This is a genomic window from Actinomadura verrucosospora (genome assembly GCF_039540335.1).
GTDB lineage: Bacteria > Actinomycetota > Actinomycetes > Streptosporangiales > Streptosporangiaceae > Spirillospora > Spirillospora verrucosospora.
Map to the genome: position 1 here is coordinate 4,967 of NZ_BAABEV010000058.1, position 40,975 is coordinate 45,941.

General features: G+C 73.3%; 38 protein-coding genes. 28 read left to right on the forward strand and 10 right to left on the reverse strand.

What is annotated here, in order from left to right:
• Positions 1-523 precede the first annotated feature (523 nt).
• The 4 genes from disA to ABD944_RS37925 form a co-directional block, all read right to left on the reverse strand.
• Entirely contained in the window at positions 524-1,606 is a 1,083-nt protein-coding gene (gene disA, locus ABD944_RS37910; protein WP_179845771.1) for a DNA integrity scanning diadenylate cyclase DisA, read from the reverse strand.
• Between the two features lie 113 nt (positions 1,607-1,719).
• On the reverse strand, positions 1,720-3,144 hold the full coding sequence (radA, locus tag ABD944_RS37915; protein ID WP_345185719.1) for a DNA repair protein RadA: 1,425 nt from the start codon (positions 3,142-3,144) through the stop codon (positions 1,720-1,722).
• Positions 3,145-3,203: 59 nt separating this feature from the next.
• Complete coding sequence (locus ABD944_RS37920) at positions 3,204-4,277, reverse strand: alpha/beta fold hydrolase (protein ID WP_345185722.1); 1,074 nt, start codon at positions 4,275-4,277, stop codon at positions 3,204-3,206.
• Positions 4,278-4,313: 36 nt separating this feature from the next.
• Positions 4,314-5,012: a class I SAM-dependent methyltransferase gene (locus ABD944_RS37925; protein WP_345185725.1), complete on the reverse strand. Its 699-nt coding sequence runs from the start codon at positions 5,010-5,012 to the stop codon at positions 4,314-4,316.
• A 129-nt stretch (positions 5,013-5,141) separates the two neighbouring features.
• Here ABD944_RS37925 and ABD944_RS37930 point away from each other — a divergent pair, with 129 nt between their 5' ends.
• The 9 genes from ABD944_RS37930 (at position 5,142) to ABD944_RS37970 (ending at position 12,214) form a co-directional block, all read left to right on the forward strand.
• Positions 5,142-6,029 (forward strand): sugar phosphate isomerase/epimerase family protein, encoded by an 888-nt coding sequence (locus ABD944_RS37930; RefSeq protein WP_345185728.1) that lies wholly within the window; start codon positions 5,142-5,144, stop codon positions 6,027-6,029.
• Positions 6,026-6,625, forward strand: a complete 600-nt coding sequence (locus ABD944_RS37935; RefSeq protein WP_345185730.1) for a TetR/AcrR family transcriptional regulator — start codon at positions 6,026-6,028, stop codon at positions 6,623-6,625. The genes ABD944_RS37930 and ABD944_RS37935 overlap by 4 nt, the downstream gene beginning before the upstream one ends.
• 102 nt (positions 6,626-6,727) lie before the next feature.
• Entirely contained in the window at positions 6,728-7,480 is a 753-nt protein-coding gene (locus ABD944_RS37940) for an ABC transporter ATP-binding protein (protein ID WP_345185733.1), read from the forward strand.
• Positions 7,477-8,211, forward strand: coding sequence for an ABC transporter permease (locus ABD944_RS37945; RefSeq protein ID WP_345185736.1), 735 nt, complete (start codon positions 7,477-7,479; stop codon positions 8,209-8,211). The genes ABD944_RS37940 and ABD944_RS37945 overlap by 4 nt, the downstream gene beginning before the upstream one ends.
• A 110-nt stretch (positions 8,212-8,321) precedes the next feature.
• Positions 8,322-9,494 carry an LCP family protein gene (locus ABD944_RS37950; RefSeq protein ID WP_345185738.1) on the forward strand — a complete coding sequence of 391 codons (1,173 nt, stop codon included), beginning with the start codon at positions 8,322-8,324 and terminating at the stop codon, positions 9,492-9,494.
• Positions 9,495-9,554: 60 nt separating this feature from the next.
• A complete protein-coding gene (locus ABD944_RS37955) occupies positions 9,555-10,475 on the forward strand; it encodes a proline dehydrogenase family protein (RefSeq protein ID WP_345185741.1) in 921 nt (306 codons plus the stop codon).
• Between the two features lie 101 nt (positions 10,476-10,576).
• Positions 10,577-11,371: a pyrroline-5-carboxylate reductase gene (gene proC / locus ABD944_RS37960; protein WP_345185744.1), complete on the forward strand. Its 795-nt coding sequence runs from the start codon at positions 10,577-10,579 to the stop codon at positions 11,369-11,371.
• Positions 11,372-11,439: 68 nt separating this feature from the next.
• Positions 11,440-11,874 carry a hypothetical protein gene (locus ABD944_RS37965; RefSeq protein ID WP_345185747.1) on the forward strand — a complete coding sequence of 145 codons (435 nt, stop codon included), beginning with the start codon at positions 11,440-11,442 and terminating at the stop codon, positions 11,872-11,874.
• Positions 11,875-12,058: 184 nt separating this feature from the next.
• Complete coding sequence (locus tag ABD944_RS37970) at positions 12,059-12,214, forward strand: hypothetical protein (protein ID WP_345185750.1); 156 nt, start codon at positions 12,059-12,061, stop codon at positions 12,212-12,214.
• Here ABD944_RS37970 and ABD944_RS37975 read toward each other — a convergent pair.
• Positions 12,211-13,209 carry an alpha/beta hydrolase gene (locus ABD944_RS37975; protein ID WP_345185753.1) on the reverse strand — a complete coding sequence of 333 codons (999 nt, stop codon included), beginning with the start codon at positions 13,207-13,209 and terminating at the stop codon, positions 12,211-12,213. The genes ABD944_RS37970 and ABD944_RS37975 overlap by 4 nt on opposite strands.
• Before the next feature lie 158 nt (positions 13,210-13,367).
• On the opposite strand from ABD944_RS37975, the gene ABD944_RS37980 reads away from it, so the two are divergent.
• The 10 genes from ABD944_RS37980 (at position 13,368) to ABD944_RS38025 (ending at position 22,859) form a co-directional block, all read left to right on the forward strand.
• The gene (locus ABD944_RS37980) at positions 13,368-14,582 is read left to right on the forward strand and encodes an acetoin utilization protein AcuC (RefSeq protein ID WP_345185756.1); all 1,215 of its coding nucleotides are present in this window, start codon (positions 13,368-13,370) and stop codon (positions 14,580-14,582) included.
• Complete coding sequence (locus ABD944_RS37985; RefSeq protein ID WP_345185758.1) at positions 14,579-15,448, forward strand: phosphatase; 870 nt, start codon at positions 14,579-14,581, stop codon at positions 15,446-15,448. Before ABD944_RS37980 ends, ABD944_RS37985 begins: the two co-directional genes overlap by 4 nt.
• Before the next feature lie 361 nt (positions 15,449-15,809).
• Positions 15,810-16,013 (forward strand): helix-turn-helix domain-containing protein, encoded by a 204-nt coding sequence (locus ABD944_RS37990; protein WP_021591693.1) that lies wholly within the window; start codon positions 15,810-15,812, stop codon positions 16,011-16,013.
• Between the two features lie 371 nt (positions 16,014-16,384).
• The gene (locus tag ABD944_RS37995; RefSeq protein WP_018654693.1) at positions 16,385-16,483 is read left to right on the forward strand and encodes a 30S ribosomal protein bS22; all 99 of its coding nucleotides are present in this window, start codon (positions 16,385-16,387) and stop codon (positions 16,481-16,483) included.
• Between the two features lie 49 nt (positions 16,484-16,532).
• Entirely contained in the window at positions 16,533-17,528 is a 996-nt protein-coding gene (locus ABD944_RS38000) for an NAD-dependent epimerase/dehydratase family protein (RefSeq protein ID WP_345185812.1), read from the forward strand.
• Positions 17,529-17,560: 32 nt separating this feature from the next.
• The gene (locus ABD944_RS38005) at positions 17,561-18,508 is read left to right on the forward strand and encodes a lysophospholipid acyltransferase family protein (protein WP_345185763.1); all 948 of its coding nucleotides are present in this window, start codon (positions 17,561-17,563) and stop codon (positions 18,506-18,508) included.
• 30 nt (positions 18,509-18,538) lie between these two features.
• Complete coding sequence (locus tag ABD944_RS38010; RefSeq protein WP_345185766.1) at positions 18,539-19,705, forward strand: low temperature requirement protein A; 1,167 nt, start codon at positions 18,539-18,541, stop codon at positions 19,703-19,705.
• Between the two features lie 155 nt (positions 19,706-19,860).
• Complete coding sequence (locus tag ABD944_RS38015; RefSeq protein ID WP_345185768.1) at positions 19,861-21,048, forward strand: cytochrome P450; 1,188 nt, start codon at positions 19,861-19,863, stop codon at positions 21,046-21,048.
• A gap of 72 nt (positions 21,049-21,120) precedes the next feature.
• Positions 21,121-22,077 carry an ATP-binding cassette domain-containing protein gene (locus ABD944_RS38020; RefSeq protein WP_345185771.1) on the forward strand — a complete coding sequence of 319 codons (957 nt, stop codon included), beginning with the start codon at positions 21,121-21,123 and terminating at the stop codon, positions 22,075-22,077.
• On the forward strand, positions 22,074-22,859 hold the full coding sequence (locus ABD944_RS38025; protein ID WP_345185773.1) for an ABC transporter permease: 786 nt from the start codon (positions 22,074-22,076) through the stop codon (positions 22,857-22,859). The genes ABD944_RS38020 and ABD944_RS38025 overlap by 4 nt, the downstream gene beginning before the upstream one ends.
• Here the strand turns inward: ABD944_RS38025 and ABD944_RS38030 are convergent.
• From ABD944_RS38030 to ABD944_RS38040, 3 genes are all read right to left on the reverse strand, one after another.
• A complete protein-coding gene (locus ABD944_RS38030; protein ID WP_345185778.1) occupies positions 22,856-26,023 on the reverse strand; it encodes an ATP-binding protein in 3,168 nt (1,055 codons plus the stop codon). The two genes, ABD944_RS38025 and ABD944_RS38030, sit on opposite strands and share 4 nt — an antisense overlap.
• Before the next feature lie 73 nt (positions 26,024-26,096).
• Positions 26,097-26,987, reverse strand: coding sequence for an HAD family hydrolase (locus ABD944_RS38035; protein WP_345185784.1), 891 nt, complete (start codon positions 26,985-26,987; stop codon positions 26,097-26,099).
• A 352-nt stretch (positions 26,988-27,339) separates the two neighbouring features.
• Positions 27,340-28,017 carry a sigma-70 family RNA polymerase sigma factor gene (locus ABD944_RS38040; RefSeq protein WP_345185787.1) on the reverse strand — a complete coding sequence of 226 codons (678 nt, stop codon included), beginning with the start codon at positions 28,015-28,017 and terminating at the stop codon, positions 27,340-27,342.
• A gap of 134 nt (positions 28,018-28,151) precedes the next feature.
• On the opposite strand from ABD944_RS38040, the gene ABD944_RS38045 reads away from it, so the two are divergent.
• From ABD944_RS38045 to ABD944_RS38080, 8 genes are all read left to right on the forward strand, one after another.
• On the forward strand, positions 28,152-29,483 hold the full coding sequence (locus ABD944_RS38045) for a putative quinol monooxygenase (protein ID WP_345185790.1): 1,332 nt from the start codon (positions 28,152-28,154) through the stop codon (positions 29,481-29,483).
• Positions 29,484-29,499: 16 nt separating this feature from the next.
• A complete protein-coding gene (locus ABD944_RS38050) occupies positions 29,500-29,736 on the forward strand; it encodes a glutaredoxin family protein (RefSeq protein ID WP_345185816.1) in 237 nt (78 codons plus the stop codon).
• Positions 29,737-29,971: 235 nt separating this feature from the next.
• Positions 29,972-30,712 (forward strand): redox-sensing transcriptional repressor Rex, encoded by a 741-nt coding sequence (locus ABD944_RS38055; protein WP_345185792.1) that lies wholly within the window; start codon positions 29,972-29,974, stop codon positions 30,710-30,712.
• A 148-nt stretch (positions 30,713-30,860) separates the two neighbouring features.
• Entirely contained in the window at positions 30,861-32,441 is a 1,581-nt protein-coding gene (locus tag ABD944_RS38060; RefSeq protein ID WP_345185794.1) for a glutamyl-tRNA reductase, read from the forward strand.
• A complete protein-coding gene (hemC, locus tag ABD944_RS38065; RefSeq protein ID WP_345185798.1) occupies positions 32,438-33,358 on the forward strand; it encodes a hydroxymethylbilane synthase in 921 nt (306 codons plus the stop codon). The genes ABD944_RS38060 and hemC overlap by 4 nt, the downstream gene beginning before the upstream one ends.
• A 200-nt stretch (positions 33,359-33,558) precedes the next feature.
• Positions 33,559-35,088 (forward strand): bifunctional uroporphyrinogen-III C-methyltransferase/uroporphyrinogen-III synthase, encoded by a 1,530-nt coding sequence (locus ABD944_RS38070; protein WP_345185819.1) that lies wholly within the window; start codon positions 33,559-33,561, stop codon positions 35,086-35,088.
• Positions 35,089-35,115: 27 nt separating this feature from the next.
• Positions 35,116-36,102, forward strand: coding sequence for a porphobilinogen synthase (hemB, locus tag ABD944_RS38075; RefSeq protein WP_345185800.1), 987 nt, complete (start codon positions 35,116-35,118; stop codon positions 36,100-36,102).
• Positions 36,103-36,207: 105 nt separating this feature from the next.
• Positions 36,208-36,852 (forward strand): bifunctional DNA primase/polymerase, encoded by a 645-nt coding sequence (locus tag ABD944_RS38080; protein WP_345185802.1) that lies wholly within the window; start codon positions 36,208-36,210, stop codon positions 36,850-36,852.
• 49 nt (positions 36,853-36,901) lie between these two features.
• Here the strand turns inward: ABD944_RS38080 and ABD944_RS38085 are convergent, their stop codons facing one another.
• A complete protein-coding gene (locus ABD944_RS38085) occupies positions 36,902-38,605 on the reverse strand; it encodes a serine/threonine-protein kinase (RefSeq protein ID WP_345185804.1) in 1,704 nt (567 codons plus the stop codon).
• An 87-nt stretch (positions 38,606-38,692) separates the two neighbouring features.
• Here ABD944_RS38085 and hemL point away from each other — a divergent pair, with 87 nt between their 5' ends.
• Positions 38,693-39,991 carry a glutamate-1-semialdehyde 2,1-aminomutase gene (gene hemL / locus ABD944_RS38090; protein ID WP_345185807.1) on the forward strand — a complete coding sequence of 433 codons (1,299 nt, stop codon included), beginning with the start codon at positions 38,693-38,695 and terminating at the stop codon, positions 39,989-39,991.
• Positions 39,992-40,001: 10 nt separating this feature from the next.
• On the opposite strand, the gene ABD944_RS38095 is transcribed toward hemL, so the two are convergent.
• Positions 40,002-40,975 (reverse strand): dihydrodipicolinate synthase family protein (locus ABD944_RS38095; protein WP_345185809.1); only part of this gene is annotated, 974 nt, incomplete at its 5' end.

Sequence of the window (40,975 nt, forward strand, 5' to 3'; positions counted from 1 at the left end):
GCTCTGCTTGTGGTGGCCGCAACTCGCTCTGCTTGTGGTGGCCGCAACTCGCTCTGCTTGTGGTGGCCGCAACTCGCTCTGCTTGTGGTGGCCGCAACTCGCTCTGCTTGTGGTGGCCGCAACTCGCTCTGCTTGTGGTGGCCGCAACTCGCTCCGCCTGCGCTGGCCCTTGCCCGCCGCCTGCGCGCCGTCCCGTCGCCAGGGGTGCCTCGGGTTGCGCGGCCGGAGTTGCCGAATGTCGTGGCTGCGCTGGCCCGTTGTGAAGGGCGCAACGAATCTTCAGGTCCGCCGATCCAGGGCCTGCACTGCCTGGGCCCGCTGACTGTGGTGGCCGCCCGCTGCCTGCGGTGGGCGGTGCTGCTGCCTCGGCCCTCTTCGCTCGCCTTGCGGCTCGCTACGTGACCGGGCCTGGGCGAACGCGGCATCGCTTCGCGGTCTGCCCGGCTCCACTCGCCGCCGACTTCGCTCCATCGGCCAGGGCACGCGTTCGCGCGTGCGGCCGAGGGCCACTTCGAGGCAGGCCCTAGACGTAGCGTTCGAGGATGGACGATTCGGCGAGGCGGGAGAGGCCCTCGCGGACGCTGCGGGCGCGGGACTCGCCTACGCCGCCGACCGCCTGGAGGTCGTCGATGCTGGCGGCCAGGAGTTTCTGCAGGCCGCCGAAGTGCTCGACGAGGCGTTCGACGACCATGCTCGGCAGGCGCGGGACCTTGGCGAGCAGCCGGAAGCCCTTGGGGCTGACGGGCAGGTCGAGGGCGTCCGGGCCGGCGAAGCCCATGACCTCGGCGACCGTGGACAGGTCGAGGAGCTCGTTGGCCGACAGGGTGTCGAGGGACGACAGGATGGCGTCCACGCCGCGGGTGCGGGTGTCGTCGGACGGGTAGTCGCGGACGATCAGCTGCCGGTCGACGTCCACGCCGGAGACCAGCTCGTCGAGCTGGAGGGACAGCAGGCGGCCGTCGGTGCCGAGCTCGACGACGTAGCCCTCGATCTCGTCGGCGATGCGGCGCACCATCTCCAGGCGCTGGACGACGGCGCTGACGTCGCGGACGGTGACGAGGTCCTCGATCTCCAGGGCCGACAGCGTGCCGGACACCTCGTCGAGGCGCAGCTTGTAGCGTTCGAGCGTCGCCAGGGCCTGGTTGGCCTTGGAGAGGATGGCCGCCGAGTCCTCCAGGACGTAGCGGATGCCGTCGAGGTAGAGCGCGATGATGTGCATCGACTGGCTCACCGAGATGACCGGCAGGCCGGTCTGGCGGGCGACGCGCTCCGCGGTGCGGTGGCGGGTCCCCGACTCCTCGGTGGGGAGGGTGGAGTCCGGCACGAGGTGGACGGCGGCGCGGACGATGCGGGTGTGGCTGTCGTCGAGGACGATCGCGCCGTCCATCTTGGCGAGCTCGCGCAGCCGCGTGGCGGAGAACTCGACGTCGAGCTCGAAGCCGCCCGTGCACAGCTCCGCGACGGGCTTGTCGTAGCCGAGCACGATCAGGCCGCCGGTGTGGCCCCGCAGGATGCGCTCCAGTCCGTCCCGGATCTGGGTGCCGGGAGCCACCGCGGCCAGTGTGGCGCGGCGTCGTTCGTCATGACCCTTGTCGTGTGATGGCACCTGGCCCCCGGAGGTCGCTGGACGGCGCCAGTTTACCGAGGCGGGCCGCGCGCTGGTTCCTCCCCAGGTCGCAAGCGTGCGTTGTGTGAAGTAATACTCTGGCGGGACGCCTGTCAGGGAGCGGTAAACGCGACCTGCAGCGCCTGCTGGAGGCTGTCGACCTCCATGACCTTCATGCCCTCGTAGCTGCTGAGCTGCGGGTCGGCGCGTTTGAGGGGCCCGTCGGCCAGTTCGAGGGAGCCGCGCGGGATGACGGCGTACTTGAACCCGAGCCGGGCCGCCTCGGCCAGCCGCCGCTGGACGCCGGGCACGATGCGGACCTCCCCGGCGAGGCCCACCTCGCCGAGCGCGATGAGGCTCGTGGAAAGGGCCTGCTCGACGGTGGAGCCCGCGACGGCGAGGCCGAGGGCCAGGTCGACGGAGGTCTCGGCGAGCCGGACGCCGCCGACGGTCGAGACGTACACGTCCTGCTCGTGCATGGAGATCTTGCAGCGCTGCGCGAGGACGGCGAGGACCATCGCGACGCGGGAGGTGTCGAGCCCGGAGGTGGCGCGCCGCGGCGCGGGCAGGTGCGACTTGGCGACGAGGGACTGCACCTCGGCGACGAGGGGGCGGCGCCCTTCGAGGGTGACGGTGACGCAGGTTCCGGGGACGGCCTCCTCGCGGCGGGTGAGGAACAGGCCGCTCGGGTCGGGCAGCCCGACGATGCCGACCTCGGACAGGTCGAAGCAGCCGAGCTCGTCGGTGGGGCCGTACCGGTTCTTCATGGCGCGGATCATGCGGAGCCGGGAGTGCCGGTCGCCCTCGAAGTACAGGACGACGTCGACCAGGTGCTCCAGGAGGCGCGGCCCGGCGATCGAGCCCTCCTTGGTGACGTGGCCGACCAGCACGACGGTCATGCCGCGCTCCTTGGCGACCCTGATCAGGTTGGCGGCGACCTCGCGGACCTGGGTGACGCCGCCGGGCGCGCCGTCGGCCTCGGAGGTGCCGATCGTCTGGATGGAGTCGACGACGAGCAGCCCGGGATCGACCGACTCGATGTGGCCGAGGATGGCGGACAGCTCGGTCTCGGCCGCCAGGTACAGCCGGTCGGTGATCGCGCCGACGCGGTCGGCGCGCAGCCGGACCTGCTCGGCCGACTCCTCCCCCGTGACGTACAGGACGTTGCCGCCTTCGGAGCCCGCCGCGTCCGCCGTCGAGGCCAGGGCGGCGACCTCCAGCAGCAGCGTCGACTTGCCGATGCCGGGCTCGCCCGCCAGCAGCAGGACGGCTCCGGGCACGATGCCGCCGCCGAGGACGCGGTCGAGTTCGTCCAGGCCGGTGGGGCGCGTCTGCGCGGACCGCACGTCGACCTGCCCGATCGGGCGGGCCGGTGAGCTGACCGGCCCGGCCGACACGACCCGGGCCGGGGTCGCCGACGCGGCCTCGGTGACCGTTCCCCATGTCTGGCACTCGCCGCAGCGCCCGACCCACTTGGAGGTCTGCCATCCGCATTCCGAGCACCGGTAGGCGGCCTTGGCCGTCTTCGCCTTCGCCATGCGCGGAAGCGTAGGGCCGGGCACCGACAGTATTCATCCCGCACGCGGGATGAGGGGGCTCAGCTTTCCTTGCGGGCCCGTTCGATGAGGTCGCCGAGGTGGTCGGACACGATGCTCGGGCGTTCGAGCATGGCCATGTGCCCGGCGCCGGGGACGACCTCCAGCCGCCCGGACGGAACGCAGGAGGCGATCTTCAGGCTGTGCTCGACCGGGGTGAGCATGTCGTTCTCCGCGCCGATGACCAGGGTGTCGGCGCCGCCGAGGGACGCGCACTCGCTGATCACCTCGGTGGTGATCATGGAGCGGAAGAAGTCGACGAAGGCGTCCATGCGGGTGTCGGTCATCATCTGCTCGGCGAAGGCGACCGCGGCGGGGCTGGCGTCCGGGCCGAAGGCGACCAGGTCCTCGACGAGGGCGGCGGCGTCGCGGCCGAGGTGGCGGACGCGCTCGACGACGCCCGAGCCGGCGCCGAGCGCGCCGAGGGCGGCGGGCATGAGGCGGTGGGTGGTGCGCGCGATGAGCGCGGGCATGCCGAGCGTGACCTCGCCGAGGCCGCCGGACGACGTGCACAGCAGCCCGGCCGCGAGGATCTTGCGTCCGACAAGCTCGGGGTTCTCGTCGGCGTACCGCATGATGGTCATGCCGCCCATCGAGTGGCCGACCAGGACGACGGGGGTGTCGGCGGGGACGGTCGCCTCGATGACGGCGCCGAGGTCGCGGGCCAGGCGGGGGACGGCGTAGCCGTCGCGCGCGCCGCCGTCGGAGCGGCCGTGGCCGCGGTGGTCCCAGAAGACGAGGCGGCCGAGGCCGCGCAGGGCCTTGCGCTGGAAGTGCCAGGAGTCCTGGGTGAGCGTCCAGCCGTGGCAGAACACGACGGCGAGGTCGGTGCGGTCCTCGCCGTCGATCTCCGCGTAGAGGCGGGTGCCGTCGTCGGCGCGGACGGGCAGGGGGCGTCCGCGCAGCGACCCGAACGGCTCGCCCGCGAACGGGTCGGGGCGCAGCTGCAGGCGGCGCATGGCGCGGCGCTGGGCGACCAGCCCGGCGCCGGCGCCGGCCGCGCCGAGGGCGGTGGCGGCGAGGAGACCGCCGAGCGCCCTCCCGGCGGTGACTCGGCTCGTGGCGGCGCGACCCATGGTGCGTTCCTCCCGAATTCCCAACCGACTGGTAACTCAGGGGCAACGCCACCACAAATTCACGGCATAGTCCACCTCCAGGCCGGGGAGTTCGCGCAGGCAGGCGTCGGCGAGATCGCGGGGGAACTCGATCCGCAGGACGGCGGCCAGGTCCTCGCGGCTCTGGAACGCCCACCGGATCGTCAGCGGCTCCCGGTGGAAGCCGCGCCGCGTCCAGAACCGCTCGACGGCGCCGGGGTCGTACTTCGGCAGGCTCCGCTGGAACCAGCGGCCGAACGTGGAGCGGGTGGCGTCGTTGTCGATGATGAGGATCGCGCCGCCCCGCCGGACGACCCGGTCCAGTTCGGCGAGGCCCGGCTCGCATCCGGGGCCGAAGAAGTAGGCCCACCGCGCGTGGGCGACGTCGACGGACGCGTCCGGGAGCGGCAGCGCCTGCGCGGTGCCCGTGCGCACGGTGACGTTGGGAAGGTCCCGCGTGCGGCGCGCCGCGGCCGAGGCGAGGCCGGCGTGCGGCTCCACGCCGATCACCCGGCGCGCGTCCTCGGCGAAGAACGGCAGGTGGAAGCCGGTGCCGCAGCCGACGTCGAGGACGTCGGCGCCGTCCCAGGGGCGGATCGCGCGCATGGCGCCGGCCAGCACGCCGTCGGGGTCGACGGCGCGGTTCTCCAGCTCGTAGACCTGGGGAGAGTTCCAGATGTTGGGGCTGGGCACGGCGCCCCGCGCGATCTCGGCCACGGAGACAGAGGGTAGCCGCGCCGCGGGCGGAGCAAGGGAGATCACTCCCGGCGAGTGTTTCATCACGGCCGCGGCGGCATAGGCTCTCTTCTACGACACAGCCGAGCGATCATTCATGGCGAGGAAGCCTTGGCCCCGCAGCACAACGGCGCCCCTTCACCGGCGCTCCGCGTACCGGACGCGCCGATCACGCTCTCCACAGCGTCGGTGTACCCGGAGAAGGTCCCGAGCGCCTTCGAGATCGCCTCGCTGCTGGGCTACGACGGCATCGAGGTCATGGTCTCGACGGACGCCTCGTCGCAGGACCTGAACGTCCTGCGCCGGCTGTCGGACTACCACCAGGTCCCCATCAAGTCGATCCACGCGCCGTGCCTTCTGCTCACCCAGCGGGTCTGGGGGCGCGACCCCTGGGGCAAGCTGGTGCGCTCCAAGGACGTCGCCGAGGAACTGGGCGCCGAGGTCGTCGTCGTGCACCCGCCGTTCCGCTGGCAGCGCGACTACGCGAAGGAGTTCGTCGAGGGCCTCGCCCGCATGCAGGACGAGACGGACGTGCTGTTCGCGGTCGAGAACATGTTCCCGCTCAAGGCGCGCGGCGCCGAGGCGGGCATGTACCTGCCCGACTGGAACCCCGTCGACCAGGACTACCCGCACGTGACCCTCGACCTGTCGCACACCGCCGTCTCGGGGTCGGACGCCATCGACATGGCGGGGAGCCTGGGCGACCGTCTGCGCCACATCCACCTCGCCGACGGGGTCGGCATCACGAACAAGGACGAGCATCTCGTTCCCGGCCGGGGCAACCAGCCGTGCGGGACGATGCTGGAGAACCTCGCCGAGGGCGGGTTCAAGGGGCACATCGTCCTGGAGGTCAACACGCGGCGCGCGTCCAGCCGGATCGAGCGGATGGAGGACCTCGCCGAGGCCCTCGCGTTCGCGCGCCTGCACCTGGCCGCCGCCGCCCACACCTGGGAGGTCACCTCGGCCGGGGAGATCACCCGCCGGGGCGTGCGCCGGTGAGCGACCCCCGGGGCCGGACGCGGGGGCGGGGCCCGGGGCGCAGGCCCGGCCCGACGGAGACGCGCGAGAAGATCCTGGCCGCGGCGCGGGACCTGTTCGCCGAGAAGGGCTACGACGGCGCGTCGCTGCGAGCCATCGCCCGCGCCGCGGAGGTCGACCCCGCGCTCGTGCACCACTTCTTCGGCAACAAGGAGGGCGTGTTCGTCGAGGCGATGCGCTTCCCGGTGGACCCGTCGGTCCTGCTGCCGCGCATCATGTCGTTCCCTCCCGACCGACTCGGCGAGGGGCTGATCCGCACCTTCCTGCACGTCTGGGAGGACGACGAGCGCCGCGCCCCGCTGCTCGCGATGATCCGCTCGGCGATGACGAACGAGCGGGCGGCCGCGCTGCTGCGCGAGTTCGTCGCGTCCGCGCTGTTCGGGCGGGCCTCGCAGGCCACCGAGGCGTCGCCGCTCGGCATCCAGGCGGCCGCGGGCCAGATGATCGGCCTGATGGTCCTGCGCCACGTCCTGCGCGTCGAGCCGCTGGCCTCCGCCTCCGAGGACGAGCTGATCGAGCTGGTGGCCCCGACCCTCCAGCGCTACCTCACCTCCTGAGGCCTCATCCCTCTCCGCCCCCGCGTCCCGGGCGGGTCCTCCCCTTTCCTGTGGGGCCTTCGGCCCCTTGACCGCGGTCTCGCACCGGCCTAAATTCAACACATGATGAGTTCTAGTCCGGCGGGCGGCGCGTCCGAGCCCGCGGTGCGGGTGCGCGACCTGCGGGTCGACCGGGGCGGCCGGGAGGTGCTGCACGGGATCACCTTCGACGTCCCGCGCGGTTCGATCGTGGGGCTGCTGGGCCCGAGCGGCTGCGGCAAGACGACCCTGATGCGGGCGCTCGTCGGCGTTCAGATCGTGCGGAGCGGCGCGGTGACCGTGCTCGGCGAGCCCGCCGGGTCGCCCGGCCTGCGGCGCCGCGTCGGGTACGCGACGCAGAGGCCGGCCGTCTACGCCGACCTGACCGTCGCCGAGAACCTGCGCTACTTCGCGTCCGTGTTGCGCGCCCCGCGCTCGGACGTGGCCCGCGTCATCGACGAGGTCGGGCTCGGCCGCAGCCGCGACCAGACGGCGGCGACGCTGTCGGGCGGGCAGCTCAGCCGCGTCAACCTCGCCGCGGCGCTGCTCGGCGCGCCCGAGCTGCTCGTCCTGGACGAGCCGACCGTGGGGCTCGACCCGGTGCTGCGGCAGGAGCTGTGGGAGCTGTTCCGCGAGCTCGCCGAACGGGGCGCCACGCTGGTCGTGTCCAGCCACGTCATGGACGAGGCGGGGCGCACCGACCGGCTGCTGCTGATGCGCGAGGGCGCGGTCCTCGCCGACGGCACCCCGGACGGCCTGCGCTCGCGCACCGGCGCCGCCGACCTCGAAGAGGCGTTCCTCCACCTGATCCACGAGAGGGCCGGGAGCCCGTCATGAGCACCGCGATCACCTTCGCCACGATGCGGCGCATCCTGGCGCAGCTCAAGCACGACCACCGCACGCTCGCCCTGCTGATCGGCGTGCCGACGCTGCTGATGGTCCTGCTGCGGTACGTGTTCGACCAGCCGATGGTGTTCGACCGGATCGGGCCCATGCTGCTCGGCCTGTTCCCCTTCATCGTCATGTTCGTCGTGGCCAGCGTCGCCACCCTCCGCGAGCGCACCGGCGGCACCCTCGAACGGCTGATGACGATGCCGCTCGGCAAGCTCGACCTGCTGCTCGGCTACGCGCTGGCCTTCGGCCTGCTGGCGCTCGTCCAGGTCGCCGTGGTGCTGGCCGTCTCGCTGACGTGGCTCGGCCTCGACCTGAGCGGCTCGCTGGCGTCCCTGGTCCTGGTCTCCCTGCTGGACGCGCTGCTCGGCATGGCCCTCGGGCTGTTCGCCAGCGCGTTCGCCCGGACCGAGTTCCAGGCCGTCCAGTTCATGCCGGCGTTCGTCCTGCCGCAGCTGCTGCTCTGCGGCCTGATCGTCCCGCGCGCGGACATGGCGTCCTGGCTGCAGGCGATCGCGGACGTGCTGCCGCTGTCCTACGCGGTCGAGGGCATGCAGGAGATCAGCTCCAGCCCCGACTTCACCGGCACGCTGGCTCTGGACGTCTCCGTGATCGCCGGCTTCGTGGTGGTCGCCCTGCTGCTCGGGGCGGTCACGCTCCGCCGCCGGAGCGGGTGAGCGACCCGCGAACGGGGAGCCGGGTTTACACGGACGCCCCGTTGCGCCGCAACCGGACAGGTGGGCCGAAGTCGGCCATCCCTGCCGGGTGCTGCTGGTAGCTTCGCGCCATGACCTCCCCAGATCTTCACGGCTCTCCGGTGCCCCCGAGGCCCGACGAGGGGGCGCCCGAGCCCCCGGGGCCCGGGGCGCCGGGGGCACCGCAGGCCCCGGAGCCGGACGCCGACGCCGCGTTCTGGGGCGGCGGCCCGGACGGCGGCGGCGAGACGCGGCGCAGGCGGCGGTGGCCCCGCGTCCTGATCGCGGTCGGGGTGTTCGTGGCGCTGGTCGTGGCCGGGCTCGGCGGGCTGGCGTGGCAGCGGCAGTCGTCCTACAACGGCAACATCGACCGGCTCAAGGGCGTGATGCCGGACGACTCCCCGAACCGCCCGGGCGCGAACGTCGAGGGGACGGAGAACTGGCTGCTCGTCGGCTCGGACTCGCGGGCCGACGCGACGACCGGCGAGGGCAACCAGGTCTGGAAGCCGGGGCAGCAGCGCACCGACACGATCATGCTGCTCCACCTGCCGGCGGACCGGAAGAAGGCCTACATCGTCTCCTTCCCGCGCGACTCGTGGGTGGAGATCCCCGGCTACGGGCCGCAGAAGATCAACGCGGCGTTCTCGTTCGGCGGGCCGAAGCTGCTGATCGAGACCATGGAGAACCTCACCGGCATCCGCATCGACCACTACGGGGCGATCGACTTCGAGGGCTTCAAGTCGATGACGGACGCGCTCGGCGGCGTCACGGTCAACATCAAGCAGGGCGTGTACGACCCGGCGCGCAAGAAGCGCTGGGAGGCGGGACGGCAGAAGCTGAACGGCGAGGACGCGCTGCTTTTCGTCCGGCAGCGCTACAACCTGCCGAACGGCGACTTCGACCGGATCAAGCGGCAGCAGGCGTTCCTCGGCGCGCTCGCCAAGCAGGCCGCCGACCGGGGCACGCTCACCAACCCGCTCAAGCTCGACCGGTTCCTGTCGGCGCTCACCAAGTCGATCAGCGTGGACGAGGGGGTGTCGGCGGGCGACCTGCGCTCGCTGGCGCTCAGCATGCGCAGCGTCCGCGCGTCCGACGTGATGTTCATGACGCTTCCGCACAAGGGCACCGGCATGCGCAAGCGGCAGAGCGTCGTGTTCCTGGACGGGGCGAAGGCGAAGGCCCTCTTCGAGGCGGTCAAGACCGCGCGGATGAAGGAGTACGTACAGCAGTACGGCGCCGGGAACAGCCTCGGCACCGTGTCGTGAGCCCGGAGCCCCGGCGGCATAACCTGGGACGGTAGGCCCAGGGAACGAGGGGTTCGCACAGTGCTTCGTCAGGCGTTGCTGGTCGCGTCGCGCAGCGGAGGCGCGCGCAGAGTGGTGGAGACCGCGCCGTTCACCGGCGACGTGGTCCGCCGCTTCGTCGCCGGTGAGACGATCGACGACGCCCTGCGCGTCACCGCCGGGCTGACCGGCGAGGGCCTGCTCGTCAGCCTGGACGTCCTCGGCGAGGACACGCACGACGAGGGCCGCGCCGAGGCGAACGCCGCGCACTATGTCGAGCTTCTGGGACGGCTGGGCGCCGCCGGGCTCGGGACGCGCGCCGAGGTGTCGCTCAAGCTGTCGGCCATCGGGCGGACCTTCGACGAAGCACTCGCCCTGGAGAACGCGCGGCGGGTGTGCGCCGCCGCCCGCTCGGCCGGCACGACGGTCACCCTCGACATGGAGGAGTACACGGCCGTCGACACGACGCTGCGAGCCGTCCACGAACTGCGGCGGGACTACCCGGACGTGGGAGCGGTCGTCCAGGCGTATCTGCGTCGGGCAGAGGAACACTGCGCGGAACTGGCCTACGAGGGGTCGCGGGTAAGGCTGTGCAAGGGCGCCTACGCGGCGCCCGCTGCGGTCGCCTTCACCGACAAGGAGGAGGTCGACAGGTCGTACGTGCGGTGCATGAAGGTGCTGATGGCAGGCAAGGGGTACCCGATGCTGGCCACGCACGACCCCCGGCTCATCGAGGTCGCCGGTGCGCTGGCGGTGCTGTACGACCGCGACGACGACACCTTCGAGTACCAGATGCTCTACGGGATCCGCCCGCAGGAGCAGCGGCGCCTCGCCGCGGAGGGCGCGCAGGTCCGCGTCTACGTCGCCTACGGCCGCGAGTGGTACCAGTACTTCATGCGGCGGCTCGCCGAGCGGCCCGCCAACCTGCGCTTCTTCATGCGCTCCCTCATGGGGCGGTCCTAGGGCGGACCCGGGAGCGGCCCCGCGGCCGGTCGCCGGGCGGCGCCGACCGGCCCGGCGATAGGCTGGACCGGTCGTTTGGAACCCCACGTCAAGGTATGTCGATGATCGCGATTCTGGGTGCCGGGAAGATGGGCGAGGCGCTGCTGTCCGGAGTGCTCCGGGCCGGCCGCCGCCCGTCCGAGCTGATCGCCACCGCGCGCCGGGAGGAGCGGGGGGCGCTGCTGCGGGAGCGCTACGGCGTCGAGGTCGTGCCGAACGCGGAGGCCGCCGCGACGGCCGAGACCCTGGTCCTCGCGGTGAAGCCGCAGGACATGGGGGCCCTGCTGGACGAGGTCGGCCGGCACGTGCCGCCCGGCCGGCTGGTGATCTCGATGGCGGCGGGCATCACGACGGGGTTCGTCGAGGCGCGGCTGCCGGAGGGGGTGCCGGTCGTCCGCGTCATGTCGAACACGCCCGTCCACGTGGACGAGGCGATGAGCGTCATCTCGCCCGGGTCGCACGCGGGCGAGGAGCACCTGAAGCTGGCCGAGGAGCTGCTGTCGCCGGTCGGCAAGGTGCTGCGCATCCCCGAGTCGCTCCAGGACGGCGCCACCGCCCTGTCCGGCAGCGGGCCGGCGTACTTCTACTACCTCGTCGAGGCGATGGTGGACGCGGGCATCCTGCTCGGCATGCCGCGCGCCGCCGCGCTGGAGATGGTCATCCAGTCGGCGGTCGGCGCCGCGATCATGCTCCGCGACTCCGGGGAGCACCCGGTGCTGCTGCGCGAGGCCGTGACGTCCCCGGGCGGGACGACGATCTCGGCGATCCGCGAGCTGGAGCGGCACGGCGTCAGGGCCGCCGTCCTGGAGGCCATCGAGGCGGCCCGCAACCGGGGACGCGAGCTCGCGAGCGGCTGACGCCGTGACGGCGCCCCGTGATCGCCCGGAGCGTTGAGCCGGGCCGCGGCCGCGTCCGTGTAAGAGGTATGGGACTCATTATCCGCCTGATCGTCGCCGCCGGGCTGGCGGCCGACGCGATCGTGCACTGGAAGTTCGCGCCCGACATGGCCTTCGTGCGGGGCGGCTCCATCGACGGTGACCTGCTGTTCCGCCTCCAGGCCGCGGTCGCCGGGGTGGTCGCGGTGATCGTCCTGACCTACGCGACCCGCTGGGCGTACGCGCTCGCCTTCCTCGTCGCGGCCAGTGCGGCGGGCGCCGTCGTGCTCTACCACTACGTCGACGCGGGCGCGCTCGGCCCGCTGCCGGACATGCACGAACCCGTCTGGTACCTCGAGAAGACGATCAGCCTCGCCGGCGAGGGCGGCGCGGCGCTGGCCGCGCTGGTGGGCTTCCTCACCGCCGGACGCGGCCGCCGCGCGGGCGACGAGACCCTCGACCCCGAGCCCGCCGGCCGCTTCTGACCCGGAGCCGCGAACGCGGGAAGCGAAAGGGCGCGCCGAGCGAGAAGCCTGCGGAGTGACGCCGCGCGATGCGGACTGAGCGTGACGAGTACCGTGCGGGGCGTAGGAAAAGATCACTATTTCGGCGGCATGGCCGGCGCCACCCGGCTACCATCGATTTGATCTTGGAGTTCTGGGGGCCCGGATGGATGAACGGCGCGAACGTCCGAGCGAGACGCCGCTCCCGGCGTCCGCCCTGCACAGGGCGCTGCTCAGAGCGCGGGTCCCGCGCTTCATGGCCGACCACGCGGCCGCCCTGCTGGCCGGGCTCCTGGCGAAGCGGCCGGACCGCCGGGACTAGGCGGCCTTGGAGCGCTTCCTCGCCCGGGGGTGCTTGCCCGTCCCGCCCGTGACGGTCCGGACGAAGTGGGCGGCGTCCCGCATGGCGGCGCTCGCCTCCGGGAGGACGCGGTTCAGGATCTGGAAGACGTGCATCTGCCCCTTCCAGATCTGGAGGTCGCAGTGGGCGCCGGCGCGGCGCAGGGCGTCGGCGAACGCCTCGGCCTCGGTGCGCAGGACCTCGGCGCCGCCGACCTGGATGAGGACGGGCGGCATGTCGTTCCAGGCGCAGGTGAGCAGGGCCAGCCGCGGGTCCGCGAACCCGGTCGGACCGACGACGAGGCGGGCGACCCGGCGCGCCGACGACGCGCTGATGTAGGGGTCGCGGGCGCGGCTCTGCGCGCCCATCGACAGCTCGCAGGTCAGGTCGACCCACGGGGAGAACAGCATGAGCCCCGCCGGGCCCGGCAGGCCCTGGCGGCACAGCTCGCCGGTCAGCGCGGCGGACAGGTGCCCGCCCGCCGAGTCGCCCGCGAGGACGATGCCGGACGCCGGCACGCCCCGCGCGAGCAGCCAGCGGTAGGCGGCGACGGCGTCCTCCAGCGGCGCCGGGAACGGGTGCTCGGGCGCGAGCCGGTACCGGGGGGCGAGGATCGGCAGGCCCGTGTCGAGCGCGAGCCGCGAGGTGATGGGGCGGTGGGTGCGGGGCGAGCAGAAGACGTAGCCGCCGCCGTGCAGGTAGAGGACGGCGCCGGGGGCGTTCTCCTCCGCGGCGTCGCGCGGAACGATCCACTCGCCCCTGACCGGGAGGCCGCCGTCGTCCCCGGGCGCGGGGGCGTTCAGCGACTCGACCCGCACGTTCGGGCTGTGCCGCAGCAGCAGGGACGCGGCGTCCACCGTCGAGCGCGCGGTGCGGATGCTCGTCGCGTGGCCGGGCATGTAGTGCAGGAACGGGCGGACGCTCAGACGGAGCGCGTTGCTGATCGCTCGGCTTCGAACGCTCGGGTCGCCGTCCATTTGCACCCCCCGGAGGAGATATCTGCCTGACGGATGTATGCCCGTTTCCGGCATGTAACTCACGTCACAGATATGTTGCGGCGGCGGGCTCGGGGCGGGGCGTCGCGGGGCGGGAGCCTGTGGGCCAGGTCACATGCCCTGCGCGATACCGTGAGGTCATGAGCAGTTCCGATTCGTCCCAGTCCGCCGGTCCCGAGAACTGCGGCCTGGAGATCTTCTGGGACGAGCGGCTCATCTCCTACGACTTCGGCCCCGGCCATCCCATGAACCCCGTGCGGGTCGAGCTGACGATGGCGCTCGCCCGCGGGCTCGGCGTCCTGGACCGCCCGAACGTGCGGGTCTCGGCGTTCGAGGCCGCGGACGACAAGCTGCTCCGGCTCGTCCACGAGGAGTCCTACATCGCGGCGGTCAAGCACTCCGGCGCCACCGGGCTGCCGGAGCTCGGGCACGGCCTCGGCACCCCCGACAACCCGGTGTTCCTCGGCATGCACGAGGCGTCCGCCCTGGTCGCGGGCGCGTCGGTGGCCGCCGCCGAGGCGGTGTGGACGGGCCGCGCCGAGCACGCCGCGAACATCTCGGGCGGTCTGCACCACGCGCTGAGCGACGCCGCCAGCGGGTTCTGCGTCTACAACGACCCGGCCGTCGCGATCGCGTGGCTCCTGGAGAACGGGGCCGAGCGCGTCGCGTACGTCGACATCGACGTCCACCACGGCGACGGCGTCCAGGCCGCCTTCTACGACGACCCGCGCGTGCTGACGATCAGCCTCCACGAGTCGCCGCGGACGCTGTTCCCCGGCACCGGCTTCCCCGACGAGACCGGCGCGGACGGCACCTCGGTCAACATCTCGCTCCCGCCCGGCACCGGCGACCGGCCGTGGCTGCGCGCGTTCGAGGCGATCGTCCCGCCGCTGCTGCGCCGGTTCCGCCCGGACGTCCTCGTCACCCAGCAGGGCGCCGACGGCCACGCACTGGACCCGCTCGCCCATCTGATCCTCAGCGTGGACGGGCAGCGGACGGCGTACGCGATGCTGCACCGGCTGGCGCACGAGACGGCCGGCGGCCGGTGGGTCCTCACCGGCGGCGGCGGCTACGAGCTGGTGCAGGTCGTCCCGCGGGCGTGGACGCACCTGCTCGCCGAGGCGGCGGGCGGCCCCGTCCCGCCGGGCACCGCGACCCCGGACGACTGGCGTGAGTTCGTCCGGCAGCGGACCGAGGAGATCGCCCCGCGCCGCATGACGGACGGGACGGAGACGGTGGAGATCAGCAGGTGGGGGGACGGGTACGACCCCGGCAGCCCCGTGGACCAGGCGGTCCTGGCGACGCGCCGCGCGGTGTTCCCCGAGCACGGCCTCGACCCGATGACCGACGAGTGAACCGGCCCGCTCCGGCGTCCGGAGGCCCGGCGCCGACCAGGGACGAGCTGCGCGCCCACCTCGTCCGGACGATGATCGCCGGCGACGTGGCCACGCCGCGCCAGAACAACCTGCTGCACTACCGGCGGATGGCCAACGGCAACCCGTACTACCAGTTCGGCCTGGAGCTGAAGCCTTCGTGGTCGGAGCGGTCCGTGCTGGAGATGATGGTGGAGCGGTGCGGCGTCCACCCCGATCCGATGCACCTGTACGGGGACGACACCATCGATCCCGAGATCACGCTCGACACGCTGGAGGCGATGGGGGAGCGCATCGGCCTCGCGGCCCGGCGCGGGGAGAGCGTGCTCCTCGCGACCGGGCATCCGTCCACGCTGACGCCGCTGTACCAGGCGGTCGCGCGGGCGCTGGAGGAGGCGGGCTGCCGGGTGCTGACGCCCGCGGCCGGCTGGACCTACGAGGTCGACGCCGGGTACGGCGGCTCGGAGCTGCGCCGCATCGTCTACGCCGCCCCCGGCGTCGCGATGCTGGAGGGCGAGGACCTCCGCACGCACCACACGCACGACTCGCGCCCGATGGAGGCCATGCTCAGCGAGCTCGCTGTTAGCGGGTCCGGGGAAAATGTGGAAGCTAAACCACATATTTGGCCGGATCTGGCCATCGCCGACCACGGGTGGGCCGGAGCGGCCGGGCAGGCGGGCATCGACACCGTGGGGTTCGCGGACTGTAACGACCCGGCCCTGTTCGCCGGGGCCGCCGAAGGCAAGATCGACGTGGTGGTCCCGCTCGACGACGGCGTCTCCGCGCCCCACTACGCGCCCCTGACCGCCTACATCCTTGATCGCGCGGGCCTGCGGCCGTCCGGCTGAGCCCCCGATCCGGAGGCTTACTCCGTGGGGACGCCTGGGTGGCGACCGCTCGCCTGTCACGCCCTGTGACAGGGTTGCCGTAACGGGGCGCATGGGCTTGCCGAGAGGCATCTGACGCTGCGGAACCGAAGGTCGTTTCGTGGTTTTGGTTGACAAATTTTCGTCGCGACACGCGCGGTGCCGTCGCGTCCACCCTCTGTAAGGAATCAGCACTGTATCCCCGGGGTCAGGTCGGGTACGGAAATGTGCGGAACTCCCCTCTTGCGACTGCCGGTACGCGATTTACGCTGGAGGAAGTACACGTGCGTGATCAAAGTCACCCGAAGGGCCGGTGCGCGGCACGTGTGGAAGAGGGCGTCCGATGACCTCAGGCGAGCGACCTCTCAGTGAGGTCAGGTTCCTGACCGTCGCCGAAGTGGCGGCGGTGATGCGGGTGTCCAAGATGACCGTCTACCGCCTCGTCCACTCGGGCGAGCTCCCCGCGATCCGCGTGGGCCGCTCGTTCCGGGTTCCCGAGCAGGCCGTCCACGATTACCTGCGCGACGCGTACATCGAAGCCGGATAACGGGTAGGGGCGGGGCATGACCCCGCCGCGAACTCAGCACCCGGCCGCGCAGGGGGCGTCGGGAGGGCCCCGAGGGGCCGTCCCGAAGCTGGGGAAGAAGGACGAGGACCGGCAGAGCGGTCCGGACACCGAACGGACGGGCGATGGCCGGCGGCCACGCCCGCCCGGAAGGGACGGTGCCCGGCGCCGTGCGACGCGCGGTGCCGGCCGCCGTCCGCGCCGGTCGTCCCCGGGCCGCGGGGCAGGCCGCGGCATGATCTCCACCCACGCAGCGGTACCCTGGGGCCTCGGACCGTGCGCGCCTACCGAGACTCGCTCTCCGGCGGCACGCAGGTCTCCTGCACATCACCCGAGACTCCGAGCGAGGTTCCGTGGGCTCTGTCATCAAGAAGCGCCGCAAGAGGATGGCCAAGAAGAAGCACCGCAAGCTTCTGAAGAAGACGCGCATCCAGCGCCGCAACAAGAAGTAGCGACCACACCGGCCGTCCAGCCGTGAAGGGGTAGGGCCCAGTGTCGTCCATGCCCGCCGCCGCGGCCCGTGTCGTCCTCGTCACGGGCGTCTCCCGTTTCCTGGGGGCGCGGGTCGCGAACACCCTGCAAGCCGACCCGGGGATCGAGCGTGTCATCGGGGTGGACACGGTGCCGCCGGCCGAGTCGCTCGGCCGCACCGAGTTCGTCCGGGTCGACATCCGCACGCCCGGCATCGCAAAGATCATCTCGTCGGCCGCGGTGGACACGGTGGTGCACCTCAACCTGGTGACGTCCTCGTCGGTTCCGCGGGCGAAGGTCAAGGAGCTGAACGTCATCGGGACGATGCAGCTCCTCGCGGCCTGCCAGCGCTCGCCCGACATGCGCAAGCTGGTCGTCCGGTCGTCGGCCGCCGTCTACGGCTCCTCTCCGATGGACCCGGCCGTGTTCACCGAGCGGGACGAGCCCGTCGAGGCGCCCAGGTCCGGCTACGCCAAGGACGCCGTCGAGGTCGAGGGCTACGTTCGCGGGCTGATGCGGCGACGCTCCGACCTGGCCGTGTCGGTGCTGCGGTTCGCGAACTTCCTCGGGCCCGGCGTCGACTCGCCCCTCACCCGGTACCTGCGCCTCCCGGTCGTCCCGACCGTGCTCGGGTTCGACCCGCGGCTGCAGTTCGTCCACGAGGACGACGGCGTCGAGGTGCTGCGGCGCATGACGGTCGAGGACCACCCCGGCTGCTACAACGTCGCCGGGGACGGCGTGCTGCTGCTGTCGCAGGCCCTGCGCCGGGCCGGGCGGCCCTACCTGCCGGTCCCGTCGCCGTCCATCGCGGTCCTCGGCGACATGGGGCGCCGCTTCGCGGGCCTGTCGGGGTTCTCGCCCGAGCTGCTGCGCTGGCTGACCTACGGCCGGGTCCTCGACACCACCGCGCTGGAGCGCGAGCTGGCGTGGCACCCGAAGTACAGCTCCGAGGCCGCCTTCGCCGACTTCGCCGCCGCCCGCGGCTTCGTCCGCGGCGGCCTGACGGCCCTGCTGGGACGGACCTGACCCGTTTGGACCCGCCTGAGAGGAGAGCCGAGATGATGGACGACGCGCACCCCGGGGACGACGAGGGCGCGCAGGTCATCCGGCTCGCCTCGGTCCGCGAGGACGCCCCGGGCGGGGAACCGCCCGGCGACGACCGGCCGCCCGAGCGCGGCGGGTTCGAGCAGGCCCTGGCGTCCGGGCTGGCGTTCCTGCGGCGCCGGCTGACGGGCGAGTACGAGATCGACGAGTTCGGCTACGACCCCGAGTTCAACTCCACCGTCCTGCTGCCGCTGGCCCGCGCCCTCTACGAGCACTGGTTCCGCGTCGAGCTCGACGGGCTGGACAACATCCCCGAGGGCGGCGCCCTCCTCGTGGCCAACCACTCCGGCACGATCCCTCTCGACGCGCTCATGCTGTCGGTCGCCCTGCACGACCACGCCGGCCGGCAGGTCCGCCTCCTCGGCGCCGACCTCGTCTACCAGATCCCCCTGCTCGGTCATCTGTCCCGCAAGGCCGGCCACACGCTCGCCTGCCAGGCCGACGCCGCCCGCCTGCTCGCCAAGGGCGAGCTGGTCGGCGTCTTCCCCGAGGGCTTCAAGGGCGTCGGCAAGCCCTTCTCCGAGCGCTACAAGCTCCAGCGCTTCGGCCGCGGCGGCTTCGTCGGCACCGCGCTGCGCGCCGGGGTCCCGATCGTGCCCTGCGCCATCGTCGGCGCCGAGGAGATCTACCCCAAGATCGCCGACCTGCGTCCGCTGGCCCGCCTCCTCGGCCTCCCCTACTTCCCGATCACGCCGACGTTCCCGCTGCTCGGCCCCGCCGGGCTCGTCCCGCTCCCGTCCAAGTGGGTGATCCGGTTCGGCGAGCCGATGACGCTGGACGGCTACGACGCGGACGCCGCCGACGACCCCATGACGGTCTTCGAGATCACCGACCATGTGCGCGAGAACGTCCAGCACATGCTCTACGAGACGCTGCTGCGCCGGGGCCCCGCCTTTCTCTGACCGGCCGTGGGCGGCCCTAGAGTGTGCGCCATGCCGCTCCGCAGCCGCATGGTCGCTCGCGACCTGGGCGAACCCCACCGCGTCTCCAGCCCCCTCGAACTGCTCTTCGACCTGACGTTCGTCGCGGCGGTCTCCCAGGCCGCCGGACGGTTCGCCCACGCCGTCGAGAGCGGCCACGTGGGCGACTCGCTCGCGCCGTTCCTCATGACGTTCTTCGCGATCTGGTGGGCGTGGATGAACTTCACGTGGTTCGCCTCCGCCTACGACACCGACGACGTCCCGTACCGGCTCCTGACGTTCGTGCAGATGGCGGGCGTCCTCGTCCTCGCGGCCGGGGTCCCCGACGCGTTCGACGGAGACTTCACCACCGTCACGATCGGCTACCTCGTCATGCGGGTCGGCCTCGTCGCCCTCTGGCTGCGCGCGGCCGCCGCGCATCCCGAGGGCCGGGCCACGGCCCTGCGGTACGCGATCGGCCTGTCCGTCGTCCAGGTGTTCTGGGTGGCGCGGCTCGCCCTGCCGGACCAGGGCCCGATGTGGGTGTTCTTCGTCTGCGCGGCGCTCGACCTGGCCGTCCCGCCGGTCGCGGAGCGGCCCGGCATGACGACCTGGCACCCCCACCACATCGCCGAGCGGTACGGGCTGTTCACCATCATCCTGCTGGGGGAGAGCGTGCTCGCCTCCACGAACGCGGTGCAGGACGCCGTGAAGCGCGGCGTGGGCGGCGAGCTCGTCACGATCGCCCTCGCCGGGCTCGCCATCCTGTTCGCGATCTGGTGGATCTACTTCTCCGAGCCGGCGGGCGAGGGCCTGGAACGGCGCCGCGACCGGTCCTTCCTGTGGGGATACGGCCACTACTTCGTTTTCGCCGCGCTCGCCGCCCTCGGCGCCGGCCTGGAGACCGCGGTGGCCTCCTCCGGTCATCACATCGAGGCGGGCGCCCGGCTGGTGGCCGCCTCCGTCGCCGTCCCCGTCGCCGTCGTGCTGGTCATGCTGTGGGCGCTGCACGCCCCGATGCGGCGCATGAACACGCATCCGGGGTTCCTCATCGCCACGGCCGTCCTGGTGCTCCTCACGATCTTCGCCGCACCCGCCCTGGGCATCCCGGGGACCCTCCTCCTGACGGCCGCGCTCCTGGCGCTCCTCATCACCGCCACTTACGCCCGCCCCGCGCCGAAACCCGCGCCGTCGACGTAGGATCCCCCGAGTTGATCTACGACGGGGGTCGGTCGACTCCTGGTCCCGCGTCCGGGTCCTCTTCGCCGCTGAACTGTCCTCCTCCTGACGGGCGGGCCGTCCCGGACGAGGCGTGGCATCCTGGCCAGCGGGACACACTCCGTGGGGAGGCCGTGATGCGGGACGGGACGGAACGCGGCGAGGCAGGCGGCCCGCAGGTGGACTTCGACCCGTTCGCCGGACCGCGGCCCGCCGGGACGGCCCACGCGCGGATGGACGAGCTGCGGGAGACGCATCCGGCGTTCCGCAGCACCGCCGGGCCGGGGTTCTGGGTGCTGACGCGGTACGACGACATCCTCGCCGCCTTCCAGGACCCGGGGACGTTCTCCAGCCGCGCGATCGCCGTCATCGACCCCGACCCGGCGCACCAGTGGATCCCGGTCATGCTGGACCCGCCGCTGCACACGACGTGGCGGCGGTTACTGCGGCCGTTCTTCACCCCCGTCGCCGCCGCCGTGCTCCGGGAGCGGATCACCCGGCACTGCGCCGACCTGATCGACGGTTTCGCGTCCCGCGGCTCCTGCGACTTCGTCACCGACTTCGCGCGCCTCTTCCCCACCGCCATCTTCCTGGAACTCGTCGGCCTGCCCACCGAGCGGCTGGAGGAGTTCCTCGGGTGGGAGCGCGCCATCCTGCACTCGCGGCCCTCCACCGGCGACCGGGCCGAGGCCATGGGGGCGCTGACGGCCTGCCTCGGCGAACTCATCCGGGACCGCCGCGCCCGTCCGCGCGAAGACCTGGTCAGCGCCGCGACCGGTTTCGCCGTCGACGGGCGGCCCGTCACCGACGACGAGCTGCTCCAGCTGTGCGTCCTGCTCTTCCTCGCCGGTCTCGACACCGTCGCCGCTCAGCTGTCCTACACCTTCTGGCACCTGGCGAGGGAGGACGCCGACCGCGCCCGCATCGCCTCCGACCCCGACGTCGTCCCGGACGCGATCGAGGAGTTCCTCCGCGTCTACGCGCCCGTCCTGCCCGCCCGCAAGCTCACCCGCGACGTCGAGGTGCGCGGCTGCCCGATGAAGGCGGGGGAGATGGTCATGCTGCCGACCGGCATGGCGACCCGCGACCCCCGCGCCGTGCCCGCCGCCTCCACCGTCGACATCGACCGCCCGCCGGCCCGCCACCTCGCCTTCGGCGCGGGACCGCACCGCTGTCTCGGCGCGCACCTGGCCCGGCTCGAACTCCGGATCGCGCTGCGCGAATGGCACGCCCGGATACCGGACTACCGCGTCGCCCCCGGCGCCGAGCCCCTGGAGCACGCGAGCCTCGTCCTGGGGCTGGACACGCTGCCTCTGACCTGGTGACTTTCAGCCGCCCGGACTGGTCGAAACCGGGGTGAAAGCGGGCTGAAGCCGGGGGCGCGCACGCTTCGGGGCATGAACATCGAGGCACGGCAGACGGCCATCCAGGTGACCGGGCTGCGCAAGGCGTTCGGGGACACGACCGTCCTCGACGGGATCGACTTCGAGGTGCCGCGCGGGACGGTCTACTCGCTGCTCGGGCCGAACGGCGCCGGGAAGACGACGGCGGTGCGCATCCTTTCCACGCTGCTCCGCGCGGACGGCGGCGAGGCCAGCGTCGCGGGACGGGACCTGCGGACGGACCCCGACGGGGTGCGCCGGGCGATCGGCGTGACCGGGCAGTACTCGGCCGTGGACGGGCTGCTGACGGGGCGGGAGAACCTGATCCTCATGGCGGACCTGCACCGGCTCGGCAAGGCCGCCGGGCGGAGGGCCGCCGACGAGATGCTGGAGCGGTTCGACCTGGTGGAGGCGGCCGGCAGGAAGGCCGGCACGTACTCGGGCGGGATGCGGCGGCGGCTCGACATCGCGATGACGCTGATCGGCGCCCCGCAGATCATCTTCCTGGACGAGCCGACGACCGGGCTCGACCCGCGCAGCCGCCGGACCATGTGGGAGCTCATCCGCGGCCTGGTCAGGAGCGGCGTGACGATCTTCCTGACCACGCAGTACCTGGAGGAGGCCGACCACCTCGCGGACCGGATCGCGGTCCTGGACGGCGGACGGCTCGTCGCCGAGGGGACCTCGGAGGAGCTGAAGCGGCTCGTCCCGGGCGGGCACGTCCGGCTGCGGTTCGCCGACCTGGCGGCGCTCGACGCGGCGGCGCGGACGCTCGGCTCGGTGACGCGGGACGACGACTCGCTCGCCCTCCAGGTGCCCGGGGACGGCGGCGTCGCCTCCCTGCGGACGCTGCTCGGACGGCTGGAGGCCGCCTCGGTCGAGGTCGCCGAACTGTCCGTGCACACCCCCGACCTCGACGACGTCTTCCTCGCCCTCACGGGCACGGACCACGAGAAGGTGACCTCGCGATGACCACGCTCACGCACGCGGCGGCCGACTCCGCGACGATGCTGCGCCGCAACCTGCGGCACGCGCTGCGCTACCCGTCGCTGACGATCGGCGGGATGATGATGCCGATCATGATCATGCTGCTGTTCGTCGGCGTGTTCGGCAACGCGCTCGGGGAGGGCGTCGGCGGCGCGGCCAAGGGCGACTACATCCAGTACGTCGCCCCGGGGATCATCCTGATGGCCGTCGCGTCCGGCTGCATGGCGACGTCGGTGTCGGTCTGCGTGGACATGACCGAGGGCATCGTCGACCGGTTCCGGACGATGCCGATCTCGCGGTCGTCGCTGCTCACCGGGCATGTCGCGGGCAGCATGATCCAGACGCTGCTGAGCACGGCCGCCGTGGTCGCCGCCGCGGTCGCGATGGGATTCCGGACGAGCGGCGGCGCGGTGGACTGGCTCGCGGCCGCCGGCCTGCTGGTGCTGCTCACGTTCGCGCTGACCTGGGTCGCGGTCATGCTCGGGCTGCTGGCCAAGAACCCGGAGGGCGCGAGCAACACGCCGCTGATCATCCAGTTCCTGCCGTTCGTCGGCAGCACGATCGTCCCGCCGGAGTCGATGCCGGCCGGGGTCCGGTGGTTCGCGGAGTACCAGCCGTTCACCCCGATGATCGAGACGCTGCGGGGGCTGCTGACCGGCACCCCGAGCGGGCAGGACGCGGCGGTGTCCGTCGCGTGGTGCGCCGGCCTCGCCGTCGTCGGCTACGCCTGCTCCAAGGTGCTGTTCGACCGGAAGGCGCCCCGCTAGCCCCGCCGGTCCCGCGAGAACCCGCGCGCGAGCTCGCGGGCGGCGGCCAGCAGCTCCGCACGGCCCAGGCCGGCGAACTCCGACACCGCGTCGGAGTACGCCGGCCCGTCGGCGTCCTCGGCGGCGCGGCCGGCCGCCGCCGAGGACATCGTCGGCTGGAACGACCGGACGTGGTGGAGGCGCCGCGCCAGCGCGATCGCCCGCGCCGCCCGCCTGCGGACGTCCGGCGCGGCGCCGGGACGGGCCAGGTCGACCATGGCGAGCGCGAGCAGCAGACCGCCGGTGACCGGCAGGTCCATGTAGAAGGCGGGCATCGGGAACGGCGGGCCGTCGGCCAGCGCCGCCAGCTTGGCGGGGAGCCCGGCGACGATGTCCTCGACCAGGTCGACGCGCCCGTGCCGGGCGTGCGCGACGACGGTGACGCAGTGGGCCTCCAGCGTCCACGGGTCGAGTCCGGTCGGCGCCATCGGGCCGTCCTCGGCGGCGAGCCGCTCCACCGCCTCCCGCCAGAGGCGCAGACCGGTGTCGGCGTCGCCGCGGCCGAGGGCGATCTCCGCGCGCGCTCCCAGGTTGAAGGAGGCCGTGCCGAAGGACTCGTCCGGCCCGTGGACCAGCGACTGGTCGAGCCACCGCTCGGCCTCGTCGTACTCGCCCAGCGCGACGTGGGCCGAGGCGAGCGCCCACATCAGCCCGAACATGTCGGGCCACCGGTACCGCTCCAGCAGCTCCATCGATATCCGCAGATGGTGCAGGGCCCGGTCGGCCTGGTCGAGCTGCATCAGCAGTTCGCTGAGCCGCGAGTGGGCGAGCAGCCGGCACCAGGGGATGTCCGGCGAGCAGCCGACCCCGATCATCGCCTCGGTCGCCGCGAGCGCGCCCGCCACGTCCCCGTCCCGTTCGCGGATGTATCCGGCGGCGCAGTTCGCGATGGCGGCGACGAGCGGCTCGTCCCGGCCGCACAGCTCCTCCAGGACGGAGCCGCCGGGCGCGAGGATCTCCGGCAGGGCGGCCAGCACGGTCGCCATCGCGGGGACGAGGCCTTCCGGCGGCGCGGGCGGGAGGCGGCGCAGCGCGACGAGCGTGCGGGTCGCCTGCGGCCCCTGGACCAGGCCCGTCGCTAGCACGTTGAGCGTCAGCGCCGTCCGCGTGACCTCGACGTCCCCGGGGCCGGGGCGCAGGCGGCTCAGGAGCCCGGCGGTCTCCGCCGCCATGGCGGCCAGCCGGGTGTAGGCCGCCTCCAGGGTCCACAGCCCGCCGAGGACGGCGGTCACCGCCGCGACGGCCGGGCCGTCCCGGCGGTCGAGGCCGTGGCGGAGCGCCTGCTGGAGGTTGTCCTGCTCGACCCGCACGCGTTCGACGGGCGCGAACGGGTCGGTGCCGAACAGCGCGTCGTGGTGCGCCGCGCCGAACTCCCGCGCCCAGGCGAGCAGGCCGCCCACCGTGCGGCCGGTCTCCCCCTCGGCCTCCCGGTGGGCCGCGCTGAACTCGCGGACGCTCTCCAGCATCCGGAAGCGCGTCCCGGGGCCGCCCTCGACGGGTTCCAGGAGGGACTGGTCGACGAGGTCCTCCAGGACCTCCAGCGCGTCGCCGCCGTCCAGGACGTGGCGGGCCGCGTCCGCGGTGAAGCCCCCGGGGAAGACCGACAGCGCCCGCATGGCCGCCCGGCCGTGCGGGGAGAGGAGGTTCCAGCTCCAGTCGACGACCGCGCGCATGGTCCGGTGCCGGGACGGCGCGTCGCGCGCGTTGCCGCGCAGCAGGGCGAACCGGTCGTCCAGGCCGCGGGCGATCTCGGGCACGGACATGACGCGGACGCGCGCCGCCGCCAGCTCGATCGCGAGCGGCAGCCCGTCCAGGCGACGGCAGAGCTCCTCCACCGCGCCGGAGGGCAGCGCGGCGCCGGGACGCGCCGCGTGCGCCCGCCGGCGGAACAGCTCGGCCGACGTCGCCGGGTCCAGCGCGGGCAGCGGGTACACCGACTCCGACGACAGCCCGAGCGGCGCGCGGCTCGTGGTGAGGATCCGCAGGTCCCGCGTCATCGACACCAGCGCGCCGGCGAGTTCGGCGGCGCCCGCGACGACGTGCTCGCAGTTGTCCAGCACGAGCAGGACCGAGCCGGGCCCGAGCACCTCCGCGATCGCCGGGACGAGGTCGGCGGGCCCGCCGACGCGTCCGTGGGCCCTCGGCGACTCGCCGACCCCGAGGACGGACGCGACCTCGCCCGCCACGTCCTTGTCCCGCGCGACGCCGGCGAGGGGGACGTAGTGCACCGCCCGCTGCGGCGCCTCGCGCGCGACGGCGTTCGCCAGCCGCGTCTTGCCCAGCCCGCCCGCCCCGACGATCGAGGTGACGCGGGACGCGCGCACGAGGTCGAGCACGGCGGCGAGGTCCCCGGCCCGGCCGAGCAGCGGGTTCGGCTCGTGCGCCACGCCGCGCCGGACGGGGGGCGCCTCGTCCTGGAGCAGCTCCCGCTGGACGCGCTGGAGCGCGCCACCCGGATCGGTGCCGAGGTCGTCGCGCAGCGACCGCCGGTAGGACTCGTACCGCGCCAGCGCCGCCGACGGCCCGGCCGTCGCGGCCTCGCACCGCAGCAGCTCCGCGAACAGCTCCTCGTCGCGCGGATACTCCCGGACGGCGCGGGTGAGCGCCTCGAAACCCTCCGCGTGCCGGCCGAGCCGCGCGAGGGCCAGGGCGCGGGCTCGCGTCAGCGCCCAGTAGGTCGGGATCCGGGCCGCGCGCAGGACGGAGACCGGATCGTCCGCGTCGTCCGGTTCGGGTGGGGCGTCCCAGAGCGCCAGTCCCGCCTCGGCGTGCGAGAGCGCGCCGGCGTGGTCGCCGTCGCGGGAGCGGCGCGCGCTCGCGGAGGCCGCGAGCACCACCGCGGAGGCGTCGACCGCGGACTCGTCCAGGCCGATGCGGTACCCGGTCGGCGTGCTCACGACGACGTCCGCGCCCAGCTGCGACCTCGCCCGGGACACGACGACCTGGAGCGCCTTGGCCGGATTCTCCGGACGCTCCTCGGGCCACAGCCCCTCCACCAGCCGGGCGACGGACACGCCCGCCCGCGGCTCGCCCGCGAGGAGCGCGAGCAGGCCGCGCAGGCGCGGGCTTGTGACGTCCCGCCCCCGGCAGGCGACCCCGGACAGGACCCTCAGCTCCACGATCACGGGGACAGGGTAGGACGTGGGGGACAAACGCGTTAGGTCGCGTTCGCCGGTCGATGCCGGGAAGCGGCGGCGGTCAGTTCGTCCGGTAGTGGCGGCGCAGCGCGATGCCGGCCGCGACGCCGCCCGCGAGGGCCCCGGCGCCCGCGGCGGCGGGCAGCGCGACCATCGTGACCTTGCGGCCCGTGCGGAAGTCGTGGATCGGCCAGCCGTGGTCGCGGGCGTGGGCGCGCAGCTCGGCGTCCGGGTTCACGGCGTGCGGGTGGCCGACGGCGGTCAGCAACGGCAGGTCGTTGATCGAGTCGCTGTAGGCCGAGCAGCGCGCGAGGTCGAGCCCCTCCCGCTGCGCCAGGGCCCGCACGGCCTCCGCCTTGGCGGGCCCGTGCAGCAGGTTCCCGACGAGCCGGCCGGTGTAGAGGCCCTCGCGGGTCTCGGCGACCGTGCCGAGCGCGCCGGTGAGGCCGAGCCGGTGCGCGATCGTCCGGGCGACCTCGACGGGCGTGGCGGTGACCAGCCACACCTGCTGCCCGGAGTCGAGGTGCTGGAGGGCGAGGGTGCGGGTGCCGTGCCAGATGCGGTCGGCCATCACCTCGTCGTAGATCTCCTCGCTCAGCCTGACGATCGCGCTGACCTTCTGCCCGGCGACGAACGCGAGCGCGGCCTCCTTGGCGCTGCCGATGTGCTCGGAGTTCTCGCTGCCGCGCAGCCGGAACGCGGCCTGCCCCCAGGCGAACATGGCGAGGTCGCGCATGGTGAACAGCTTGCGGGCGGCGAGTCCGCGCGCGAAGTAGTAGATCGACGCGCCGCGCATCATCGTGTTGTCGACGTCGAAGAACGCCGCCGCGGCGGGGTCGGGGGCGGGGAGGGGGGCGGGCTCGGCCGCCGCGGCGGCGGCCACCTGCCCCGCGCTCTTGTGGTCCTCGTCCTTGCCGCGTCCCCAGAATCCGGACTGCCAGAATCGCCGCATGAGGCGAAGCCTAGTCAACCGCCTCTCCGCGGCCCTCCCCGCGGCCGTGATTGCGACAGTCCTCACTCCTGTCGCTCGCGGCCGCCATCAGCCGCTCGCGCAGCACGGCGCGGAAAAGCGGGTCCGGTCCCGCGGTGCTCTCCCGCAGCCGGGCCAGCGCGTTCCCCTGCTCCGTGATCTTCTCTCGCCTCGTCAACACCGGGTTCTCACTGGCCGCTCCCTTGCGGACTCGTGGCGCGAGCGCGCTCCTGCCCGCTTGAACGATCGGTAGGTGGGCCGGGTTACGGCCCGAAAGTTCATTAATAAACTATCTGAGGGCCGCGCGGTCCCGCAGGGGGGCGGGGCGACACGGTCATCCGCGCAGGTCGTCCGGGAGCATACGAGCCAGCGAGCGGACCGCGCGGTACTGCAGCGCCTTGATCGCACCCGGCTTCTTGCCCATGATCAACGCGGTCTCGGCGACCGACAGGCCGTGCAGGAAGCGCAGCACCACGCACTCCTGCTGCTCGGAGTTCAGCCGCTGGACGGCCCGCAGCAGGGTCCGGTTGGTCATCGCGTCCAGGACGGCCCGCTCCGGGCCCTCCTGCGGGCGGTCCGGCTCGACCAGCTCGGCGGTGCAGACCTCCAGCCGGTAGCGGCCGGACTTGAAGTGGTCGGCGACCAGGTTGCGGGCGATCGTCACCAGCCAGGCCCCGAAGTCCTTGCCCTGCCAGTGGAAGTCGCACATGCGGCGGAGGGCGCGCAGGAACGTCTCGCTGGTGAGGTCCTCGGTGAGCTGGTGCGTGCCGACCCGGTAGTAGACGTACCGGTAGACGAGCTCGACGTAGTGGTCGTAGAGGGAGCCGAACGCCTCAGCGTCGCCGTCCCGCGCCCGCAGGACCAGCGCCTTGAGCATCTCGGCCCGCTCGGAGGCCTGGTCGGCGGCGCGGTCGGCGGTGCGGTCCCCGGCCCGGTCGGCCGGACGCGCGAGAGGGCTCCGAGAATGGCGAGGAAGTGGGATGACCCCGGCATCGAGGGTCAAGCTGCTCATGCAGTTCTCCTCGGGGCTTACGCGACCTCCGGCGTGAAGTGCCACTCTAGAGACCGAAAGGTACGCGAGGCAATGGTGCGTTCCTTGGCCGCGGTTACCCGTCAACCCCCCGGATCGGGCACCATGGGTGCGCGATGGTCGATGCTCTTCTCGCGTTGCTGGCGACCCTTGGTGCCCTGGCGGCCACCGGGTTGCTGGTTCAGCGCGCCTACAAGGACCGGCTGCTCTACCTGATCGCCTGGTCGTTCACGCAGGTCGGGCTCACGCTCGCGCTGCTGTCCATGAGCCTCGGCTTCATGATGGGGTTCAACGGCGCCTTCTTCCGCGTCATGGAACTCGGCGCCGCGCTGGTCGGGCCGGTGTGGCTCGCGCTCGGCATGATCGAGCTGATCGCGCGGTACGTGCAGGTCCGGTTCGGCGCCTGGCTCTTCACGATCTCCTACACGGTCGTCGCGATCGTGATCCTGATCCTGGACCCGCTGAAGGGCACGCTCGGCAAGAGCCTGCCGAAGCCGAGCGCCACCTACGACGCGCTGCCGCTGCTGCTGGTCGACGGCGCGCACGTCGTCGCCGTGCTGGCGCTCGCGGGGTGCACCGGCGTGACCGCCTGGCTGGCCAGCAAGCGCGACCAGGAGGCCGCCGAGCTGCTCATCCCGGTGGCGCTGGTCGCGCTCGCGGGCGTCCTGGTGGTCAGCGGCACCCGCGGCTTCCTGCCCGCCCCGCTCGCGGTGATCGCGCTCGGCGCGGCCGCCGGCCTCGTCTGGTACGGCTCGATGCGCACGATCCCCGTCTACGACGAGGACGCCGAGGGCTACGACGAGTACGGGGACGAGCCCGCGACGGGCTACGAGGAGCAGGGCTACGCGCAGGGCGCCAAGGCCGAGCCCGTCCCGGCGCCGACCCCGTCCCCCGAATCCCGGCGCGGCGAGCTGCGCTTCCCGGAGCCGGCTTCGGAGGAGCTGCGCTACCCCGAGAACACCAGCATCCCAGCGCCGCCCGCCTTCCCGGCGGGCGGCGACCCGGCGGGCGCCACGTCGATCGACGGCCCGCTCGGCGGCCCGCTCGACCGGTCCCCGCTCGACCGGTCCCCGCTCGCCGGTCTCGCCAAGCCCGGCGCCCTCGGCGGCGACCTGGCGAACGCGTGCGGCCAGATCACCGTCTACACGCTGCTGGACGGCCGCGAGGAGGCCTTCGACCGGCTCGCCGCCGACCTGGTGAAGGCCGCGCTGGCGGCCGAGCCCGAGACGCTGGTCTTCGCCTGCCACGAGGTGGTCGGCGGCCCCACGCAGCGGATCTTCTACCAGCTGTTCCGGGACCAGGCCGCGTTCGCCGCGCACCGCCGCCAGCCGCACCTGCAGCGCTTCCTGGGCGAGTCGCGCACCCACGTGATCGCCACGAACGTGATCGAGCTGAAGCTCGGCCCCGCCAAGGTGCCGCTCCCGGCGCCGGAGTTCCCCGGGAGGTGACGTGGCGCGCGACATCATGATCACGCTGCTCGGCAAGCCCGGCTGCCACCTCTGCGAGGAGGCCCGCGCGGTGATCGAGCGGGTCGCCCGCGACCTGGACGTGCCGTGGGAGGAGCGCGACATCACGCTCTCCGAGCAGGACACCGAGCAGTACTGGGAGCAGATCCCCGTCACGCTGATCAACGGCGTCCAGCACGACTTCTGGCGCGTCGACGAGGCCCGCCTGCGCGCGGCGATCGCGGGCCTTCGCTAGCCGCCCGCGCCGGGCCGTTCCCGCGCCGCCGTCCGGGCACGTGCCCGGGCATGTCTGGTCGGTCACACCCGGCCGCTTCCTGGCACTTCGCCCGTATGCTGAAAAGCCCCTGATTGACGTCGTTTCCGGGACGTCGCCCCGAACGCTCGCGGTCCGCGGAACCGGGGGCCCACTTTGTGCGCGTATTCACAAGGGCTTAACCTGGGGGACACACCGTCGAGCCGAAGAGCAGGCCGTGACACCTCGACAGAACCGGCACCGCGACCGCGCGGGCCGCGGAATCCCCGAAGCCACCGTGGCGCGGCTCCCGGTCTACCTGCGCGCCCTCACCGGGCTCCAGGAGCGCGGCGTCGCGACCGTCTCCTCCGAGGAGCTCGCCGCCGCGGCCGGCGTCAATTCGGCCAAGCTCCGCAAGGACCTGTCCCACCTCGGCTCCTACGGGACCCGCGGCGTCGGCTACGAGGTGGAGTACCTCGTCTACCAGATCTCCCGCGAGCTCGGCCTCACCCAGGACTGGGTCGTCGCCATCATCGGCGTCGGCAACCTCGGCCGGGCCCTGGCCGGCTACGGCGGTTTCGCGTCCCGCGGCTTCCGCGTGGCGGGCCTGCTCGACGCCGACGAGTCCATCGTCGGGCAGGAGATCTCCGGCATGACGGTGGAGCACACCGACCGGCTGGAGGACATGATCGCCGGGCACGGGGTGTCCATCGCCGTGATCGCGACCCCGGCCGGCGCGGCGCAGGGGGTGTGCGACCGCGTGGTCGCCGCCGGCGTGACGAGCGTTCTGAACTTCGCCCCGGTGGTGCTGTCGGTGCCCGACGGGGTGGACGTGCGCAAGGTCGATCTGTCCATCGAGCTGCAGATCCTCGCGTTCCACGAGCAGCGCAAGGCGGGCGGCCCCGACGGCTTCGCCCCGCTGGCGGCCGGCGAGACGCCGGCCGGTGCTGCGCACTACGTGGAAACGGTGGAAGCATGAGGGGGGCAAACCCGGGGGCGTGGAGGATCGCCCCCGTTCGACCGACGGCCGAAAGTGGAGCGGACCGAGGGGCCGTGAACGGCCCCTTCTCAGCAGGAGCTCGCACGGCGCGGGTGGGCGGAGACTCGGAAGATGCTGGAGACGGCGAATGAGCATTCTGGTCGTAGGCCTCAGCCACCGAAGCGCGCCCGTGGCGGTGCTGGAGCGGGCCGCGGTCGCCGGTGACGATCTCGTCAAGTTGTTGCACGCCGTGCACGCCTCCCCGAACGTCGCCGAGACCGCGATCGTCTCGACCTGCAACCGGGTCGAGATCTACGCGGTCGTCGGCAAGTTCCACGGCGGCGTCTCGGCGATCTCGGAGCTGCTGGCCCTGCACTCCGGCGTCCCGATGGACGACCTGTCGCGGCACCTGTACGTCCACTACGAGGAGCGTGCCGTCCAGCACGCGTTCGCGGTGGCGTGCGGGCTGGAGTCGATGGTCGTCGGCGAGGGGCAGATCCTCGGGCAGATCCGGCAGGCGTTCCGGCTGGCCCAGGACGAGGGCACGCTCGGGCGCGACCTGCACGACGTCCTGCAGCAGGCGCTGCGGGTCGGCAAGCGCGCCCACCACGAGACGGGGATCGACAAGGCCGGCGCGTCGCTGGTCAGCGTGGGCCTGGACGTCGCCGCCCGGCACCTCGGCCCCCTCCGCGACGTCCGCGCGCTGGTGGTCGGCGCCGGTTCGATGAGCTCGCTGGCCGCCGCGACGCTGAGCCGCGCCGGGGCGCGGGAGATCACCATCGCCAACCGGACCCCGGCGCGCGCGGAGCGCCTCGCCGGGTCGCTGGACGTCCCGTCCCGCGGGATCGGGCTGGCGGAACTGGACGCGGCCCTCGGCGAGGCCGACCTCGTGGTGTCGTGCACCGGCGCCGCCGGCCTGGTGATCACCGCCGAGCAGCTCGCGGCCCAGGGGGTCGGGACGGACGGACGGCGCCGCTTCCTCCTCGACCTGGCGCTCCCGCACGACGTGGAGCGCGCCGTCCGGAACCTGCCGGACGTCGAGCTGGCCGGGCTCGACGACCTGCGGACCGCGCAGGAGGCCGCGCAGGCCGTGGGCCCGGAGGCGGTCGAGGCCGTGCGGCGGATCGTGTGCACGGAGGTCGAGGCGTTCCTCAGCGCCGCCCGAGCCGCCGCCGTCGCGCCCACCGTCGTCGCTCTGCGCAGCAAGGCGGCCGGGGTGGTGGAGGCCGAGCTGAACCGGCTGAGCGGGCGGGTGCCGGAGATGGACGTCCGGGCCCGCAGGGAGATCGAGCAGACCGTGCGGCGCGTCGTGGACAAGCTGCTGCACGCGCCGACCGTCAAGGTCAAGGAGCTGGCGGCGGCGCCGGGCGGCGACTCCTACGCCGACGCGCTGCGCGAGCTGTTCGACCTGGACCCGAAGGCCCCCGAGGCGGTGGCCCGCGCCGACATGGGAGAGGGCGACGTCCGCGAGGGCGCGACGGCCTGGGACCCGAACCCGGACTGCGCGGAGGCCGACTGCGTCAGCCCCGCGTCCGCGCCGGGACAGGACTCCCTGTCCGAGGCGATGCCCGGCGCCCTGCCCGAGGCGATGCCCGACACCGTGGCCGAGGCGATGGCCGGGCCGCCCGCGGACGGTGTGAACGTCGAGACGGTGAACGCGCAGGCCGCGAGCGTGCGGGCGGTCAGCGCCCGCGACGCCGTCCCGGCGCACGAAGGAGACGAAGCGTGAGTACCGGGAGCAGGAGCCCGCTCCGGCTGGGCACCCGCAAGAGCCTGATGGCGACGACCCAGTCGCAGGGCGTCGCCGACGCGTTGTCGCGGCTCACGGGGCATGCTGTGGAGCTTGTCGGGGTAACGACGCAGGGTGATGTCTCCAAAGCCCTGCTCGCCCAGATCGGCGGGACGGGCGTGTTCGTCAACGCGCTTCGCGACAAGGTGCTGTCGGGCGAGGTGGACTTCGCGGTGCACTCGCTGAAGGACCTGCCGACGTCGGAGACGCCCGGGATCGCCCTCGCGGCCACCCCGGCCCGCGACGACGCCCGCGACGCACTGTGCGGCCCCGCGAAGCTCGCCGACCTGCCGCGCGGCGCGCGGATCGGCACGGGCTCGCCGCGCCGCGTCGCGCAGCTGCGGGCGCTCCGGCCGGACCTGGAGATCGTCCCCATCCGCGGCAACGCCGACACCCGGCTGCGCAAGGTCGCCGACGGCGAGCTGGACGCCGTGGTGCTCGCGCACGCGGGCCTGAAGAGGATCGGCCGGCTGGACGCCGTGAGCGAGGTCTTCGACCCCGACCAGATGCTGCCCGCCCCGGGGCAGGGGTCGCTGGCGCTGGAGTGCCGCGCCGACCGCGACGACCTGCGCGCCCTGCTCGGGACGATCGACGACCCCGCGACCCGGCGCGCCGTCACGGCCGAGCGGACGGTGCTGGCCGTGCTGGAGGCGGGCTGCTCCGCGCCCGTGGGAACATACGCTGCCGAAGTAGATGAAAGGCTGCATCTGACGGCGACCGTCGCGGCGTACGACGGCAGCAGGCAGGTGCGGCTGTCCGCAAGCGGCCACCCGGACGCCGCGGAGCAGCTCGGACGCGATCTCGCGGACCGGCTGCTCGCGCAGGGGGCCGACCAGTTGATGGGGGAACGCGAGTGAGCCCCGCCGCGAAGAGCGCCACGGCGAAGAGCAGCGCCGACGAGAGCAAGACCGACCCGACCGCCGACGAGACCACCGCCACCGACCAGACGACCGCCGACGGCACCGTCCGGCCCGTGAGGGCCGCGAAGACCGGCAGCCCCTCCAGGGGCGCGGCTCCGGCCGCGCCGCGCCGGACGGCCGGCCCGGGGACGGTCGCGATCGTCGGGATGGGGCCGGGCGACCCCGGTCTGCTGACCCTGCGGGCCGCCGCCGAGCTGGAGCGCGCCGACACCGTCGTCGTGAGCCGCGCGCACTGCCCGGCCGAGATCCTGACCCACTGCCGCCCGGACGCCGAGATCCTCGACACGGCGGACGGCGACCCCGTGAAGCTCGCCGCGCGGGCCGCGAAGGCGGGGCGCCGGGTCGTCCGGCTGTTCCGCGGCGACCCTGGAGTGGCCTGCAACTACGCCGCCGAGGGCGGCGCGCTGGCCAAGGCGGGCGTGCCGTTCGAGGTGGTGCCCGGCGTGTCCTCCGTGACCGCCGTGCCCGGGTACGCGGGCATCCCGCTGACCGACGCCGCGAACCGCGAGATCCGCGTCGTCGACGCCTCCGAGGGCGGCGTCGACTGGGAGCGGTTCGCCGCCCCGGACACCACCCTGGTCGTCCTCGGCGCCGAGGGCGCGGTCGCCGAGCTGTCCAAGGGCCTGGTCGCGGCGGGACGGCCCGACTCCACCCCGGCCGCGATGACGAGCCTCGGCACCACCACCGAGCAGGAGACCGTCGTCTCCACGCTGGGCAGGCTGGCGTCCGACACCAAGGGCATGGAGGCGCCCGCCCTGATCATCGTCGGGGACGTGGTGAACTGGCGCGACAAGCTGTCCTGGTTCGAGACGAAGCCGCTGTTCGGCTGGCGGGTCCTCGTGCCGCGCACCAAGGAGCAGGCCGCCTCCCTGTCGGACCAGCTCCGCGGGTACGGGGCCGTCCCGGACGAGGTCCCGACGATCTCCGTCGAGCCGCCGCGCACGCCCCAGCAGATGGAGCGGGCGGTGAAGGGCCTGGTCACCGGCCGGTACGAGTGGGTGGTGTTCACCTCCACGAACGCGGTCAAGGCCATCCGGGAGAAGTTCACCGACTACGGCCTGGACGCCCGCGCGTTCGCCGGGCTGAAGGTCGCCGCCGTCGGCGAGCAGACCGCCGCCGCGCTGGTGGAGTTCGGCGTCCACCCGGACCTGGTCCCCTCCGGGGAGCAGTCCGGCGAGGGCCTGGCCCGGGAGTGGCCGCCCTACGACGAGGACCTCGACCCCATCAACCGGGTCCTGCTGCCGCGCGCCGACATCGCCACCGACGTGCTCATCGCCCGGCTCACTGAGCTCGGCTGGGAGTGCGAGGACGTGACCGCCTACCGGACGGTCCGCGCCGCGCCGCCGCCCGCGCCGATCCGTGAGGCGATCAAGGGCGGCGGGTTCGACGCCGTGCTGTTCACCTCGTCCTCCACGGTGAAGAACCTGATCGGGATCGCGGGCAAGCCCCACAACGTGACCGTGATCGCCGTGATCGGGCCCCAGACGGCCAAGACGGCGGAGGAGTACGGGCTGCGCGTCGACGTCATGGCCGAGACTCCGTCGGTGTCGGCTCTCGCGGAGGCTCTCGCGGAGTACGGTGCCGGGCGGAGGGCGGCCCAGATCGAGGCGGGCGACCCGCTCCGCAAGCCCAGCCAGATGCGCCGGGGCGCCCGGCGCCGTAAGTAGACCCCGAAGCGGAGACACAGAGGGATCATGTCTGCACAGTTCCCCGTCGCACGCCCGCGGCGGCTGCGGCGCACGCCCGCGATGCGCCGGCTCGTCGCCGAGACCCGGCTCGGCTCGGCCGATCTGGTGCTGCCCGTGTTCGTCAAGGAGGGCATCTCCGAGGCGCAGCCGGTCGCGTCCATGCCGGGCGTGTTCCAGCACACCCGCGACAGCCTGCGCAAGGCCGCCCACGAGGCGGCCGAGGCCGGCGTCGGCGGCCTCATCCTGTTCGGCGTCCCGGCCGTGAAGGACGGCACGGGGTCCGCCGCCGACGACCCGGACGGCATCGTCCAGCGGGCGCTGCGCGACCTGAGGTCCGACCTCGGCGACGCGACCGTGGTCATGACCGACCTGTGCCTGGACGAGTACACCGACCACGGGCACTGCGGCATCCTCACCGAGTCCGGCGAGATCGACAACGACGCCACGCTGGAGCGGTACGCCTCCATCGCCCTGGCCCAGGCCGAGGCGGGCGCGGCGGTCGTCGGCCCGTCCGGGATGATGGACGGCCAGGTCGGCGCGATCCGCGAGGCCCTGGACGGCGCCGGCCACACCGACATCGCCATCATGGGCTACTCGGTGAAGTACGCCTCCGCCTACTACGGCCCGTTCCGCGACGCCGCCGAGTGCGCCCCGCAGTTCGGCGACCGGTCCACGCACCAGCAGGACCCGGCCAACGCCGACGAGTCGCTCCGCGAGGTCTTCCTCGACCTCGACGAGGGCGCCGACATGGTCATGGTCAAGCCCGCGGGGCCCTACCTCGACATCGTCCGCCGCGTCCGCGACGCCGTCGACGTCCCCGTGGTCGCCTACCAGGTGAGCGGCGAGTACGCGATGATCGAGGCCGCGGCCGAGAAGGGCTGGATCGACCGGGAGCGGACGATCATGGAGTCGCTGACGTCGATCCGCCGCGCCGGCGCCGACATCGTCCTCACCTACTGGGCCACCGAGGTGGCCCGCCGGCTGGCCCTCTAGTCACTTAGGGTCGTTTTCTCGGGGTTGCCGTGTCCGGGGTTCGCTCCGGCGGGCATCATCGTTAACCAAGAACCCACGTGCGACCTTGGGTATTGGGGGGCGGAGATGCTGGCGGTCTCGGGGAGCAGACGGCAGCGCGCGGCACGCGACCGGATGGCCGCGGCGGCGCGGGAGTACGCCGAACTGGGGTGGCCCTGCTATCCCGGCGCCCACCCCCCGGTGGGCGGTGACCGGGCGTGTTCGTGCGACCGCCTCGGCTGTCCCGACCCGGGCGCCCATCCGGTGTCGGCCGCCTGGGCGCACCAGGCGAGCGTCGACGCGGCCGTGATCAAACGCTGGTGGGCGGAGCGGCCGCAGGCCAACATCATCCTGCCGACGGGCCGGGTGTTCGACGTGTTCGACGTACCGGCCGCGGCCGGGACCATCGCCCTCGACCGGATCGCACGGGACGACCTCCCCGTCGGTCCGGTCGCGTCTTTCGGGGACGACCGGCACCTGTTCTTCGTCGCCACGCGCGGCGCGCCCGTCGACGAGGACGAGTGGTGGTCCTGCCAGCTGGACTGCTCCCCGGAGGACGTCGCCGAGACGCCGGGGATGCGGTGGCACTGCCGCGACAGCTACGTCGTCGCGCCGCCGTCCGTCCTGCCGTACGGGCGCGAGGCGGCGTGGCTGCGCCCGCCGTCCCGCGGCCCGCTGCCCGACCCGCTGCGCCTCCTGGAGGTCCTCTCGGACGCCTGCGAGGACGCCTAGCCGCGCATGCGGCCGCCTCGCCGGGCGAGGCGGCCGCACGCGGCGGTCGTCAGCGGGGCGCCTTGATGGGGGCCTTGCGGCCCCAGCCGCTGTAGGAGCCGCGCTGCATCTGGTTGCGGCCGTCCTCGGGTCCGGCGCGCACCCAGAACTTCACGGGGCGGAAGCCGGCGTCGAGCCTGACGGCGAACGCGATCTGCTGCGCGCCGGTCGCCTGCGACATCTGCGCGTACAGGGGGCCGACGCCGGGCGCCTGCGCCAGCTTCGCGGCGGGCGCCTCGCCCTCGTAGACCGCTCCAGACTTGCTGAGCTTCGTCGCCGCCCGCAGCAGCGCGGTCAGGTTCGCGACGGACCCGCCCTGGCGCACCCGGTCGCCGGCGGCCGGGTAGCCGTGGCCTCCGAGCGGCGACTGCCGCCACTTCTTCCCGGCGCGGACGTACAGCCGGTCCTGGACGATGACGGCCCTGACCGGCTTGCGGGCCGAGCCCGTCCCCGCCAGCGTCAGGGTGTAGGACGGGGCGCCGCCCTGGACCAGCCCGATCGTGCCCTGGCCGGTGACCGGGAAGCCGCAGCAGCCGGTCTGTCGGTAGCTGAACGCGGCGCCGGGCGTCTGTGCGACGGCCTGGTCGATGCGGGCGATGAGCGGCCCGGGGTCGACGCCGCCGACCGGCAGCGTCGGCTGCGGGCTGCTGCTCTGCGCGGGCGTCGGCTGGGGCGGCTGCTTCTCGCCGCCGAGCGAGGTGCCGCCCTTGAGCAGGACCGCGGCGCCCGCCCCCGCGGCGACGAGCACGACGGCGACGGCGGCGACCATCCAGCGCGTCCGCGACCGGCCCCCGCTCTTCGGGCCGGCGGTGACCGGGGTGCGGCCGCTGCCGCGGGACGGCTTCGGCTTGGGCGGCTCGGGCTGCTGCGCGGCCCGTGCGGCGAGCTCGGTGAGGCGGCCGCGGCCCTGCGCCTCCCAGGACGGCCCGTAGGCGGAGACGGCGGCGTCCTCCAGCGCGCCGAGGAAGTCGGCGGCGGACTTCGGCCGCTTCTCCGGCTCCTTGGCCAGGCCCTGGTGGATCAGGTCGCGCAGCGGCCCGGGGACCTCCTCGGCGGGGATCGGCGCCTCGCGGTGCTGCCGCGCCATGTTGCGGCCCGCGTACGGGGGCCGCCCGGTGAGGCACTCGTAGAAGATCGCGGTGGCGGCGTACAGGTCGGTGGCGACGGTCGCGGGCGCGCCGTCCCACAGTTCGGGCGCCGCGTACTGCGGGCCGTGCTGCGCCTCGGTGCCCGCGGCCGCCGTCGCGAAGTCGGTGAGGCGGGCGTTGCCCTCGGCGTCGACCATGATGTTCGCCGGGCGCATCGAACCGTGGACGAGATCATGGTCGTGCGCGGCCGCGAGGCCGAGGAGCGTGCCGCCCAGCATCGACAGGGCGGCGAGGGGGCCGCACGGGCCCTGCGCGGCGAGCATCCGCCGCAGGCTCACGCCCTCGACGTGCTGCGTCACGATCGCGGCGCCGTCGGCGGTCTCCACGAAGTCGTAGAGGTCGACCACGTTGGGGTCTTCGAGCTGGGACAGGCCCCGGGCCGCCACGCGGTAGCGCGCGAGAAACGCCTCGTCGGCGCCGAGCGCCGGGTCGAGGTATCTGATCGCGACTCGCGTGCCGGTCATGTCGTCGACCGCCAGCACCACCCGGCCCGAGGCTCCGCCGCCCAGTTCGCGTTCGTGGGTGAAACCCGGGACCGTCCAGCCGTTGACCACGGTGAAAGCCATCCCTCCGATGTCGTACTTGGTGGAATATCGGCCCGTACGCCACCGGGTCAAGGCAAGTCGCCGAACTGCAACTGAGAGACTGCAACCGTGACTGACTTCGATCGCTCCCGGCAGTTGTTCGACCGTTCCGCCGCCGTTGTCCCAGGTGGCGTCAACTCCCCGGTGCGGGCCTTTGGTGCCGTTGGCGGAACGCCCCGTTTCATGGCGTCCGGGCGTGGTCCGTACCTTACCGACGCTGACGGCAATACCTATGTCGATCTGGTGTGTTCGTGGGGACCGATGATCCTCGGGCACGCGCATCCGGCCGTCGTCGAGGCCGTTCGGGACGCGGCCGGGCGCGGAACGTCCTACGGCGCGCCCACCGAGGGCGAGGTGGAACTCGCCGAGGAGATCGTGTCCCGCACGCCGGCGGCGAAGGTCCGGCTGGTCAACTCCGGGACCGAGGCGACGATGTCGGCGATCCGGCTGGCCCGCGGGTTCACCGGCCGCACCAAGATCGTGAAGTTCGCGGGCTGCTACCACGGGCACGTGGACTCGCTGCTCGCCGCGGCGGGGTCCGGCGTCGCCACCTTCGGGCTCCCCGACACGCCGGGCGTGACCGGCGCGACCACGGCCGACACGCTGATCCTCCCCTACAACGACGTGACCGCCGTGGAGACGGCCTTCCACGACCACGGCACCGACATCGCCTGCGTGATCACCGAGGCGGTGCCGTGCAACATGGGCGTCGTCCCGCCGCTGGCCGGGTTCAACGCGCTGCTCAAGCGGCTGTGCGAGCGCCACGGCGCGCTCCTGGTGATCGACGAGGTGCTCACCGGGTTCCGGGCGTCGCGGTCCGGCTGGTTCGGGATCGAGGGCGTGGCCGGCGACCTGGTGACGTTCGGCAAGGTGATGGGCGGCGGGCTGCCCGCCGCGGCGTTCGGCGGCCGCGCCGACGTCATGGACCATCTCGCCCCCGCCGGGCCCGTCTACCAGGCCGGGACCCTGTCGGGGAACCCGCTCGCCACGGCCGCCGGGCTCGCCACGCTGCGCGGCGCCACCGACGAGGTGTACGCCGCGATCGACCGCTCGGCGGAGATCGTCTCGAAGGCCGCGTCCGAGGCGCTGGAGCGCGAGGGCGTCCCGCACTCGCTGCAGAACGCGGGCAACCTCTTCTCGATCTTCTTCACCGAGGGCGCGGTGGGCGACTTCGCCGCCGCGCAGCGGCAGGATCCCAAGGCGTACGCGGCCTTCTTCCACGCCGCCCTGGAGCGCGGGGTGTACCTGCCGCCTTCGGCGTACGAGGTGTGGTTCCTGTCGGCCGCGCACGACGACGAGGCTCTGGGACGCGTCCTGGAGGCCCTCCCGCACGCCGCCCGCGCCGCCGCCCGAGCTGCGGCGTCCTGAGGACGGGGTCCTAGAGCGGCAGACGGCGGAAAGCCTTCAAGGCGTTGACGACCGATTCGGGGCGCGGTGCGTGCAGGGGTGCGCGCACCGCCGGGTCGTCGATCAGCCCCTCGTCGGCCAGGCACGCCTTGAGGACGGCCGGGGACGGCTCGCCGAACAGCGCCTCCGCCATCGGCAGCAGGGCGTTGTGGAAGGTCAGCCCCCGCGCCCCGTTCCCCTCCCGTACCGCCCGCGCCATCGCGGCGTAGGCGGACGGGGCGAGGCACGCGCACGCGGCGACGCCGCCCGCCGCGCCGAGCTGGAGCATGGGGTAGATGAAGGCGTCGTCTCCGGACAGGATCGCCTTGCCGGGATTGGCCGCCAGTACGGCGAGGGTGTCCTGGTCGATCGCGCCCGCGCAGTGCTTCATGCCGGCGACGCAGTCGAGCGCGAGGATCTCCAGGAGGGCGTCGGCCGACAGGGGCCTCGCCGTCCGGTACGGCACGTTGTACGGGATCAGCGGGACGTCCACGGCCGCGCCGACGGCGGCGAAGTGGTCGATGACGCCCTCCTCCGACGGCCGCAGGTAGTACGGGACGACGACGAGCAGCGCGTCGGCGAGCGGGGCACGCTCGCGGGCCTGGCGGATCGAGTCCTCGGTGCCCATGGTCCCGGCGCCCACCGTCAGCGGCGTCCCGTGCTCGATCGAGACGCCCCGGCACACCTCCAGCACCGTCCGCTGCTCGGCGGCGGTCAGCAGCGCGGCCTCGCCGGTGGTGCCGAGCGCGACGAGGCCGTCCGCGCCGTTCTCCAGGCAGTGGCGGGCGAGGCGTTCGAGGGACTTGGCGTCCACCTCGCCGGAGCCGGTGAACGGCGTGACGAGCGGCGCGTGGATTCCGTGCATGGATCTCACCTCGTTCAGGCGGCCGGCGCGTTGGGCGCGGGCGGCGCGGACGGCGCGGACGGCGCGGCCGGCGCCGGCGGTGCGGACGGCGGCGGCCAGGG

Coding starts and splice junctions, on each gene's coding strand:
- ABD944_RS37940 (WP_345185733.1), top strand. CDS start 6,728: ATGATGAGTTCTAGTCCGGCGGGCGGCGCGTCCGAGCCCGCGGTGCGG.
- ABD944_RS38085 (WP_345185804.1), bottom strand. CDS start 38,605: ATGGCTTTCACCGTGGTCAACGGCTGGACGGTCCCGGGTTTCACCCAC.
- ABD944_RS38050 (WP_345185816.1), top strand. CDS start 29,500: ATGATCACGCTGCTCGGCAAGCCCGGCTGCCACCTCTGCGAGGAGGCC.
- radA (WP_345185719.1), bottom strand. CDS start 3,144: ATGGCGAAGGCGAAGACGGCCAAGGCCGCCTACCGGTGCTCGGAATGC.
- ABD944_RS37990 (WP_021591693.1), top strand. CDS start 15,810: ATGACCTCAGGCGAGCGACCTCTCAGTGAGGTCAGGTTCCTGACCGTC.
- ABD944_RS37950 (WP_345185738.1), top strand. CDS start 8,322: ATGACCTCCCCAGATCTTCACGGCTCTCCGGTGCCCCCGAGGCCCGAC.
- ABD944_RS38060 (WP_345185794.1), top strand. CDS start 30,861: ATGAGCATTCTGGTCGTAGGCCTCAGCCACCGAAGCGCGCCCGTGGCG.
- ABD944_RS37980 (WP_345185756.1), top strand. CDS start 13,368: ATGAGCAGTTCCGATTCGTCCCAGTCCGCCGGTCCCGAGAACTGCGGC.
- hemB (WP_345185800.1), top strand. CDS start 35,116: ATGTCTGCACAGTTCCCCGTCGCACGCCCGCGGCGGCTGCGGCGCACG.
- ABD944_RS37970 (WP_345185750.1), top strand. CDS start 12,059: ATGGATGAACGGCGCGAACGTCCGAGCGAGACGCCGCTCCCGGCGTCC.
- ABD944_RS38020 (WP_345185771.1), top strand. CDS start 21,121: ATGAACATCGAGGCACGGCAGACGGCCATCCAGGTGACCGGGCTGCGC.
- ABD944_RS38005 (WP_345185763.1), top strand. CDS start 17,561: ATGATGGACGACGCGCACCCCGGGGACGACGAGGGCGCGCAGGTCATC.
- ABD944_RS38035 (WP_345185784.1), bottom strand. CDS start 26,987: ATGCGGCGATTCTGGCAGTCCGGATTCTGGGGACGCGGCAAGGACGAG.
- ABD944_RS37975 (WP_345185753.1), bottom strand. CDS start 13,209: ATGGACGGCGACCCGAGCGTTCGAAGCCGAGCGATCAGCAACGCGCTC.
- ABD944_RS38015 (WP_345185768.1), top strand. CDS start 19,861: ATGCGGGACGGGACGGAACGCGGCGAGGCAGGCGGCCCGCAGGTGGAC.
- ABD944_RS38045 (WP_345185790.1), top strand. CDS start 28,152: ATGGTCGATGCTCTTCTCGCGTTGCTGGCGACCCTTGGTGCCCTGGCG.
- ABD944_RS38025 (WP_345185773.1), top strand. CDS start 22,074: ATGACCACGCTCACGCACGCGGCGGCCGACTCCGCGACGATGCTGCGC.
- ABD944_RS37945 (WP_345185736.1), top strand. CDS start 7,477: ATGAGCACCGCGATCACCTTCGCCACGATGCGGCGCATCCTGGCGCAG.
- ABD944_RS38040 (WP_345185787.1), bottom strand. CDS start 28,017: ATGAGCAGCTTGACCCTCGATGCCGGGGTCATCCCACTTCCTCGCCAT.
- ABD944_RS38000 (WP_345185812.1), top strand. CDS start 16,533: ATGCCCGCCGCCGCGGCCCGTGTCGTCCTCGTCACGGGCGTCTCCCGT.
- ABD944_RS38080 (WP_345185802.1), top strand. CDS start 36,208: ATGCTGGCGGTCTCGGGGAGCAGACGGCAGCGCGCGGCACGCGACCGG.
- ABD944_RS37920 (WP_345185722.1), bottom strand. CDS start 4,277: ATGGGTCGCGCCGCCACGAGCCGAGTCACCGCCGGGAGGGCGCTCGGC.
- ABD944_RS37965 (WP_345185747.1), top strand. CDS start 11,440: ATGGGACTCATTATCCGCCTGATCGTCGCCGCCGGGCTGGCGGCCGAC.
- ABD944_RS38010 (WP_345185766.1), top strand. CDS start 18,539: ATGCCGCTCCGCAGCCGCATGGTCGCTCGCGACCTGGGCGAACCCCAC.
- proC (WP_345185744.1), top strand. CDS start 10,577: ATGATCGCGATTCTGGGTGCCGGGAAGATGGGCGAGGCGCTGCTGTCC.